At 59.5% G+C, this 57,671-nt stretch carries 48 protein-coding genes (2 of these 48 cut by a window edge); 22 read left to right on the top strand and 26 right to left on the bottom strand.

All coding sequences use genetic code 11. The features are described from left to right. The 7 genes from mnmE to ACUZ79_RS04270 all read right to left on the bottom strand — a co-directional run. On the bottom strand, positions 1 to 156 hold the 5' portion of the coding sequence (mnmE, locus tag ACUZ79_RS04300) for a tRNA uridine-5-carboxymethylaminomethyl(34) synthesis GTPase MnmE (RefSeq protein ID WP_449250800.1). It extends 1,257 nt beyond the left edge of the window; only the first 156 of its 1,413 coding nucleotides appear in the window; it begins with the start codon at positions 154 to 156; its stop codon lies off the left edge, out of view. 171 nt (positions 157 to 327) lie between these two features. Then, positions 328 to 1,782, bottom strand: a complete 1,455-nt coding sequence (locus ACUZ79_RS04295; RefSeq protein ID WP_449250799.1) for a Jag family protein — start codon at positions 1,780 to 1,782, stop codon at positions 328 to 330. A 40-nt stretch (positions 1,783 to 1,822) separates the two neighbouring features. After that, the gene (gene yidC / locus ACUZ79_RS04290) at positions 1,823 to 3,472 is read right to left on the bottom strand and encodes a membrane protein insertase YidC (protein WP_449250798.1); all 1,650 of its coding nucleotides are present in this window, start codon (positions 3,470 to 3,472) and stop codon (positions 1,823 to 1,825) included. A gap of 8 nt (positions 3,473 to 3,480) precedes the next feature. After that, complete coding sequence (gene yidD, locus ACUZ79_RS04285; protein ID WP_022657773.1) at positions 3,481 to 3,744, bottom strand: membrane protein insertion efficiency factor YidD; 264 nt, start codon at positions 3,742 to 3,744, stop codon at positions 3,481 to 3,483. Beyond that, positions 3,741 to 4,133 carry a ribonuclease P protein component gene (rnpA, locus tag ACUZ79_RS04280; protein WP_240823730.1) on the bottom strand — a complete coding sequence of 131 codons (393 nt, stop codon included), beginning with the start codon at positions 4,131 to 4,133 and terminating at the stop codon, positions 3,741 to 3,743. Before rnpA ends, yidD begins: the two co-directional genes overlap by 4 nt. A gap of 35 nt (positions 4,134 to 4,168) precedes the next feature. Continuing rightward, positions 4,169 to 4,303, bottom strand: a complete 135-nt coding sequence (gene rpmH / locus ACUZ79_RS04275; protein ID WP_022657771.1) for a 50S ribosomal protein L34 — start codon at positions 4,301 to 4,303, stop codon at positions 4,169 to 4,171. A gap of 386 nt (positions 4,304 to 4,689) precedes the next feature. Continuing rightward, complete coding sequence (locus tag ACUZ79_RS04270) at positions 4,690 to 5,334, bottom strand: hypothetical protein (protein WP_449250797.1); 645 nt, start codon at positions 5,332 to 5,334, stop codon at positions 4,690 to 4,692. A 253-nt stretch (positions 5,335 to 5,587) separates the two neighbouring features. On the opposite strand from ACUZ79_RS04270, the gene thrB reads away from it, so the two are divergent. Beyond that, a complete protein-coding gene (gene thrB / locus ACUZ79_RS04265) occupies positions 5,588 to 6,151 on the top strand; it encodes a homoserine kinase (protein ID WP_449250796.1) in 564 nt (187 codons plus the stop codon). Between the two features lie 296 nt (positions 6,152 to 6,447). Here thrB and ACUZ79_RS04260 read toward each other — a convergent pair whose 3' ends face one another. Together ACUZ79_RS04260 and ACUZ79_RS04255 are read right to left on the bottom strand one after the other, a co-directional pair. Then, positions 6,448 to 7,029, bottom strand: coding sequence for a translation initiation factor 2 (locus tag ACUZ79_RS04260; RefSeq protein ID WP_240823727.1), 582 nt, complete (start codon positions 7,027 to 7,029; stop codon positions 6,448 to 6,450). 83 nt (positions 7,030 to 7,112) lie between these two features. Next, the gene (locus ACUZ79_RS04255; RefSeq protein ID WP_022657767.1) at positions 7,113 to 8,108 is read right to left on the bottom strand and encodes an OmpA family protein; all 996 of its coding nucleotides are present in this window, start codon (positions 8,106 to 8,108) and stop codon (positions 7,113 to 7,115) included. A gap of 315 nt (positions 8,109 to 8,423) precedes the next feature. On the opposite strand from ACUZ79_RS04255, the gene ACUZ79_RS04250 reads away from it, so the two are divergent. The 5 genes from ACUZ79_RS04250 to ACUZ79_RS04230 all read left to right on the top strand — a co-directional run bounded on the left by ACUZ79_RS04250 (position 8,424) and on the right by ACUZ79_RS04230 (position 15,280). Further along, a complete protein-coding gene (locus ACUZ79_RS04250) occupies positions 8,424 to 9,386 on the top strand; it encodes a hypothetical protein (RefSeq protein WP_449250795.1) in 963 nt (320 codons plus the stop codon). 3 nt (positions 9,387 to 9,389) lie between these two features. Continuing rightward, a complete protein-coding gene (cbiD, locus tag ACUZ79_RS04245) occupies positions 9,390 to 10,709 on the top strand; it encodes a cobalt-precorrin-5B (C(1))-methyltransferase CbiD (RefSeq protein WP_449250794.1) in 1,320 nt (439 codons plus the stop codon). Further along, positions 10,706 to 12,667, top strand: coding sequence for a precorrin-6y C5,15-methyltransferase (decarboxylating) subunit CbiE (gene cbiE, locus ACUZ79_RS04240; RefSeq protein ID WP_449250793.1), 1,962 nt, complete (start codon positions 10,706 to 10,708; stop codon positions 12,665 to 12,667). Before cbiD ends, cbiE begins: the two co-directional genes overlap by 4 nt. Positions 12,668 to 12,670: 3 nt before the next feature. Next, positions 12,671 to 13,459 (top strand): precorrin-4 C(11)-methyltransferase, encoded by a 789-nt coding sequence (gene cobM / locus ACUZ79_RS04235; protein ID WP_449250792.1) that lies wholly within the window; start codon positions 12,671 to 12,673, stop codon positions 13,457 to 13,459. A 339-nt stretch (positions 13,460 to 13,798) separates the two neighbouring features. After that, positions 13,799 to 15,280, top strand: coding sequence for an aldehyde dehydrogenase family protein (locus ACUZ79_RS04230; RefSeq protein ID WP_449250791.1), 1,482 nt, complete (start codon positions 13,799 to 13,801; stop codon positions 15,278 to 15,280). Between the two features lie 683 nt (positions 15,281 to 15,963). On the opposite strand, the gene ACUZ79_RS04225 is transcribed toward ACUZ79_RS04230, so the two are convergent. Further along, on the bottom strand, positions 15,964 to 16,248 hold the full coding sequence (locus ACUZ79_RS04225) for a hypothetical protein (protein ID WP_192112300.1): 285 nt from the start codon (positions 16,246 to 16,248) through the stop codon (positions 15,964 to 15,966). Positions 16,249 to 16,546: 298 nt separating this feature from the next. Here ACUZ79_RS04225 and ACUZ79_RS04220 point away from each other — a divergent pair, with 298 nt between their 5' ends. The 4 genes from ACUZ79_RS04220 to ACUZ79_RS04205 all read left to right on the top strand — a co-directional run bounded on the left by ACUZ79_RS04220 (position 16,547) and on the right by ACUZ79_RS04205 (position 21,419). Beyond that, entirely contained in the window at positions 16,547 to 17,389 is an 843-nt protein-coding gene (locus ACUZ79_RS04220) for a sulfide/dihydroorotate dehydrogenase-like FAD/NAD-binding protein (RefSeq protein WP_022657761.1), read from the top strand. Next, on the top strand, positions 17,379 to 18,797 hold the full coding sequence (gltA, locus tag ACUZ79_RS04215) for an NADPH-dependent glutamate synthase (protein WP_240823719.1): 1,419 nt from the start codon (positions 17,379 to 17,381) through the stop codon (positions 18,795 to 18,797). Before ACUZ79_RS04220 ends, gltA begins: the two co-directional genes overlap by 11 nt. A 279-nt stretch (positions 18,798 to 19,076) precedes the next feature. Continuing rightward, entirely contained in the window at positions 19,077 to 19,904 is an 828-nt protein-coding gene (locus tag ACUZ79_RS04210) for a histidinol-phosphatase (RefSeq protein WP_449250790.1), read from the top strand. A 33-nt stretch (positions 19,905 to 19,937) separates the two neighbouring features. Beyond that, positions 19,938 to 21,419: an ATP-binding cassette domain-containing protein gene (locus tag ACUZ79_RS04205; RefSeq protein WP_449250789.1), complete on the top strand. Its 1,482-nt coding sequence runs from the start codon at positions 19,938 to 19,940 to the stop codon at positions 21,417 to 21,419. Between the two features lie 3 nt (positions 21,420 to 21,422). Here the strand turns inward: ACUZ79_RS04205 and ACUZ79_RS04200 are convergent, their stop codons facing one another. After that, complete coding sequence (locus tag ACUZ79_RS04200; RefSeq protein ID WP_449250788.1) at positions 21,423 to 22,067, bottom strand: DedA family protein; 645 nt, start codon at positions 22,065 to 22,067, stop codon at positions 21,423 to 21,425. A gap of 84 nt (positions 22,068 to 22,151) precedes the next feature. Between ACUZ79_RS04200 and ACUZ79_RS04195 the strand changes: the two genes are divergently transcribed. From ACUZ79_RS04195 to ACUZ79_RS04185, 3 genes are all read left to right on the top strand, one after another. Further along, positions 22,152 to 23,276: an alpha/beta hydrolase family protein gene (locus ACUZ79_RS04195; protein ID WP_240823715.1), complete on the top strand. Its 1,125-nt coding sequence runs from the start codon at positions 22,152 to 22,154 to the stop codon at positions 23,274 to 23,276. A 129-nt stretch (positions 23,277 to 23,405) separates the two neighbouring features. Next, positions 23,406 to 23,972 (top strand): hypothetical protein, encoded by a 567-nt coding sequence (locus ACUZ79_RS04190; protein ID WP_240823714.1) that lies wholly within the window; start codon positions 23,406 to 23,408, stop codon positions 23,970 to 23,972. Positions 23,973 to 24,210: 238 nt separating this feature from the next. After that, entirely contained in the window at positions 24,211 to 24,615 is a 405-nt protein-coding gene (locus ACUZ79_RS04185) for a hypothetical protein (protein WP_449250787.1), read from the top strand. 122 nt (positions 24,616 to 24,737) lie between these two features. Here ACUZ79_RS04185 and ACUZ79_RS04180 read toward each other — a convergent pair whose 3' ends face one another. From ACUZ79_RS04180 to ACUZ79_RS04115, 14 genes are all read right to left on the bottom strand, one after another. Next, a complete protein-coding gene (locus ACUZ79_RS04180; RefSeq protein WP_449250786.1) occupies positions 24,738 to 26,426 on the bottom strand; it encodes an L-lactate permease in 1,689 nt (562 codons plus the stop codon). 266 nt (positions 26,427 to 26,692) lie between these two features. Further along, on the bottom strand, positions 26,693 to 28,843 hold the full coding sequence (gene ldhH / locus ACUZ79_RS04175) for an L-lactate dehydrogenase (quinone) large subunit LdhH (RefSeq protein ID WP_192112291.1): 2,151 nt from the start codon (positions 28,841 to 28,843) through the stop codon (positions 26,693 to 26,695). 3 nt (positions 28,844 to 28,846) lie between these two features. Then, positions 28,847 to 29,473 carry a LutC/YkgG family protein gene (locus tag ACUZ79_RS04170; RefSeq protein ID WP_449250785.1) on the bottom strand — a complete coding sequence of 209 codons (627 nt, stop codon included), beginning with the start codon at positions 29,471 to 29,473 and terminating at the stop codon, positions 28,847 to 28,849. 246 nt (positions 29,474 to 29,719) lie between these two features. Continuing rightward, a complete protein-coding gene (locus tag ACUZ79_RS04165) occupies positions 29,720 to 31,015 on the bottom strand; it encodes a (Fe-S)-binding protein (protein WP_240823711.1) in 1,296 nt (431 codons plus the stop codon). 120 nt (positions 31,016 to 31,135) lie between these two features. Further along, positions 31,136 to 32,521 carry an FAD-binding oxidoreductase gene (locus ACUZ79_RS04160; protein WP_215647951.1) on the bottom strand — a complete coding sequence of 462 codons (1,386 nt, stop codon included), beginning with the start codon at positions 32,519 to 32,521 and terminating at the stop codon, positions 31,136 to 31,138. Positions 32,522 to 33,117: 596 nt separating this feature from the next. Next, a complete protein-coding gene (locus tag ACUZ79_RS04155) occupies positions 33,118 to 33,678 on the bottom strand; it encodes a cytochrome b/b6 domain-containing protein (protein WP_449250784.1) in 561 nt (186 codons plus the stop codon). A 108-nt stretch (positions 33,679 to 33,786) separates the two neighbouring features. After that, positions 33,787 to 35,001: a bifunctional 3,4-dihydroxy-2-butanone-4-phosphate synthase/GTP cyclohydrolase II gene (locus ACUZ79_RS04150; RefSeq protein WP_240823709.1), complete on the bottom strand. Its 1,215-nt coding sequence runs from the start codon at positions 34,999 to 35,001 to the stop codon at positions 33,787 to 33,789. Between the two features lie 164 nt (positions 35,002 to 35,165). Continuing rightward, on the bottom strand, positions 35,166 to 35,957 hold the full coding sequence (locus tag ACUZ79_RS04145) for a YkgJ family cysteine cluster protein (protein WP_449250783.1): 792 nt from the start codon (positions 35,955 to 35,957) through the stop codon (positions 35,166 to 35,168). Positions 35,958 to 35,975: 18 nt separating this feature from the next. Next, on the bottom strand, positions 35,976 to 39,134 hold the full coding sequence (locus ACUZ79_RS04140; RefSeq protein WP_449250782.1) for an efflux RND transporter permease subunit: 3,159 nt from the start codon (positions 39,132 to 39,134) through the stop codon (positions 35,976 to 35,978). Between the two features lie 126 nt (positions 39,135 to 39,260). Next, on the bottom strand, positions 39,261 to 40,013 hold the full coding sequence (locus ACUZ79_RS04135; RefSeq protein ID WP_240823706.1) for a sulfite exporter TauE/SafE family protein: 753 nt from the start codon (positions 40,011 to 40,013) through the stop codon (positions 39,261 to 39,263). A gap of 7 nt (positions 40,014 to 40,020) precedes the next feature. After that, positions 40,021 to 41,091, bottom strand: a complete 1,071-nt coding sequence (locus ACUZ79_RS04130; RefSeq protein WP_449250781.1) for a CobD/CbiB family cobalamin biosynthesis protein — start codon at positions 41,089 to 41,091, stop codon at positions 40,021 to 40,023. Continuing rightward, complete coding sequence (locus ACUZ79_RS04125; RefSeq protein ID WP_240823704.1) at positions 41,088 to 41,561, bottom strand: tRNA (cytidine(34)-2'-O)-methyltransferase; 474 nt, start codon at positions 41,559 to 41,561, stop codon at positions 41,088 to 41,090. The genes ACUZ79_RS04130 and ACUZ79_RS04125 overlap by 4 nt, the downstream gene beginning before the upstream one ends. 75 nt (positions 41,562 to 41,636) lie before the next feature. Beyond that, positions 41,637 to 42,170, bottom strand: coding sequence for a GNAT family N-acetyltransferase (locus ACUZ79_RS04120; RefSeq protein WP_449250780.1), 534 nt, complete (start codon positions 42,168 to 42,170; stop codon positions 41,637 to 41,639). Positions 42,171 to 42,530: 360 nt separating this feature from the next. Further along, entirely contained in the window at positions 42,531 to 44,354 is a 1,824-nt protein-coding gene (locus ACUZ79_RS04115; RefSeq protein WP_449250779.1) for a hydantoinase/oxoprolinase family protein, read from the bottom strand. Between the two features lie 300 nt (positions 44,355 to 44,654). Here ACUZ79_RS04115 and ACUZ79_RS04110 point away from each other — a divergent pair, with 300 nt between their 5' ends. From ACUZ79_RS04110 to gatA, 9 genes are all read left to right on the top strand, one after another. Then, complete coding sequence (locus tag ACUZ79_RS04110; RefSeq protein ID WP_022657737.1) at positions 44,655 to 45,575, top strand: branched-chain amino acid transaminase; 921 nt, start codon at positions 44,655 to 44,657, stop codon at positions 45,573 to 45,575. Positions 45,576 to 45,798: 223 nt separating this feature from the next. Beyond that, positions 45,799 to 47,808: a DNA polymerase III subunit gamma/tau gene (dnaX, locus tag ACUZ79_RS04105; RefSeq protein WP_449250778.1), complete on the top strand. Its 2,010-nt coding sequence runs from the start codon at positions 45,799 to 45,801 to the stop codon at positions 47,806 to 47,808. An 88-nt stretch (positions 47,809 to 47,896) separates the two neighbouring features. After that, complete coding sequence (locus tag ACUZ79_RS04100) at positions 47,897 to 48,208, top strand: YbaB/EbfC family nucleoid-associated protein (RefSeq protein ID WP_240823700.1); 312 nt, start codon at positions 47,897 to 47,899, stop codon at positions 48,206 to 48,208. A gap of 4 nt (positions 48,209 to 48,212) precedes the next feature. Continuing rightward, on the top strand, positions 48,213 to 48,824 hold the full coding sequence (gene recR / locus ACUZ79_RS04095; protein ID WP_298995428.1) for a recombination mediator RecR: 612 nt from the start codon (positions 48,213 to 48,215) through the stop codon (positions 48,822 to 48,824). A gap of 353 nt (positions 48,825 to 49,177) precedes the next feature. Then, positions 49,178 to 50,770 carry a methyl-accepting chemotaxis protein gene (locus ACUZ79_RS04090; RefSeq protein WP_449250777.1) on the top strand — a complete coding sequence of 531 codons (1,593 nt, stop codon included), beginning with the start codon at positions 49,178 to 49,180 and terminating at the stop codon, positions 50,768 to 50,770. A gap of 308 nt (positions 50,771 to 51,078) precedes the next feature. Next, entirely contained in the window at positions 51,079 to 52,995 is a 1,917-nt protein-coding gene (gene dnaK, locus ACUZ79_RS04085; RefSeq protein ID WP_192112274.1) for a molecular chaperone DnaK, read from the top strand. Positions 52,996 to 53,136: 141 nt separating this feature from the next. After that, a complete protein-coding gene (locus ACUZ79_RS04080; protein WP_240823697.1) occupies positions 53,137 to 54,531 on the top strand; it encodes a hypothetical protein in 1,395 nt (464 codons plus the stop codon). Positions 54,532 to 54,566: 35 nt separating this feature from the next. Then, positions 54,567 to 54,863, top strand: coding sequence for an Asp-tRNA(Asn)/Glu-tRNA(Gln) amidotransferase subunit GatC (gene gatC, locus ACUZ79_RS04075; protein ID WP_240823696.1), 297 nt, complete (start codon positions 54,567 to 54,569; stop codon positions 54,861 to 54,863). A gap of 129 nt (positions 54,864 to 54,992) precedes the next feature. Continuing rightward, positions 54,993 to 56,453, top strand: a complete 1,461-nt coding sequence (gene gatA, locus ACUZ79_RS04070) for an Asp-tRNA(Asn)/Glu-tRNA(Gln) amidotransferase subunit GatA (RefSeq protein ID WP_449250776.1) — start codon at positions 54,993 to 54,995, stop codon at positions 56,451 to 56,453. Between the two features lie 793 nt (positions 56,454 to 57,246). Here the strand turns inward: gatA and ACUZ79_RS04065 are convergent. After that, a protein-coding gene (locus ACUZ79_RS04065) for a 4Fe-4S binding protein (protein WP_449250775.1) crosses the window boundary here: on the bottom strand, positions 57,247 to 57,671 show its 3' portion. Its footprint extends 346 nt past the window's final position; 425 of the gene's 771 nt are visible here — the last part of the coding sequence; the start codon falls outside the window, past its right edge — the gene reads right to left on this strand; it ends in the stop codon at positions 57,247 to 57,249.

Genomic DNA, 57,671 nt, shown 5'->3' with positions numbered 1-57,671 from the left:
CCATGGATGAAAATTTTCCACCTGCGCTGAAAGGGGGAGGAACATGCGGGCAAGAACTTTCTTGGCCCGGGGGCCAGAAAGGCGCACTATGCCAATCCCTCCGGCACCGGGAGGGGTAGCAATGGCGGCGATGGTGTCGCCACGAGCTGTCTGCATTGCTGTATCCATATCTTGCCCTATGTTTGCGCGGCTTCGCCAACGAGTGTTGCCGGAGATCTGCGCCCAGTCGGGCTGTTTCTCCGGCAACGTAACAAGCACCTTCACGACCCTGCTGGCCCAGCTTGCGGTATGAACGCGCCAAACGCGCATCTGCCAGTGAGGCTGAAGCTAGGCGCGTTCTCCCTTTCTGCGCATGATGACCACGCGCTTCATGGGGCCATCGCCCGTACTGCGGGTCTGCACGTCAACGGCCTCTTGCAGGCACACGTGCACAATACGCCGATGGTACGAAGAAAGCGGCCTCGTGGAGTAGGAGCGCCCGCTCTGGCGCACCTTGTCTGCAAGAGCCAGAGCCATTTCGCGCAGTTTTTCATCCTGACGGCGGCGGTATTCCCCGGCGTCGAGCTGCACCCGCACGGCTGCATTCATGCCGCGCGATACGATGCGCGATATCATATATTGCAGGGCGGCAAGGGTCTGCCCCTCGCGACCTATCAGAAGGCCGGAGTCTTCATCGCAGTCAATGCCCACATAAACCCGGCCGCCGCCGATCTTGACGGTGATACCCACGCCGTCCCCTGTAATGGGCCGGATGAGCTTCCGCACGGTTTCATCTACAAGGGTCTCAAGCTTTGCCACGTCAAGCTGCTCCAGAGGAGTAACCGGCAAACCCTCGCCTGCGGCTTCAAAATCATCTTCCAGCCCTTCCACTGGCGCTTCAGGTCGCGGTGCGCGCTCTGGGCGTTGATTTTCGCGCTGGGCGGCACGGGCTTCAGCCCTGCCGTTGCCCCTGTTGTCGGAGCGGTTGTCAGAACGATTGTCAGGCCGGGAGTCATTGCGTCGGCCTCGGGCCTCGCGCACAGGAGGCTCGGCGGGATTGGCCGCTTCCACGCCTTCGCCGCCTTCGGCATTTCTGCCTGAGTGGTCACGGCCCCGGTCATTTCTAGAATTTCTGCCGGAAGGCTTGGCCCCATTTCTGTCAGGCTTGCCGCTACGCTCGCCCCGGCGGTCTAAGGACCGGTCGGCGGGCTTTTCCAGCACATTGCCATTAATGGCGGCGTCCAGATCTTCTTCACTCTCAAAGGCGTCCAGAGACTGGGGCTTGCGGTTACGGCCACGGTTGCGCCTGTCATCCTGCGGGTTACGCCTGTCGTCTTGCGGATTGCGCTGGGGACGGGCCTCCTGCTGGCGGTCGCGCCCGTCGCCTCGGCCCTTTTCGGCCTGAGCTTCGGGAGCGTTGGAAGCATCAGAAGCCTTGGGGGCAGCCGATGCCGACGACTCAGGTGCAGACGTAGGCGCTTGCTCCTGCCGGTCTCCACCGTTTTTGCGCTGCTCCACAGACCCGGAGTTCTCACTCGCGGACGCGGGCTGCCCAGCAGACGGCGCAGGGGCCGAAGCCCCCTCGCCGTTCTTTCTGCCCAGAATGCTTTCCATAGTTTCGCGCAGCTGCACGCGCCTTGCCCGGACCTTGGCCTTGCGCGCGCCCACTATGCCGAATATGCCGGACTTGGCGTCCTGCACTATTTCAATCTCGAGCTTTTCACGCGCTGTATTGAAGTAGCCGCAGGCTTCCTCTATGGCGCTGTCGAGATCCTTTCCCTGGAATTCCTTAAACCCTTCCATACGAACCCCCTGCTGTGTCTCGCGAACCCGCCGGGGCGGCCTACTTCGCTACGGATGTAGAGAACTTCTTCGCCATCATCCTTTGCTGCGCAATGGACAGGATGTTGTTGACCAGCCAGTACACCACGAGGCCCGAGGGAAAGCTCAGGAACATGGCGGTGAAGATCAGCGGCAGGAACATCATGATCTTCTGCTGCGTGGGGTCAGTGGCCGGGGGGCTCATTTTCTGCTGGATGAACATGGTCAGACCCATGACAATGGGCGTGATGTAGAACGGGTCTTTGGCCGAGAGGTCAGCCAGCCAGATGATGTCAGTGCCGGGCAGATAGGTGATAAAAGGCGCGTGACGCAATTCGATGGACGTGAGCAGGGCCTGATACAGGCCAAAGAACACGGGCATCTGGATGAGAATGGGTACACAGCCACTGGCCGGGTTGACCCCGTAGGTCTTGTAGAGCGCCATGACTTCCTTGTTCATGAGCTCCTTGTTGTCCTTGTGCTTCTCGCGGATAGCCACCATATGCGGCTGAAGTTTCTTCATCTTTTCCATGGAGGCGTAGCTCTTGGCCGTAAGGGGCCAGAACAGGGCCTTGATGAGAACCGTCAGCAAAATGATGGCTACGCCCCAGTTGTTCACGTACTTCTGGAAAAATTCAAGCAGCCACAGAAGGCCCTTGGCGATCACATGGAACATGCCGAGGTCAATACTCTTTGCAAGCTGGTCAGAAACAGCGGCAAGCTTGGCCCGTTCCTTGGGGCCAACCCAGTAAGAAACCGTAAGCTCGCGCTCCTGACCAGGGCCGAGCATCACTTCAGGTTCTTCAACGGCAGCGCGGAACACGTTCTGCTGCATGCGGCCCTTGACGGTCACGTTGCTCGTGTCGCCGGGCAGCACCGCAGCAAGAAAATAGGTGCTCATGGTGCCAGCCCAGTAAATCTTGCCAGCAACCTGCGCGCCAGTGGTTTCAAGCGTTTTGGGCGAAGATTCTTCGCCAAGGCTTCCATCGTTGTCCCAGGCAAGGCGCATGGCGTCGTAACGGTCGCCTGCGGCATTGCTGGCATCGGCGGCAACAGTGTAGCTGACGCGAACGCTGCGGGCCTGATCCGTGGTGTTCACCACGCGGATTTTTTCGCGGATAAGATAGGTATCAGAGCTGAAGGTCATTTCGCGGATAACGCGCAGGTTGTCCACCTCGCCATCAAAGCGCAGCACGCCCTGCTGACCGGCACCGATGTTCAGACCATTTTCATTGCCTTCCACAGACCACTGACCAGTGCTCCACGAGGGCTGGCTATTCACCACAAGGCCCAGCGGGGCAACAGCGGCGGTCTTGGGGTCAACGAGGTTGACCAGCGGAGAGTCTACCGCAAGACCAGTCTGATACTGCTTGAGCTTGAAGGAGCGCAGCGCGCCGCCGCCAGTGTGAAAAACGGCTTCATAGAGGGGGGAGTTGACCGTGAGGTCGCGGCCCGGGGCGGGCGTGAATACGGGCATGGCCTGTTGCGCGGTTGCGGCGGCCTGCTGGGTCTGTTGCTGCTGTGCAGCCTGCTGCTGCGCCTGCTGTTGCTGGGCAACAATGGCCGGATCAGGCTTGCGGACCCAGCCCATGTACTCGGACACGTAACTCCAGCCCACAATAACGACGAGGCACAAAAGTATGGCGATGATCAGATTTTTTCCGTCTTGCATGAGGGCGTTCACTCCTGGGACAGTGGCGGGACGTCACGGGGACGTCTTGGTGGTGGAACAGGATCATAGCCTGAACCGCCCCAGGGGTGGCAGCGGGCAAGACGCTTGAGCGCAAGCCAGCCGCCCCGGAATATGCCGTGGGTCAAGATGGCCTCTGCGGCATAGGCGGAACAGGTGGGATAAAACCGACAGGCGGGGGGAAGCACTGGCGAGATGCAAAGCTGGTAAACGCGTATGGGTAATATGCACAGATTACGCAGCAAATGACTCATGGCAGCCCATCCAATGCCGGACGGCCCGGCTCTCGCCGAACCACGCGCCGCATCAGCGGCAAAAGCTCGGCGGCTACGCTGGCCAAATCCAGCGCAGCCTCTCCGGCATGCTTTTTAGCAACGGTAACGATGTCAGCTTCTTTGGGCAAATCGCTGCGATGCAGGCGATAAAATTCCCTCAGCAGCCTTTTGACGCGATTGCGCACAACAGCATTGCCTACCTTGCGGGAAACAGCCATGCCAGTGCGCGCAGCTAGACCGGGACTATTGCCCGCCAGCACAAAAACAAGGAAATGCTCGGTATGCAGACGCCTGCCCCGCTCATAGCACGCTACGAATTCCGCCCTGCGGCGTATCCGCAGGTGCTGCGGCAGACCATTCTGATTCATGGGAATACCCATGTAGAACGGGGCAAGCCCGCCCGCTAAGCGCTCAGAACCTTACGGCCCTTGGCGCGGCGACGACGGATGATGGCGCGCCCGCTGGGGGTGGCCATGCGGGTACGGAACCCGTGAGTGCGGGCCCTTCTGATTTTGCTCGGCTGATATGTTCTTTTCATGGCAGACTCCTTAAAAAATTTCCGGCAGGGCCTTGGGCCGACCACCGGAGCGATGCGGCACGCCGGGCCTGAGCGGTTTTGGGGCTACCCCCCGGCTTTTAAGCGCGGAAGGGCAGCATTGCCCTGGCGTTAAAATATATGGAAGAAGCTACATACACGCCAGCACGGCCTCCGTCAAGCGCCAGATTCCCCATACGACGCGCGACTACAATGCCCTTGTTGCAAACAGGCCGCAAGCGTATACGCGCCACGCTCAAAAAAAATTCTGATCGCAGCGCCTTCACACATTTTTTAGCGGATACTTCAAAACGGCTCAGGGGCTCGTGTGGCAACCATGGTTCGCGTGCAAGGTCATCACGAACCAGGCCCCCCGATATCTCAAGGCCTCAAGGCCGGGCGTTGGCCCTCGGCAGCACATCATCTGCTGAAAATGCCGGAGGTGCAGGCACATCTGGCATAGCCCCGCTGCCAGCACCGCCAAAGCTGCCCACAGAGGATGCCGCTGCCGATGAATATGGCATGGGCGCAGAGCTTGGCGCAGGCGCAGAATTAGCCGCTTTGGCCGGGCCAGCAGCAGAAGCGCCAGACTTGGGCTGTGCTGGAGCAGCGCTGCTCAGCGGTGGGATGGCGCTGCTGCTGACAGGCGCCGGAAGGGATGTTTTGCCCACACCCTTGGGAGCCGGAGATGTGGCTGACTGCGGGGCGGCCTTTGAAACCTTGACCTTGCGCTTTGCCTGACGCGCGGGCGTTTTTTTGTCCGCCTGAGGAGTCATGGCCAACTCCGGTACAGCCGCAGGATCCACAAACCGCGCCCCTTCAAGTGCAATCTGCCGGGGCGTCACCAGTGTGTTCCAATACAGCCGCCCGCCACCGCTGTGCAGCCAGACATCGGTGAGATTGGTGGCCCCGGTGGCAGTGTGAGCAGGTACCTGAGGCGGCAGGGGGACGGCCTCCACGGCAACCACAACGGACGCGCGACAAATGGAAAACGCAAAAAAAGCAAGCAATAGCATACCAACTGACTTGCACATAAAACTCACCTCTACTGCGCTTATCGGCCTTGAAGCAAAAAACCTTTAGCCCACGGAAAAAATGAAAAGGCCTGCACGTGGGAAAATGCAGAACCCTGCGCACCATCAGTCGCTGGCTGCAAAGCCCGGCGTTGACAGGCAGCGCGGGCTTGGGCACATTCCCACTAACCGATTTACTTCCAGAAATTTACGTATGCGCCGCGCATGACAGCATTGAGGCCATGCGTTTCCATTCAAGCCATCAGGAGTCCGCATGTCCAGCAAGCCGGATTTAACAGCAGCCCCCGCGATGCCAGCCCCCTGTATAACCCTTATAGGCATGGCCGGAGCGGGTAAATCCACTGTGGGTTCAGCCCTGGCGCAGGAGCTGGGATGGGCTTTTGTTGACAGCGATCACCTGATTGAAGCCGCCTACGGCGCTCGCCTGCAAGACATTACCGACACATTGGGCAAGGCGGCCTTTCTGGATACCGAGGGCAAGATCATCTGCGCCATCAAGGCCAACCGAACGGTCATAGCCACAGGCGGCAGCGTCATCTACCGCGATGCGGCCATGCGGCATCTGGCTGAGCTTGGGCCTGTCGTCTATATTGACGTGCCCTTTCATCTGATAGAAGAACGCATCGCCCGCAATCCTGAGCGCGGCATTGCAATGAATCCCGGCGAAAAACTCGAGGACATCTTTAACGAACGCAAGGCCCTGTACACATATTATGCAACCTTGCGCTGCCCCGCCGAGGGTAAAAATCCGGCCCAGTGTGCGCGCTGGATTCGTGATCATCTGCCGGAGGGTTTTCTGAAAGGCGATGCCGCCTGATCAGGCCCTTGCCACGCTCACCTCAGACAAGGACAACCCAGCCCTTTTACCCCAAGTGCCTAGCCAAGGGCTGACCCCGATTCATTCAGCCCTTCAGGCCCAAGGGCATCAGTGCCACTCTGCCTGTGCCGTGGTCACTGCCGCTCGCTTCCCGCTGATGCCTCAAAAAAAGCAAAAGCGGGGCCGAAACCCCGCTGAAATATCTTCACGAACGGTGACTCACCGAGCGTGGAACATCCGCTCCGGCAGAACGCGGCACAAGGCAGCGCGCAACCAGAGCGGCGTTACTACTTTTACTAATACTGCCAGGTCGAACCGTCAAAACGGATCAGCTCGTTGATGTTGCGGGCCTTGACCTGTTCGCAAGAAGCAGTAGACATAGCTTCCTGACGAGTCTTACCACGGCAATCCATCACCCTTTCCTGATACCTGATAAAGCCGACATACTGACCAGTGGGACTGGGGCGCAATTCAGTGGTTACGTTGGAAGAGTCCACATCAATGTAGGTCCCCACGTAATCCTTGCCGTCCTGGCGCACTTCCCTAGAAGACTTGGAAGGCATCACCGTGCGGGCAGCCTGAGCAGCCAGCCTGTTGCCCACCATGGTGAGCTCGGCGGCGACCTGAGCTTCGGTCTTCGCGCCTTTTTTAGCGGCAACGGGTTTAACTTCAGCCGGTTTTTCGGCCTTGGTTTTGCCCTTCTTGCCCTTGGCGTCCTTGGCAGGAGCCACAGGGGCCGGGGCCGGTTCGGGGGCTGCAGTCTGTTCCTGCGGCTGAGCGGGCTTTATTTCTTCATCAGTGGAAGAAGAGCCGCCAAACCAGGCGCAACCGCCAGTGGTCAACCCCAACGTGAGAATGAGTGCCAGAATCTTACGCATGTGCCATGCACCTCATAAAAAGCCGGGCGGCATACACCACCCGGCTTTTGCTTTAATTCGACTGACGCGAAGACGCTCCGAGATTACTCGAAGGACACTTCGGTGCGCCGATTCATGGCGCGACCTTCGTCGGTCTTGTTGTCATACTTGAAGGACTTGCCGCGGCCAATGGCTGTCATGCGGCTGGAGGGGATGCCCTGCTTCACGAGGTAGTTCTTCACGGAGCTGGCGCGTTCCTGCGAAAGCTTCATGTTGTAAGCATCGGAACCCACAAAGTCGGTCCAGCCGGAGAGAACAACGCGCTTGTTGGGGTTGTTCTTGATCAGGGTGGCGGCTTCGTTCAGGATGCCCATGGCCTTGCCGTCAAGAGCATAGGAATTGAAAGCGAAGTGCACGCCGCGCAGCACGATGACGTCTTCGTCCTTGCAGAACACGGAAAGCACAAAGCGTTCAACAGCGGCATCGCTGGTAGCCAGTTCTTCACCACGCACCACAACGGCGTTGGAGTTCAGGGCGCCAATCTTTTTGATGGTGGCTTCACCGTTGGGGGTGTCGGCCAGGGAGATCACATGCACAACCAGGTTACGCTGGCTGGCGTACATCTGGCTCACAACCTGCACGAGGTCGGTACCACGGTTGTTGTCGCCGTCGGTCACGAGGATCAGGGCGGCGTCGCGCTTCATGCTGGAGATGAAGGGTTCATACGCCTGCAGGCCGTTGCCCATGCTGGTCATGCGGCCAAAAATATCAAAGTTGCTGCGCAGCTTCTTGAGGCCAGCGGCCATGGCGGCGCGATCCCAAGGACCCTGGGCAATGATGGCGCCGTTGGGCGAAAGGGTGTGCAAGCCACCATTGTAGCTCAGAGCGGGGATAGCGGCATTGATGCGCGTAAGCACATTTTTGGCCACAACAATCTTGTCCTGCTTCAGCTTGTCGTTCTTCATCATCATGGAACCAGAATAGTCCACTACGAAGTCGAAGCTCTCAATTTTCTTGTTACAAGCCGGAGCGGCCGCAGCGGCCACGGCGTAGCTCAGAACAAGAGCGGCCGCAAGAGCAAGAAGACGAAACGATTTCATACTGCCTCCCAAACGTTGTTAGTGTCGTCGATTACCGTCAACAACAGTAAATCGCGGTGTGCCCGCCACGTTACCGGCTCACTCACAGCCATAGGCCTTGGAGACGGCAACTGCCTTTCACATACCCGCGTTTAGGAAAAACCGCAAGTTGTAAATAGGAAACACTCTTTCGCTTTTTCATCACAGTCCAAGTGCAACGCACATCCGATTATTTCCCTTTGGCAGCAAAAATCCGGCGGCTGACCCCGCTCTGCCGCCAGCGCTGGACAGCCCGCCGGGCCTGAGGCATACTTTGTCAAGAACCAAGGATTTTCCATGCCTGCACTGACTTTTTCCAAATGGAGCCCAGGGGGCAACACCACCCTGCTTTTTCCCGACGCTGGTCAGCGCCCGGCAGAACAGGCGCGTCTGGCGTCTTTGGCGCTGGATTCTTCCATGCTTGGGGGCGAACAGGCGGGATTTGTGAACCTGCCCCAGCGCAAACTGCGTATGGCGGGCGGTGAATTTTGCGTCAATGCCAGCCGCGCCGTGGGGGCCTTGCTGGCATACACTGCCCAATACTCAGGCCCGGAACAGGGTGTGCTGGACGGAATCGCCCCTCGCAGTGAACAAAGAAACGAAGCTGCTGCACCCGCAGAACACCCTGTCCGTTTTGATGAAATCCAGGTTTCCGGCTGGCAGACTCCTGTACGCCTGCGCACCCGAGGCTCTGCCCCGCTCTGGCAGGTGGAGGCTCTGCTGCGCCTCCCTGAATATTCCATTACTACTATAGAAAAAGGCGCGCATCTGGTGCGCCTGCCTGGCATCTGCCATCTGCTGCTTGGCGGGGCAACACACCCCCTGCCGGATGACTGCCATGCCGTGGCTGCCCAACTACGCCAGCAGCACGGCCTTGAGGCCGAACCTGCCGCAGGTGTCATCTGGTGGCGGGAATGCCAGGGTCTGCTGGACATGTTGCCCCTTGTGCATGTGCGCGACGCCGGAACAACATTTCTTGAAAATGCCTGCGGTTCCGGGGCACTGGCACTGGCACTGTGCCTTGCGCGCGCAGGCACGCGCCGATCTTTTTCCATTATGCAGCCCGGCGGCTCGGCCCTGGACGTGCGGCTGTTTGCCGAAGGCGGCCTTGATATGGCTGGCATAGACGGCCCGGTATCGCTTGTGGCCCGTGGCAAGGTCTGGCTGTCTGATCCAGCCGCCCGCCCCGGGTTGGCCCCAAATCCGGCTCCCGGCATGGCATCCAGCCTGACATCTGGTTTGTCCCCCACTTTGAGCTGACGCATGGCTGCAAAGCTTCGGGAAGGGTTCACTACAGGCAGCGCCGCCACGGGTGCAGCACTGGCCGCACTGCACCTGTTGCGCACGGGCACAGCCCCGGATGCAATCCGGGTGCCCCTGCCCCCTTTTGGGGCTGGTCAGGGCAGACTTGATCCGTGCAAAAACGCTGACTGTCTGCCTGAGCCTCGGGGCTGGCTGCGCCTGAATATTGAAAGCTGCGCCACAGGGCCTGCGCCGGAACTGGATGCGGCCTGGGCTGCTCCCGAAGCCAATGCCGCAAGCGGGCTGGCTGATCCGCCTCCACCGGATATCATTGCCATAGCCCACGCCAGTATAATCAAGGACGGCGGCGATGACCCTGACGCCACCTCAGGCGCGCGCATAACAGCCACGGTGGTGGAAAGCGCGCTGCCCACCATACCTCGCCCAGCCAACCAGTTCGAGGATGCAGCATGGCATACGCCCGCCCATGATGCCGTGGGGACATCCCCCGACACAGCAGTTGCATACCCCGACCGCATCATTATAAAGGGAGGGCCGGGGGTGGGGCGAGTCACCCTGCCCGGTCTGCCCGTCCCCATTGGTCAGGCTGCTGTCAACCCGGTGCCGCGTCAGCAGATAACCTTTGCGCTGCAAGCCCAGGAACAGGAGTACGCCGCAGCCCTTCGAAGCCGCACCCGGCTGACGGTATTTGTCAGCGTACCTGATGGCGCGCGGCTGGCGCACCAGACCTTCAATCCCAGATTGGGCATTGAAGGCGGCATTTCCATATTGGGAACCCAGGGCACGGTGCGTCCGTTCAGCCATGATGCGTGGAAGGCCACAATTGAGCAGGGGCTTGCCGTGGCCCGCGCCACAGGCTGCCAATGTGCTTGTCTTACCACGGGAAGGCGCTCTGAACGGCTGCTTATGGAGCGCTACCCCGACCTGCCGGAACGGTGCTTTGTGCAGGTGGCGGATTTTGCGCAATTCTCCCTGCAAGCTGTGGGGAGCATGCCGTTTGAGCGGATTATCTGGGGCTGTTTTTTTGGCAAACTGGTCAAGCTTGCCCAGGGGCATACATACACTCATGCCAAGGATTCCACGCTGGACATGCAGGCCCTTGGACGACTTGCCAGCGAGGCTGGCGCTACCTGCGCGGATGCCATCACCCGCTGCGTAACTGCGGCTCACGCACTGGAACTGCTGCTGGCAGACAACGCAGGGGCCGAGACCATCAAACGGGTGGCGCAGCAGGCGGCGCGCACAGCACAACTTTTTGCAGGACGCCCCGTGAGCTTGCACCTTTTTCACACTGACGGCAGGGAATTATTGGCGTTATGAAACAACAGGTCTCACTGCCCGGCTTTGCCGTGCCAACCCATACGCCCGACACCCCGACACGGGACGATGACGCAACCAACGCCGTTCAGGCCGAGGCCCTTGCCGCTGGCCCGTTGGAGACTCCCGGCGAACATCCAGATGAACATGCTGCCGAATTGCCGGAGTTTCCTGCTGATGACGCCCCGGTAGTTGCCCCCAATATCTGCGCCTTTGCAGAACTCGCCACTCCGCACTGTGACGCGCCGATTACCGCTGATAAAGCACAGTCTTCCTCTGACAATGCGGATACCGAAACGGCACATGCGGACGCATCAGGCAGGGATGAACCCCTCCTTATGGATTCCGCTCCCGCAAACGCGGATGAAGCCCCTGCCACGCCCGCAGAGTTGCCAGCCGAAGCCGCTGCAACAGCAGCAACCACACTTGCCGCCAATATCACACAGGCCGCTCCTGCCACCCCCGCCGCTGCGCCCGCCAGCCCTGCCGTTGCGGGCACGTCAGAGCAGGACGACTGGCCGCCCATGTCGGAAATGTTGCAGTCATTCTTTGTTTTTGAACCAACGACTGTCGCGCCGGAACCCATCACGGTCATGGGCCTCGACTGCGCACGCCCGCGCGGCCTGGCAGGTTTGGCTGAAGCCCAGCGCCAGCTGGCGGAACAAGCCGATGTGATCTGCGCCGGGCGCATGCTGCTGGAGGAATTTTCCGGCAGCAGTCTGGACTCCAGCAACGGAGCAACTGGGGGCGCAACCCGTGACGCAGACGGGAATTCAACAGAAAGCCAGCCCACAGGCGATCAGGAGGACTCTCCCGCAGCAGGACCCGCCCTCAAGGCGCGCCTACTGCCCCTGACCACGCCTCTGGAGCCTTTGCTCACCCGCCTCAGCCAGTTGCGGGCCGCAGGGGAGCGTGTGCTTGTGCTGGCAGACGGCGACCCCCTGCTGTTTGGCATTGGCGCGACCCTGGTACGCCGCATGGGGGCAGATGCCGTGCGCCTGCTGCCCGCTGTCAGTTCTCTGCAGCAGGCTTGCGCGCGCCTTTCCCTGCCGTGGCACAAGGTTATCTGCCTCTCCCTGCACGGACGCGATGATTTGCGCCCCCTCAACGTGGCCTGCGGCAAGAATGCGCCGCTCTGCATCCTTACTGATGCGCGCATGTCGCCCGATGTACTCGCCCGCCATCTGCTTGACCGTGGGGTGGACTGGTTTGATGCCCATATTTTTGAGCGCATGGGCGCAGCCGATGAATGCGTCAGCCATTTGAGCATGGCCGATGCCGCCGGGCGCGAATTTGGCCCGGCCTGCACAATGGTGCTGATACCCATGGCTCCGGCCCGCCGCCCGCACCTTGGGCTTGACGCCGACCAGCTCGCGGTTGACCGAGGGCTCATCAGCAAAAAGCCCGTCCGCGCTGCCGCACTGGCGCTGCTGCGCATTGAAGCCGGGCACGTGGTGTGGGATCTCGGTTCCGGCTCGGGCGCTGTGGCTCTTGAAGCTTCCGTGCTGGCGCATGAGGGCCGCGTGATCGCGGTGGAACGCTCCGCCGGACGCGCCATGGGCATTCAGGAAAACCGCCGCCGCTTTGGCGCGGCCAATGTGGAAGTACGCCTTGGGCAAGCCCCCGAATGCTTGCCCGGCCTGCCTGATCCGCAGCGAGTGTTCATCGGCGGCGGCCTTTCCGGCGATGACGGGGATGACATCTTGGGGCATGTATGCCTGCGTTTGCCCGTGGGGGGCCGCGTGGTGGTCAGTTGCGTGCTTCTGGACAGTTTCAGCCTGTGCCGTCGCTTTTTTGAAGACATGGGCTGGCCTGTGGAAATTCTGCAAATCAGCGCAGCTGAAGGCAAGAGCCTTGGCGGCGATGTTCATTTGGCGGCCATGAACCCCGTATTTTTGCTTGCCGCCCAAAAACCCGCGCCTGCTCCCATTCAGTCCGGCGCACAGCCCGAAGGCAGGTAGCGCATGGACAGCGCGCAACAGACCGGGATGACGCCCGGCATCGTTACATTTGTGGGCGCAGGGCCAGGCGATCCAGATCTCATGACCATCAAGGGGCGCAATGCCATTGAGCAAGCCGCCCTTGTGCTCTATGCGGGTTCGCTGGTGCCGCGCGAGGTAGTGGCCTGCGCCGCGCCCAACGCCATGGTTGTGGATTCCGCCCCGCTGAACCTTGAGCAGTGCCATGCGCTGGTGCGGGCAACTGCGCTGGAGGGCCGCTCCGTGGCCCGCGTGCATACGGGCGACCCATCCCTGTACGGTGCGTTGCGCGAGCAGGCCGCCCTGCTGGATGCGGACGGCATCCCCTGGCGTGTGGTGCCGGGCGTTACCGCCGCCTGCGCTGCGGCGGCTGCGGCGGGCATTACCTTTACCGTGCCGGAAGTAACCCAGAGCCTCATTATCAGCCGCCTTGAGGGCCGTACCCCGGTGCCGGCGCGTGAGCATCTTCACCTGCTGGCCCAGCATGGGGCCTCCATGGCCGTCTATCTTTCCGCAGCGTCGGCTCAGGCCCTTCAGGACGAGCTCTTGCGCAGCCTGCCGCCAGAAACCCAGGTTTTTTGCGCCCATATGGTCAGTTGGCCCGAGGAGCAGCTGCACTGGACAACGCTGGGCGAGCTGGCCCAGTGCATAACCCGCCACAACCTCACCCGACAGACAGTTTTTCTTGTGCTGCCCGCAGAAAGCCGCGAGGGCGCGCCCTCACGCCTGTATGCCGCCGACTTTTCGCACGGCTACCGCGCAGCAAAAAGCTGATTTTATTCCAACATATCGCCTTTACTATGGGATTCAGGCCGGGTGCTTTCACACATCCTGCCTGAATCCCATATCTTTTTTAAGCAAGCCATCCTGATACGCAATATTATCGTGACACGTTTGCAAGATAAGCCAGTATTGCTTTATTTACTACGCAACAAGCAGATTTTGTAATTTTGAATGATTATATAAATATAGTTTTAAATTGTATTTTTTTTCACAATGTGCATTAAATCATGTCAGTATGAACAAAAATCTACTATTCAATATGGATTTGCAATCCATATATCTATCTTATTGTCCTTCAGACAATCATGGTTTTAAAAAAAGGAGTGATTCATGAACAAACCGGACATTCAGGATTCGTACTCCCTTTTCATCGACGGCCAGTGGAGACAGGCCTCCGACGGCGGCACGTTTGAAACGTTCTGCCCCGCCAATGGCGAGCGCCTGGCAACCTGCGCCGAAGCCACCAAGGAAGACGTGGACGCAGCAGTGGCGGCTGCCAACAAGGCATGGGACAGCTGGAAAAAGATCGACCCCATTGAACGGGCCAATATGCTGCTGAAAATTGCAGATATTATTGATGCCAACAAAGAACACCTTGCCATGGTGGAAACCCTGGACAACGGCAAGCCCATCCGGGAAACCATGAATGTGGACGTTCCCTTTGCCGCCGACCACTTCCGCTACTTTGCCGGGGTGGTGCGCGCTGATGAAGGCACCGCAGTCATGCTGGACGAAAACACCATGTCCCTGGTGTTTCGCGAACCGATCGGCGTTGTGGGCCAGATTGTGCCGTGGAACTTCCCCTTCCTCATGGCTGCCTGGAAGCTGGCCCCCGTGCTTGCCGCCGGGTGCTGCACCGTGTTCAAGCCTTCCAACCACACTTCGCTTTCCGTGCTTGAACTGGCGCGGCTTATTGCCGACGTGCTGCCCAAGGGGGTGTTCAACGTCATCACCGGGCGCGGCTCACGCTCCGGCCAGTTCATGCTTGAGCACCCTGGCTTCCGCAAGCTTGCTTTCACCGGATCAACAGAAGTTGGCCGTCAGGTGGGCCTTGCAGCGGCAAAACGCCTTATCCCCTCCACCCTTGAGCTGGGCGGCAAATCGGCCAATATCTACTTTCCCGATTGTCAGTGGGATCTGGCCATGGACGGCCTGCAAATGGGCATTCTGTTCAATCAGGGGCAGGTATGCTGCGCCGGGTCGCGCGTCTTTGTGCATGAGGATATTTACGACCAGTTTGTGGCAGAAGCCGTGGAACGCTTCAACCGCGTCAAGGTTGGCCTGCCGTGGGATCCCGCAACACAGATGGGTTCGCAGATTTACGAATCGCACCTCAAGGCCATTCAGCTCTGCATTGAACAGGCCAAGGCGGAGGGCGCCACCGTGCTCTGCGGCGGCAAGCGCATCACAGATGGTGAGCTTGCCAAGGGCTGCTTCATGCGTCCTACCCTGCTTGGCAACGTCACCAACAACATGCGTGTGGCGCAGGACGAAATCTTCGGCCCCGTGGCGGTCATCATCAAGTTCAGGACGGAAGAAGAAGTTGTGTCCATGGCCAACGACAGCCCCTACGGTCTGGGCGGCGCGGTCTGGACGCGCGACATCAACAGGGCCATGCGCATAAGCCGCGCCGTTGAAACGGGCCGCATGTGGGTGAATACCTACAACAGCATTCCGGCTGGCGCTCCCTTTGGCGGGCACAAGGAGTCGGGCATCGGGCGTGAAACGCACAAGATCATCCTTGAGCACTACACCCAGCAGAAAAATATTCTTATCAATCTGTCGGAAAAACCCACGGGATTCTATCCCTAGCAGCAAGCGCACATGCAGCAAACGCCCTGGCGGTTGCCGACGTATCAGAACGGCCCCGGAAGGGGCCGTTCTCTCTAGCGGGTGGGCTTGGGAAACCCCGCAAAAACGCGAGAGGCGGAGGCCCCACGCCCCCGCTACAAGCTCACAGCGCCGAGCTGTGCTCGGCTAAAGGCACGAAAAGTTTTCGCTTGCGGTGCGGCAAAGCCGCAACCGGCTCAACCTTTTCGGTGCTGCCCCTGCCCGGCAGCACGAGAGGCGGGCCGTCGCTGACTGAAGATAGTGGCGGCGCGTAAAACGCGAGAAGCGGAGGCCCCACGCCCCCGCTACAAGCTCACAGCGCCGAGCTGTGCTCGGCTAAAGGCACGAAAAGTTTTCGCTTGCGGTGCGGCAAAGCCGCAACCGGCTCAACCTTTTCGGTGCTGCCCCTGCCCGGCAGCACGAGAGGCGGGCCGTCGCTGACTGAAGATAGTGGCGGCGCGTAAAACGCGAGAGGCGGAGGCCCCACGCCCCCGCCTCTCTATGAGTGGAGAATTCGTCATGGATTGCGGACTGCCATGCCCCCTATCATGTCACGGAAAAGTGATGCTAGTGGTTTGTGTTCTGCAATGCAGCGTTAATGTTGCATTGAAAACGCATGGTCGTTCTGCATCCGGGCCGGAGTTCAACGTAGAAGTCCGTCCGGTTTATTGTTCGGGCGCGTCAGGGACGCGCCGCACAAGAGCCAGGGCCAGCAAGGCCGGAGACATCCTGGGCATCTGGGCTGGTCTGCGCAACTGCCGCCGCACAAAACCCGCCATGTCCAAAGCCATATCCGCGTCAGTCAAAGCCGAGCGGCATGCCTTTTTGTTTTCTTCCAGAACTGCAAGATACCGCTCAACCAGCCTCAGATCACGATTGTGTGATGGATCATCGGCCAATTCAGGCGGCGAGGCTCCCAACTGGAAAACGTCACCGATGTGTTGCGACATGACCATTCCTCCATGAATGGATCACTTGCTTCCTTGCAAAGGGGTTGGCCCTGTCCGCCTCCTTGTTTGGTTTTGTACCGTCTCCCCTTCCCCACTCGTCAAGATTTTTATCGGAACATTAGGCCAGATCTTTAGGGTAGGTCTAAAAAAAAGGCCCATTGCATGCCCATAAACGCAAAGTAAAAGCGGAGAACAAATTATATCAGTCATGTAAAAGAGATACGATAAAACTGTTACTTGCAAGTAATTTCGATCGCAGCTACCATGCAGCAACTCAGATGCCTGACGAGGAGAACCTATGCCAACACCTATATTGCACAAGGAAAGCCTGATCCCGGGCAAAACCAGCAAACTGGTGCTCCACGCGCCGCAAATCGCGCAAAAAGCGCGCCCCGGCCACTTCGTCATGCTGCGCATGAGCGAACAGGGCGAGCGCATTCCGCTGACCATTGCAGATACTGACCGGGAAAACGGCACCATTACCATAGTGTATCTGGTTATGGGCAAGAGTACGGCCATGCTTGAAGCACTCGGCGTTGGAGATGCCATTCTTGACGTCTGCGGCCCCCTGGGCCACCCCACCCATATTGAAAAACGCGGTACGGTCGTATGCGTGGGCGGCGGCACCGGTATTGCCGCCATGCACCACATCGCCAAGGGCCATGCCCGCATCGGCAACAAGGTTGTGGGCGTTATCGGCGCTCGCAGCAAAGATCTGCTGCTCTTTGAAAACGAGCTCAAATCCTTTGTGGATGAACTGCTTGTTTCCACTGACGATGGCAGCTACGGCCACAAGGGCCTTGTTACCGAGCTTCTGCGCGACCGGCTTGAAAAAGACAAGGACGTGTTTGAAGTCGTGGCCGTCGGCCCCGTGCCCATGATGGCCGCCGTGGCTGAAACCACGCGCCCCTTTGGCGTCAAGACCACGGTCAGCCTCAACCCCATCATGGTTGACGGCATTGGCATGTGCGGCGCCTGCCGCGTCACCGTTGGCGGCAAAACCAAGTTCGCCTGTGTGGACGGCCCCGAATTTGACGGTCACGAAGTGGATTTTCCCGAACTGCGCCGCCGCCTGGCCGCCTACCGGGAGCAGGAAACCATTTCCATTGAAGAATACCGGAGAGTCAGCCATGGAGAATAGCAAACCCAAAAAGACCGTGGCTCCCCGTGTGGACATGCCCTGCCAGCCCGCAAAAGTGCGCCGCGCCAATTTTGAAGAAGTCGCCCTTGGCTACACCAAGGAAATGGCACAGACCGAGGCCAGCCGCTGCCTTCAGTGCAAAAAGCCCCTGTGCGTGTCGGGCTGTCCTGTAGAAGTGCCCATCCGCGACTTTATCCATCAGGTTGCCGAGGGCAACATGGATGCCGCCTACCGCATCATCAAGACCACCAACAGCCTGCCCGCCGTGTGCGGTCGCGTGTGCCCCCAGGAGCACCAGTGCGAAGGAAAGTGCGTGCTCAAGGCCAAGGGGCAGCCCGTGGCCATTGGCCGTCTTGAACGCTTTGTGGCAGACACGTATATCGCCACAACAGCCTGTGAGCAGGTGACCGGCACCAATGCCTGCGCCCTGCCCCTGGGAGCCAAAAAGGTGGCCTGCATCGGCTCCGGCCCTTCGTCCCTGACCTGTGCTGGCGTGTGCGCCACCGCAGGCATCAAGGTTGATGTGTTTGAAGCCCTGCACGAACCCGGCGGCGTGCTTATTTACGGCATCCCTGCCTTCCGCCTGCCCAAGACCGTGGTAGCCACGGAAATCAACGGCCTGCGTCAGGCCGGTGTGGATTTCCACCTCAATTCCGTGGGTGGCCGCACCATTGATATTGACGACCTGCGCAAGGAGTACGACGCCATTTTCATCGGCGTTGGCGCTGGACTGCCCGTCTTTTTGGGCGTTCCCGGCGAAAATCTGGTGGGCGTGTTCTCCGCTAACGAATACCTCACCCGCGTCAACCTTGGCCGCGCCTACAACTTCCCCTCGCAGGACACACCGGCCTACCCCGGCAAGCATGTTACCGTGTTTGGCGCGGGCAACGTGGCCATGGACGCAGCGCGCACAGCACTGCGCATGGGCGCGGAAAGCGTGCATGTGGTCTATCGCCGCACAAGGGCCGAAATGCCCGCCCGTCTGGAAGAGCTGGAACATGCGGAGGAAGAAGGCGTGCAGTTTGCCATGCTTTCCGCTCCGTTGCGCTTCAACGGCGATGCGGAAATGCGCCTTCAGTCCGTAACCCTGCAGCGTATGGAACTGGGCGAACCCGATGCTTCTGGTCGCCGCCGGCCTGTGCCTGTGGAAGGCTCAGAATACGATCTGCCCACCGACCTTGCCATTGTGGCTCTGGGCACCCGTTCCAACCCCATCCTCCTCGAGGCTACCCCTGAGCTCAAACTGAACAAATGGGGCTACATCGAGGCCGATGAGGCCACTGGCGAAACCTCCATTCCCAACGTCTTTGCGGGCGGCGACATCGTCACCGGCGCGGCCACGGTCATTCTGGCCATGGGCGCAGGGCGCAAGGCCGGACAGGAAATAGTCAAAAGAATCGCAGGCTGATTGCAGCCCGGCATCTGATAAAAGGGGGCCTCCGCTGGAGGCTCCTTTTTTTCATGACCATTCATAAAGAAGGCAACAGCTCAGCCTGTCCATTTGCTCCGGCTTGCCAGACCTGCGGTTCGCGGTCATACTCAAACCAGAGTTCACACCAGCATCAGACCTGCCGCCACCTGCGCCAATACGGCAGGCCCTTTTATATCGACAACATCCCCTTTCGGGGGCCGGGATGGCATTCTCCGGCGGGCCAAGGGCGCGGCCCGGCATATCAGGAAAATCAGCATGATTCTCGCAGACCTGCACACGCACACCAAGTATTCGCACGGCGGCAACACTCCGGCAGAAATGTACGCTGCCGCCCAGACCAAGGGGCTAGAGTACATGGGTTTTACCGAGCATTCGCCCCGGCCCGTGGGCTTTGACTACACCCACGAATACCGCGAGCAGCTGACCCGCCACCTGCCGGACTACGAGCGCGAGGTCTGCGCCCTCAAGGCCGCCAACCTTAATGGCCCCTGCCGCGTTTTGTTCGGCATGGAAATGGACTGGCTTGAAGGACAGGAGGACTACACCCGGGCCTCCTGCGCCGCCTTTGACTTTGATTACCTGCTGGGGAGCGTACATTTTATCGGTCACTGGGGCTTTGACGATGGCGCTGAACCGTGGAAAGCCTTTTCGCAGGAAGAATGCGAAAAGCAGTATCAGGCCTATTTTGAAGCATGGGAACGCATGATCCTATCCGGCCTGTTCAACATTGCCGCGCACCCTGACCTCATCAAGATTTTCTCTGTGGAGCAGTTCCACATCTGGCTGGCAAAGCCGGAAAGCATGGCGCTGGTGCAGCGCTGCCTTGCGACCCTGCAACGCATGGGCATGAGCATGGAGATATCTTCCGCTGGTCTGCGCAAGGCCTGCCGCGAAATTTACCCCGCACCGCCCATCATGCTTGTGGCCGCGCAAATGGGCCTGCCCGTGAGTTTTGCCTCAGATGCGCACGGCACCGATGATGTGGGCTACGGCTTTGCCCGGCTGGCCTCATACGCGCGCGCCTTCGGCTTTGCCGAGTACACCATTTTTAATCGGGGCCAGCGGATTGTGCTGCCCCTGTAAAACGGCGCATGCCTTTGACACCACGGATCACGTATGTCCGAAATTATTGTATCCATTGATGACGTAAGTCTTTTCCTGCCCGGCGATGCCAGCCAGAAGCATGTGCTGCACAACATCAACTGGCAGGTGCGGCGCGGCGCGCACTGCGCGCTCATTGGCCCCAATGGCTCGGGCAAGTCCACCCTGCTGCGGCTCATGCGCGGCGAGCTGTGGCCCGCCCACGGGCGCATCCAGTGGCACGGGCCTGACGGCCCGGAAGACTCCCCACTGGCGGGCAGGGGCATGACAAGCCTTGTCTCTCCTGCGCAGCAGGAAAACTATCAGCGGCAGGCCTGGGATCTCACAGGCCGCGACCTGCTGCTCACAGGCTTTGAGGATACCCCGCTGGTCTATGCTGACAGCACAGCCTACAGGCGTCAGGCTGTGGAAGACATGGCAGCCCGGCTTGACGCCGAAGGCCTGCTTGAACGGACTGTACCCACATTTTCGCAAGGGCAGCTGCGCCTTTTGTTACTCGGACGCGCCCTCTTGCGCACCCCCACCCTGCTGCTGCTTGACGAGTGCGATGAAGGCCTTGACGAACGCTATCGTCAGATTTTCTTTGAGACTCTCGGCGAATACGCCAGCCGCTGCACGGTTGTGATGACAGCGCACCGCGCCGCCAATATTCCAGACTGGTGCGCTGGCCGCCGGTATGTGCGTAATGGCCGCCTGCTCACAGCGCCGCCTGCGTCTGAGTCCGGTGAAGAAGCGCCGAAGATGCCGCAGAACGACAATGCCTCTGGAGTTGCGGAGCACGTACTCAACGGCGGGCACGCCATGCTTGATCTGGATAATGTCACCGTATTCATTGATCGGCAGGAAGTGCTGCACGACATCAGCTGGTGCATGCATCAGGGCGAAAACTGGCGCATCACCGGGGCCAACGGCTCGGGCAAATCCACCTTGCTGCGTTTGCTGGCAGGTGATGAATTTGTTGCCGCCGGGGGCAGATTTGACCGCTGGCTGCCCGGTCAGGGCGGGCAGGTAGATACCCTTGAAGCCCTGCGCAAGGGAGTACGCCTTGTGTCCGATCTTTCTCAGGCTCTGTACGGCTATTCCCTTAATGCGCTTGATATGGTTTGCACAGGCTTTGACAACAGCATCGGCGTATACCGCCGCTTTTCTGATGCCGAGCGGGCCGAGGCCACAAACCGCATGGCCCAGATGTTCCCCGATGAAAGCACCGAGGGGCTGAAGCAGCTTGGGCGGCAATCCATCCGCCATTTGTCCACAGGGCAGTTGCGCCGCCTGTTTCTGGCGCGCGCCCTGGTGGGCGGGCCGGATATCCTGCTGCTGGACGAACCCTGCTCCGGCCTGGATGCGCCAAGCCGTGCCCAATACCTGCATTTGCTGGATCAGCTTGCCCTGCAGGGCGTCCAGATGGTGTTTGTGTCCCACCATAATGAAGACGCCCCCCTGTGCATCAACAGGGAGGCGCATATGGAAGGCGGACGCCTGCGTGTAGTGCTGTAGGGCCTAATCCTTGCCCTTCCCAAACTTGGAGCGCGCTACTTCAATAGCCACAGGCAGTACGGAAACAATGATGATGCCGTAAACAATCAGGCTGAAGTTCTGTCGCGCCCATTCCAGGTTGCCCAGAAAGTACCCGGCGGAAACCAGCCCGCCCACCCAGAGCACGCAGCCGGTGATGTTGAACAGAAAAAACGTGGGCGGATGCATCAGGGCAATGCCCGCCACAAAGGGCGCAAAGGTGCGCACTATGGGCACAAAGCGGGCCAGCACAATAGCCTTGCCGCCGTGCCGCTCATAAAAATCGTGCGCCTTGATCAGGTGGGATTTTTTGATAAGGCGGTTCTCGCGCGAGAAAATGGCCGGGCCCACATGCCGCCCGATAAAGTAATTCACCGCATCGCCCAGTATGCCTGCCGCCAGCAGTACGCCCATCACTTCGCCATAACCCAGCAACCCGGCCCCGGCAACCACGCCGGAGGCAAACAGCAGGGAATCGCCCGGCAGGAAGGGGGTTACCACAAGACCTGTTTCGCAAAAAACAATGACGAACAGTATGGCGTAAAGCCACAATCCGTACTGATTGGCAAGTTCAAACAAATGCACGTCTATGTGCAGAATAAAACTGACAAAACTGCTCAGTAGTTCCATAAAGGCTGATCTCCCTCATCGGGCGCATTGGCGCGCCTTCGGTCTGCTCTTGTACCCCAAGGCCGCTTGTGGCACAACACAGCCATGCGCGTACTCACCACTATAGCTGTCCTTGCCCTGCTCCTGTTCGCTCCTGCCGCCAATGCCGCCGACACCTATATGGTCGGTTTCAGAACGCTTGGCCAGTGGTCGCCGGAAACAGGCCTGCGCCTGGATGTGAATGTGTGGTATCCATCATCGCGCCCGCCGCGTGATCTCAACTATGCGCCGTGGGAGATTTCCGCCTCCCGAGCAGGCAAGGCGGTGGACGGGCGTTTCCCCCTGCTTCTGCTCTCGCACGATACCGCAGGGACGCGTTTCTCCTATCATGATACCGCCGCATGGCTGGCATCGCTGGGTTTTGTGGTGGCTGCCCCCAATCACCCTGGCGACAACATGGACAACATGGACAATCTGCTGACATGGCAGCAGCTTGAAAACCGTGCGCATGAACTTTCTGGCAGCATTGACCTGCTCCTGCATGATCCGGAAGTGGAGCCCAGCATTGACGCTTCGCGCATCGGAGCAATCGGCTTTGGCGTTGGCGGCGCGGCGGCTCTGCTGCTGGGCGGCGCGCTGCCGGACTGCGAGGGCTGGGCCAGCTATTGCTCGCGCACAGCTCCTAACGACATGTATTGCAATACCTGGGCTCGCGAGCGCATGGAATCGCTGTGCAAAAACCTGCCGCTCACACGCAGCCTCGCCGACACGCGCATCCGCGCCATTGCGGCGGTGGCGCCCGGTTTTGGCATGTTGTTTTCGCGCCAGTCGTTTCACTGGTTCTACCCGCCGCTGCTGATTATGGCCGCGCCCAACGACAGCCTGAACAACCCGGCCCTGCATGCGCGGCGCATATTTGAGCTTATGGATAAAAAGCCCCGCTGGCTGAGCCTGCCGCAAGCCGACACCGGCGCGCTCATGGCGCCCTGCCCCGAATCTCTGGCAATGGAACTGCCGGAGCTGTGCCGCTCGGTCACGGAAGAAACACGCGGGGCAATCCACAGACGCATGACCGAATCCTTGGGCGATTTTTTTCTGCACTACCTCGGCAATGCCCAGAATCTGCCCCAGATTCCGCCGCCGCCCGACCTGACGCCGCAGCCGCAAAAGGCAGCGCCAGAGCCAGCTACGCAGCCTGCGTCAAAATCCAAAAAGCGCCGCCCCGGCTAGGCTTGTAAAGGCAGATTACATGCGCCTTTTCAGCCGCCTTGACAATTGCCGCACGGCTCACTAAAGGGTGTGGCATGGCGGTAGGATCATACCGTAACATGCAAATTTCCCTATCCGGAACAGGATAATATGCGGAACACAATTTATTTGTTCTGTTTTTTACTGGCTGCCCTAGTCCCCGCAACCGCCTGGAGCACCGACAGCCAGGGTTTGCCAGAACAGCAAGGCTGGGTGGTCATGCCAGCTGGCGCGCGCCCAGCCTACTTTGGCATACACGGCGGCACCATGCCCGTCAGCCTGCTTGTTTATGGCGACGGATCTTCGCTCGTGACCTTTGTTGGCCGCACCGGCAACGACTTTATCGATGTGCTGCGCAGGGCCGAAATCTCCATGCCAAGCCTGCTCAACGCCACCTCGCAGCGCTCGGCGGCTGGAAAAAACGTCTCGCCTTCGGCCAACGCCACCGCAGTGCTCATGGCTGGTTCTTCTTCCAGCAGCCTTCCGGTGTTCAATGTCAGCGGCGAAAGGCTTTCGCACATGGATGTTCCGCCCGGACAGCTTCAACCCTTTGGGCTTTCCGACAAGGCGCTGTCTATCGAAGGCGAAGTAACAGCCCCCCAGCGGTTGTCCACTGTGAAGCAGTATCGCCTCCTTTTTCAGCCACAGTATCTGCAACCACGGCGCAACCAGCGTTAGCCTAATTGCAAAAAACAATTTTTACTTTTAACAAAAAATCAAAAAAACTTTTTTATTATTCTAACAGCCCATTGAGCAAACAAGTTAAATAATTTTAGCTTCAAACGCTGTCTTTTAAAATTGTTTTTGCGACTGCCCGCCCGGTACAAGAGCGGGCTTTTTTTTCGCCTGCTTGATTTGAATGTTTATAGAAGATAAACTATCTTTAAGCAGAACATTTTGTCTCAGGAGACAAGCTATGCCGCTTTCAGATCATTTGGAACTTATGCAGCGCCTCTGTGCCAAAGCAGGACAGGATCATGAGTGCCCATTCGAAAAGCACTTTCGTTCTGGCTTCATGTCACTCAAGGAATTCAGCACGGACTATGATGCCATAGTTGACGAACACAACCCCTTTTATCAGGAATTTACAAAATACCTGAAGCAGGATGCCCTGGAGACTGACGATCTTTTTTCGCTCTTTGAATGTCTGGTGATCTTTATCCGCATGCGCCAGATGGCACGTTCAGGCCTTGAGCTCAGCCTCAGGGAACAGAGCGTGCTGGACTATTTTGAATCGTGCGGTGAGTGGGCGTCACGTGACGATACGCTCGTGAGCAACTGGTACTGGAAGCAACTTCCAGCTAAGCAGCGCAGCCATTAGCGAAACAGGATTCCACAAAGGATTATCCAGACATATCCACCAGACCGCTCAATGCGCAAAGGCCGCCCAGCACTGCTGGGCGGCCTTTTCAACCTATGTGCTACGGCTATGCCGCCAGCATTCTAGAACACACCAGGATTAAGCATCACCAGCACGGTGCAGATAATGCCCACGATGGTGCCGTAGAGCATGAAGGGCCAGAACGTGCGGCGCAGAACCTCGCCTTCGCGGCCCGACAGACCCACGACCGCGCAGGCGGCCACGATATTGTGTACGCAGACCATGTTCCCCATGGCGCCGCCAACGGCCTGAGCCGCCACGATGATCTGACGGGGCAGGTGCAAGGCCTGAGCCATGTTCCACTGGAATTCAGCAAACATAAGGTCAGAAACCGTGTTGGAGCCAGTGATAAAGGCACCAAGACCACCCACAAAGGCAGCCAGAACAGGCCACACCGAACCAGCCACAGCGGCCACTGCCTGTGCCAGAGCCAAAGGCATGGAGGGCACATCAATGGGGTTTGTGGCCGAACCACGGAAGATGGACACCAGCGCCACGGCAAAGATCAGGGCAATGGTGGGGGACTTCATCTTGCGAAGACTTTCGCCCCAGGCTCGGGAAACCGCGGCCTTGGGCATCTTGTGCAAGATGATGGTCATGAGCGACACCACAATAAAGAACGTGCCGGGCAGATAGAGATAATCAATGGAAGCGTTTACGCCCTTGAATCCCCAAATATCAACAAAGTTCAGCTTGAAGCTCAGCAGCCAAGTCTTGAGACCCAGCGAAGGAATGCGCGAAAGCACCAGAAGAATGCAGATCAGCACATAGGGCAACCATGCCTGGAACTGGGTCATGTGCGCACGGAATTCTGTTTTGGTGCTGGGGGGCACGGAGCCTGTCCAGCTTTTGTCCCATTCGGTATGCGGAGCAAATTCCCACACAGTTTTGGGAACGCAAAATCCCTTCTTGGTTCCCCACACCACAACGCCGAGGCCAAGCAGGCCAGCAAGCAGAGCGGGGAATTCAGGGCCAAGCAACCACGCGCAGGCAAGGTACGGCACCAGGAAGCAAACGCCCGCAAAAACGCAGTACTTCCAGGCGGCAAAGCCAACAGACCAGGATTTTTCCTTGCCAAAAAAGCGGGTCATGAAGCCCAGCATGAAAATGGTCAGGATAATTGCCATGGGGGCATGCATAAAGGTTGCCCACTGGCCTACGGCCGCACCAAAACCGTCATAATTTTGGAAGGGCAGATTGGGGTTGGCGGCAACAGATTCCGCCACAAGATTTTTAAGGAAACTGAAACCAACGATAACAGGCGTGCCCACTGCGCCAAAGGTAACTGGCACGGAGTTGAACACCAGGCAGACCACAGCTGCGGCCATGGCCGGAAAGCCCAGAGCAAGCAGCAGGGGCGCGGCAAGAGCGGCGGGAGTGCCAAAGCCGGCAGCGCCTTCAATAAAGGCCCCAAACATGAAGCCAATAATGATAGCTTGCAGACGGCGGTCACGGCTGACGCCCTGCATGCCGCACTGGATGGTTTCCATGCCGCCGCTTTCTTCAAGAGTATAAAGAATAAGAATTGCGCCAAAAACAATAATCAGAACGCCAATGGCAACAACGACGCCCTGAAGCGACAGAGCAAGCAGATAGGAGGGAGATAGCTTCCAACCCACAAGTCCGCAGATGACGCAGACCAGCCAGGCCAGAGGCATGGCTCGGGTTGCTGGCCACCGCAGGCCAACCATAAAAATGAGTGCAACAAGGATGGGGATAATAGCTAACAGGGCCAACATTCCAATAGACATAATGCCTCCGCATTTGTGAAGCAGTGAGCTGCTCCCATTCTCAGCACACACTGCCCAAGTTTTACACCTCGCCGCCTGGCAGGATGATGTTAACGCAACGCTGCCGCATTGCTCCACGGGGTTTCAGCCAGAGTTTGCCCGTCCTCAAGCGCAAGAAGACAGACCAGGCTTCGGCCCTCCCCACAGTGGAGAGCCGAAACCATCCCTCAACTTTCCTGCGGATGAAGAGCCTCAGCTCTCCACCCACAGGAAGATGTTTCGTTGGATTACTTTTTCAGATTTTCAGCCAGAAGTTCGGCAATATGATCGACCTTTATCTTGAGGCCCTGCTTTTCAGCACCGCCACGGATCTGCATGACGCAGCCGGGGCAGTCCACCACCAGGCGGTCAGCGCCGGTGGCCTTCATGTTGGCGATCTTCTTGTCCAGCAACTGGGCGGAGATTTCGGGGAACTTCACAGAGTAGCTGCCGCCAAAGCCGCAGCACACTTCTTCTTCCTCGCAAGGCACGTATTCCGCCGCATCACCGATAAGGTCGCGGGGGGCCTTTTTGACGCCCAGGCCACGGCACAGGTGGCACGAGGCATGGTAGGTGACCTTCTGCGCGGACTTGTTGAAGTCCTCGGCCTTGAGGCCCAGCACGTCATGCACGAAAGAGCTGAAGTCGATGATCTTGGCCGCAAAGGCCTGAGCTTCCACCGTGGAGAAATCCTGATCCAGGATTTCAGGGTAGTGGTGCTTGAGATGACCGGCGCAGCTGGCGCACAGCGTGATGATGTAGTCGTAGTTGCCGCCACGGAATGCGGCAATGTTCTGCTTGGCCACATCCATGGAGGTTTTGCGCTGGCCCATCATTTCGAGGGGCAGGCCGCAGCAGGACTGTTCCATGGGGAAGTCCACAGCCACGTTCTTGGCGGCCAGGATCTTCACGCAGGCTTCCAGTTCTTCAGGGTAGATGAAGTCCTGGGCGCAACCGCTGAAGATAGCAACGCGGAAGGTGGGGTTCTGCACCTTGGGAGCCAGTTCGGGCCAACGGTCACGGAAGGACTTGTTGGCGATGGCAGGCAGAGCCTTGAAGTTGTGCTTGCCAAGGAAGACGGCAGGCAGATGGCGCTGGAACTGCGCGCCGCGCGTGAAGGGCTTCTGGGCGAAGCTGGCGAACTTGAGCAGCTTGTGGAACAGCTTGCGGTTCTTCATCACAGCGGAAAGCAGGTTGGCTTCGATGGGCGCGCCCTGTTCCACGTTGAGACGCGAGCGCACTTCGCGGATAAGACGCGGCAGGTCAATGCCGCCAGCGCACACATTGGCGCACGATTCGCAGCCCATGCAGTTCTGGCTGAGAATACGCGCACGATCCTTGCCGTGGAAGAAGTAGGTAAGGATCAGGCCGATGGCGCCAATGTAAATGTAGCCCATCTTGTGGCCGCCCACGAGGCGGTACACAGGGCAGACGTTGGCGCAAGCGCCGCAGCGCACACAGCGGAACACCTGCGAGAACAGGGGATCCTTGGCGATTTCGGTACGGCCGTTATCAAGAAAGATAACGTGCAGGATCTTTTTGTCGTCGGCATTGGCTGCGCAGGGGCCTGCGCCGCACATCCAGGTGACATAGGAGGTAAGGCGCTGGGCGGTGGCGTTGCGGGGCAGAACCTGAAGAGCCACCAGGGCATCGTCCAGCTTGGCAACGAGCTTGTCCAGACCGGCAATGGCAACATGCACACGCGGCAGGGTCGTAACCATGCGGGCGTTGCCTTCGTTGGTCACGGTAGAGATGGCGCCGTTTTCGGCCACTGCAAAGTTACAGCCGCTCACGCCCATATCGGCGGCGATGAACTTGCGGCGCAACTGCACGCGGGCCACCTTGACCAGACGCTGCACGTCAGAATCCTGCTTGACGCCGGTGGCCTTGGTGAAGTCGTCCGCCACCTGATAACGCGAAAGGTGGATGGCGGGCATAACCATGTGCGAAGGACCTTCGTGGCGCAGCTGGATGATCCATTCGCCAAGGTCGGTTTCGTCCACGATCAGGCCATTGCCTTCCAACGCGGTGTTCAGGCCGATTTCTTCGGCGGTCATGGACTTGGACTTGACCACCTTCTTCACTTTGTTTTCTTTGGCGATACGAACGATCATGTCGTTGGCTTCGGCAGCGGTGGCGGCACGGTGCACGTGCACGCCGCGCTTTTCAGCTTCGGCCTTGAACTGAGCGTACAGCTCGTCCATGTGCTGACAGGCGTAGTCCTTGGCGTCGGCGATCTGTTTGATCAGCGCCTTCTCGTCCACTTCCTTGAACACGGCTTCGCGGTTGGCGCGGTAGGCCACGGCAAAGGTATCAAGGGTACGACGCAGAAATTCGTCGTTCAGGGCTTCGTCCAGTTCCTTATGATATCCCGATGAGCTCTTGAGGGCGTCATGCATGGGTTAGTCCTCCAGCAGAATGATATGCAGTTCCAGCGGCCCATGCACGCCCACGGCAGCCACGCGCTCAATGTCGGCGGTACGGCTGGGGCCAGTCACCAGGGTGGTGTACGTGGCAGTACCTTCGTTCATGCGCTCGCGCAGCAACTGGGCTATGGAGGGCAGATCGGGGTAGATGGTGGACTTGCGCAGCATCAGCACGGAAACTTCCGAGATCATGCCCGTAAGGCGCACGTCTTCACTGTCGGTATTGAGCAGGCAGGTGCCACTGGCGGCAACGCCAAGTTCGGCGGTGGAAACGCCCACGTCAATACCGGCAAGATAGTTGCGCAGCCCTTCGCGGATGCACAGAAAACCTTTTTCTTCACAGGCAGCTGCCAGCGCGGCAAAGTCGACGTCGCCAAGCTGGGGCGCTGCCACCACACGCTGCACGCGCGTGGGAACCTTATTGGGGCCAAGGGGGCCTTGTTCCGTGCCGGGTTCGTCAGCCAAAAGCTCTGCGGGAGCCTTGTTGGCGCAAACGTCCACAACATACTGCAAGGCGGCTGCCATGTTGGGCACTTCCTGCACTACGGCGGTAACAGCCGCAGCCTTGGCGGAAAAGGCTTCTACCAATTCCTGATGTGTCATAAACAACTCCTTTTTCAAAACACGCCGGGTTCTTGAACCATGCAGCTTCGCCGCGAAAAGTAGTGTGCAGAGGGCCGGATCCACCCGCTGCCATTGTTTGCGCTCATATTCCTGCGAACGGCGTAACACGCCCATAGCTTCAGAAACAAAACCCCACGGCTCTTCTTCAGATGGGCATTCTGGCAGAATAACCGCCGGGTTGATAAACGCGGCGGAGGAACCACAGTCCCCCGCCGCGCTCACATGTTACTTCAGGCTTTCAGCGTACAACTCCACAGTGTGCTTGACGCGCACGGAGTCGTGGTTGTGCGAAAGCACGTCCTCAAGCTGCATCATGCAGGCAGGGCAACCGGCGGCCACAATCTTGGCTCCGGAGGCTACCACATTGTTGCGCTTGCGCTGGCCGATCTTGCGCGAATAGTCGTAGTGGAAGAGGTTGAACGATCCGCCGCAGCCGCAGCAGCGGTCAGCTTCGGCCATTTCCGTAATCTTGTAGGCCGGGTTGGCCGCAACAACGGAACGGGGCTGGCTGACAACGCCAAGCGACTTCTTGAGGTGGCAAGAATCGTGGTAGGTCACGCTGACGGCGTTATCCTGAGCCTGCTCGGCGGGCTGCACCTTGAGCACATCCACCAGGAAGGCATTGATGTCCATGGCCTTGGCGGCCAGTTCTTCAATCTTGTGCTTTTCGGCAGAACCAAGACGGTGCGCGTAGCGGGGCCACAGTTCCTTGACAGTGGAGGTGCAGGAACCGCAAGGGCTGAGAATATAGTCGAAGTCGCCGTTTTTGAGGGCTTCCACGTTCACGCGCATCTGCTCCACCATGCCCTTGGCATCGCCGGACGAAAGCGCCGGAATACCACAGCAGGTGAGGTTTTTGGGCATGAACACGGCCACGTTGTGATAACGCAGCACCTTCAGGCAGGCTTCTGCCATATCGGTGTACATTTTGTCGCCCACGCAGCCGGGGAAGAACGCCACCTTGAGCCCGCCAGCACGGCGGGGTTCGTCAAGCGCGCCGTAACGGGCGTGCAGAGGCGTTTTTGCCAGGGGGTGAATGTGGCGGTCGCCCAGCATGAAGTTGAGCAGAGGCGCGCACACGGTACCCTGCGCGTCGTTGCTCGAGCCAAAGATAAGGCCCTGCATGGGCGCGCCAACGCGCATGGCGAAGTTGAAGAGGCCAGGCTTGGTCAGAAGCGACCGGAAGATCATCTTCTTGACCGGGTGCAGGCCGATAAACTCGTTTACGATTTCACGGGCTTCCATGAAGACGTCCATAATCTGGACGCCGGGCGGGCAGGACGCCTGGCAGGAACCGCACAAAAGGCAGCGGCCCAGTTTTTCGGCCACAGCCGCAGGGTCCTGAATCATCTCATGGGCCAGGTTGTCAATAAGGGCCAGCTTGCCGCGAGCCACGTCAGCTTCCATACCGGTGGCGCCGAACATGGGGCACACGGCCTGGCACATGCCGCATTTCATGCAGGCAGTGATCCTGTCGTCCAGGGCCATAAGGCGCTGGGCCAGTTCGTGCATAGTACTCATGAAACGCTCCTGGAGCGGTTGAATTTTTGCTCTTGCCCGGTAGCGCCCGCACAGGGCGGGCAGCCCCCGGAAAAGACGGGGGCCAAAAGACCCCGCCTCTGCAATGCCGGAGCGAACTACTTAGATACCCACCAGCTTGGTGGAGTTAAGCAGTCCCTTGGGGTCAAGAGCCCGGCGCAGCCGCTGCGAGAACAGAATGGTGCCGCGTGAGGTTTCCTTTTCCATCCACTTGGACTTGGCGGTGCCGATGCCGTGTTCGCCGGAGAGCGTACCCTTCAGCTTGATAGCCGTGTCGAACATTTCGTCGATGGCTTCTTCCACGCGCTTGAATTCGTCGGCGTCGCGCTTGTCGCACAAGAAGGTGGGATGCAGGTTGCCGTCGCCAGCGTGACCAAAGGTGCCCACTTCAAGGCGGTACTTGGCCGCGATGTCGTTGACGGCCTTGACCATGGCGGGGATCTGCGAACGCGGCACGGTGGCGTCTTCAAGCACGGTGGTGGGCCGGGCGCGGGCCAGCACGGGCAGGGCCATGCGGCGGGCTTCCCACAGCTTGAACTTTTCGGCGGCGTCCTTGGGCACGTGCACGGCGGTGGCGTGATTGGCCTTCAGCACCTTTTCAACGGCTTCGGCATCGTCAGCAACCTGGGCGGGATGGCCGTCCACTTCGATGAGCAGGATGGCGCCCGCTTCGCGCGGCAGACCAGCCTTGGTGAAGTCGTCAACGCGCACAATGGTGTTGTTGTCGAGGAATTCGAGAGTACAGGGCACAACGTGGGCGGCAATGATGCCAGCCACGGCGTCGGCGGCGTCCTGCACGTCAGAGAACACTGCCATCAGAGCCTTGGAGGCCTTTGGCGGCGGCACGAGCTTGAGAATGGCTTCAGAAATAACTCCCAGCGTGCCTTCAGACTGCACCATCATGCCGGCAAGGTTATAACCGGTAACGCACTTGACCGTGCGCGAACCGGATTTGACCACTTCGCCCGTGGCGTCGAAAAATTCGATGCCCATGAGGTAATCCTTGGTAACGCCGTACTTGAGGCCGCGCAGGCCGCCAGCGTTTTCAGCAATGTTGCCCGCGAGGGTGGACACTGCCTGAGAACCCGGATCGGGGGGGTAGAAAAGATTTTTCTTGGCAACCGTAGCCGCAAATTCAGCAGTAATGACGCCCGGTTCCACCACAGCGTAGAGGTCGTCAGAATTGATTTCAATAATTCGGTTAAGGCCGGTGGTCAGAATGACCACAGTCTCGGACTTGTCCGGAATGGTGCCGCCGGAAAGGTTGGTTCCCGCGCCGCGCACAGTCATGGGGATACCGTTGTCATACAGTTTTTTCACACACTGGCCGAGCTGTTCCTTGGTAGTGGGGCGCACCACCAAAGAAGGCATGACCGGCGGCAGCACCGCAGAATCATACGAATAGCTCATGCGGTCGGCTTCGGAACTGAACACGTTTTCCTTGCCGATCATGTCTTCAAAATCCTTAATCAACGCCTGGCTTGCCATAAGGCCTCCTTAAAAGTCCGTCATGAACGTCTTTATGGTAAGGCACAGACCTCGCGCCCCTTGCGCGGGCCTGACAGATTTGGATTCCCATACGGTTGTTTGAACAGTCGGTCAACTTTTTTACGAGAATGAAGACGTATAGCGTTGTTTGACAAGTTTGCAAAGGGCACGAGCCAAAAAACTTTGGTATCACAGTCTAACATTCTCGCAAAAAAACTTGCCCACTGTCGTTTCAACCATACCGGGGCAATGCGATCTGCATCATTGCAATTCAAATCGTTTTAAACAGTTAAGCCTTATACGCGGTATTGTGAAGACGCAGTGCACACAAAGTTTCCTGCCGTTTGACGGGAAGAAGCACATAAAAAAATATGCGGCTGTCATGAAAAAAGATATTCCGTGTTCTCCCAACGGATGGCAAAACTCAAGCAGTGAGGAGACGTGAAAAGGACGGCCCATTGCCCGGCAGACATGCCGGAATCAGGCTATTGTGAGGATGTGACGGCGTAGCGCGCGCCGCCACAAAAAAATTACTGCTGCCAACAGCTGCCGTCAACGGCAGACACCAGCGGATATACCCGATCGGGCAGATTTTGTTAGTTTGCCTGAGGCTTTTTTGCTGCGGCCTGCTTCCAAAAGAAAAAATGCCCCAGAGCCATGCCGCCATGCCCAACGGCATAGGCAAGCAAAAGCCATACAAAGATGCTGTGCAGGCTTGCTGCAGTGTGCGACACATCACCCATCTGCCACGAGCGGAACCACCACAGGCCCGTGAGCAAGGTCAGGCTCAAGGCTCCCATGCCAAGGCCCTGCACAACACAGGCAAGCCCCTTGGGGCGCGGCGCGATAATCAGCTTGCCGCTGCGTATGGCCGCAACGTCTTTGCCAAGTTGATCCATGTCGCCCCACAGATAGGGAAAGTAGTGGCGCGGCCCACGCATGCCAAGCCCACAGGCCACTAGGCCAAATCCCAGCACGCACAATACAAGGCCCAGAATCATGTGGATTGTGGCAAGGCCAAAAAGTTGCGTCAGCACCTGCACCATTATCAGGCAGACCACCAGCGCGTGCAAAAAACGCAGCACCGGGGGCTGGAAAAATCCGAGAAACTTCCACAGCAAACCCAACTGGGTTTTCAGCATTTCACCCAAGCCCATGGCGTCGCTCCCTGTTTTGCAACTTTTCAAGAACGGCGGCGCAACGGCGCGCCTGTGGCTTCAATCCCGCAAAAAACAAGCGCCGCCCCAAGGGGCGGCGCAACAGATCTAATGGTGGCACGAGCATGAAAGCATGTGCGCCATCTTTTCTTTCTTGGTACGCAGATAATTTTCATTCTCCGGGCAGGCTTCCATTTCAATGGGCACCCGCTCCACAATCTCTATGCCGTAACCGGAAAGCCCCACAATCTTTTTGGGGTTATTGGTCAGCAGACGGATCTTGTGGATGCCCAGATCAACCAGCATCTGCGCGCCGGTGCCGTAGTCGCGCAAATCCGGGGGGAAGCCCAGCTTGCGGTTGGCTTCGACCGTGTCGTAACCTTCATCCTGCAAGGCGTAGGCCTTGATCTTGTTGGCAAGGCCGATGCCGCGCCCTTCCTGACGCATGTAGAGCAACGCGCCGCGTCCCTCTTTTTCAATCTGGCGCAGGGCAGCGCCCAACTGGCCGCCGCAGTCGCAGCGCAACGAACCCAGGGCATCGCCCGTGAGGCATTCGCTGTGGATACGGGTCAGCACCGGTTCCGGCGTGGAAAGGTCTCCCTTCACAAGGGCCAGATGCGTGCCGGGTTCATTTTCGCTTTCATAGGCGATAACAGTAAAATCGCCAAAACGCGTGGGCAGGTGGGCCTGCGCCACACGGCGCACCGAAACCTGACCCCGGTCAAGGCGATAGCGGATGAGATCCTTGACTGCGGCAATTTTGAGGCCATGTTCTTCGGCAAAAATTTCGAGGTCGGGCATACGTGCCATTGTGCCGTCGTCGCGCATGATTTCGCAGATAACGGACGCAGGCTTGAGCCCTGCCAGGCGGGAAAGGTCAACGCCGCCTTCGGTCTGCCCGGCGCGCGAAAGCACGCCGCCAGCCTTGGCCCGCAGGGGGAAGATATGACCGGGGGTGACGATGTCGTCAGGCCGCACATTGTCGGCAACGGCAGCCAGAATGGTCGTGGCGCGGTCTGCGGCGGAAATGCCCGTGGTCACTCCCTCTCGGGCTTCAATGGAAATGGTGAAGTTGGTGCCAAAGCGCGAGCCGTTGCGCTGGGTCATCAGGGGCAATTGCAAGCGGTCAATGATCTCGGGAGCCATAGGCAGGCAGATGAGCCCCCTGCCGAACTTGGCCATAAAATTGATGGCTTCCGGAGTCACATGCTCGGCGGCCATGGTGAGGTCGCCTTCATTTTCGCGGCCTTCGTCATCTACCAGAATAATCATTTTGCCCTGCCGGATGTCGGCAATGGCCTCTTCAATGCTGCACAATGGCATGTTGCTTCCTTCATTGCCCGCCGGGGGGCGTGATTTTTTTACTTTCATCAAAGGTTAGGTACGGAGGCCTGTTCTGTCAACCGCAGGCGGGTTAAGCGCCCAGCGCCTTTCTGCCCGCAAAAGGGGCAGGGCCGCCACGCAGAGGCAATCGCCCGCGCTGTGGGCTAACTGCCCGAAACAGGCTTGAGGCCAACCTCTGCCAGCAGATCCTTGACCGACCTGCCGAACAAAAAGGGCAGCATGGCGCGGGGAACGCCAGCGCGCTCCACGCAAAGTTCGCGAAAGGCCGCGTCCATGCGGGCGGCTTCGCCCAGCTCCGCCACGGCGGCTTCCCGCTCGCTGCCCTCCAGCGGGCCTTGCTCCGCATAACGCTCCACCGTCAGGCCTTGCCCCTGCTGCGGAAAAAATCCCAGTCTGTCGGCCAGTTCAAGCACCGCCCGCACAGAAACCTGCTCTTCATGCGCGCTCACAAGGTCAGGCAGCAAGGCCCTGCTGGCAGCACTCAGGGTGGAAAATCCGGGGATCCCTTCGGCCAGCGCGTTCAGAGCCGCATACCGCCCAAGGTGTGAACCCTTGGCAAGCAGGGCCTCCAGCGGCCCGGTGTCCATGCAGAACAGGGCCGTGCATTGGGCCGGGCGCTTTTCGTAGATGCCGCAGCCCGCTCCTTCGCGGTAATAGCGGCAACGCCAGGGGTGTACCCTGCCGCCGGGCCCGGCAATCTTGAGACGCTCCCCCTCCAGAGGGCGCAATGCCTTGCGCGAGTCATCCCGCGCCCACTCCCCGGCGCGCAGACACACCAGAGCTTCCAGTGTCAATGTGCCGGAAACCAGCAATGCGGCGTCGCTCAGCATCAGGGTCGGCCCGCCCAGCAGGCAGCAGGTGCCGCAGCGCCTGCATACAGGTGCACCGCCGGAATCGGCGGGCATGGATGAAAAGGGGGAATTCTGCATACTCATAGGTTCTCCAGGGCCGGATCAGTGCGAAGGCGGAAAGGCTTGCCCGTTCTCCGCATGTTCCTGCCGGTTCTGCTTGAAACGCCCGCCCCAGAGGCGTCCCAGCCTGCGGGAGAGTTTTTCCATATAATAGTAGTACACTGGCGTGATGTAGAGCGTGACCAGCTGCGAAAAACACAGCCCGCCCACCACCGCCAGACCCAGCGCGCGGCGGGCGTCGGCCCCCGCGCCAATGCCCACGGCAATGGGCAGCGCGCCCATGAGCGCGGCCACGGTGGTCATCATAATTGGCCGAAAGCGCACATGACAGCCCTGGGTAATGGCCGCCAGCGGGTCAAGGGCCGGATCATTCTTCTGCGCTTCCAGTGCGAAATCGAGCATCATGATGGCATTTTTCTTTACGATGCCGAGCAGCATGATGATACCCACAAAGCCGTACAGATCAAGCTCCATGCCGAACAGCCACAGGGTCGCCAGCGCGCCAAAGCCAGCCGACGGCAAGCCGGAAAGGATGGTGAACGGGTGGATGAAGCTCTCGTACAAAATGCCCAGCACAAGATAAATGACCACAATGGCCAGCACAAGCAGCCAGCCCATCCCCTTGAGCGAACTCTGGAAGGCCTGTGCCGTACCCTGCGATTCGGCGGTCACAGTATCGGGCAGCAGCGGGCGCGCCGCAGCCTCCACCGCGCCCACGCCCTGACTGAGCGAAATACCGGGGCGCAGGTTGTACGAGATGGTCACCGATGGGAACTGCCCGTTGTGGTTGACCGCGATGGGGCCGACCCCAGTAGAAAGCTGGGCCAGGGTATTCAGCGGCACAAGATCGCCGCTCTTGGAACGCACGTAGAGCCGTGAAAGGGCCGAGCGGTCTTTCTGGAAGGGCTTTTGCAATTCCACAAAGACAGAATAGTCGTCCGTAGGGGCGTAAATTGTCGAAACCTCACGCGAGCCGTAGGCCGATTGCAGGGCCAGCTCTATCTGCTGCGGGGTCACGCCTAGCGCTGCGGCGCGGTTGCGATCAATGGTCACGCGCAGTTCTGGATTCTTGAGTTGCAGATCGCTGTTAACGTCCTGCAATTCCGGCAGCTTGCGCAGGGCATCTTCAATGCGTTGGGCGCTTTCAAAAAGCGAACCCATATCCGGCCCAAACAGCGTGTATTGATACAGGGCCTTGGACGCACGGCCGCCAATGCTGATGGTTGGCGGCACACGCACAAATACGCGCATGGAAGGCGAGGTGTTGAGATCCTTGCGTAGCTTCTGGGCCACGGTCTCAATGCCGGGGCGTTTATCGTGCTCCGCTAGCCGCATGAGCAGAATGCCGTTGTTCATGCTCTGGCTGCCGCCCACAATGCCCACAATGGAGTTGTAGGCCGCCACATGGGCGGAGGACTCCAGCATGGGGTCAAGGCTGTGCTGCGCCCGCACCATGCCCTCAAAGGACACGCCCTGCTCCGCCTCGGTGCTGGCCTGCAACAGGCCCATGTCTTCCGTGGGCAAAAAACCCTTGGGAATAACCATGCCCAGCCATACTGTCAGGGCCAACAGACACAGCGAGGCCAGAAGTGTAATGCGCCGATGGCGTAGCGCCACATCAAGCGAACGGGCGTACAGGTCGGCCAGCCTGTCAAAACATCGTTCAAGCGCGCCGTACAGCCCGCTCACGGCGGGCTTGTGCCCGGCCATATTCCGCCCCTGCGCCTTTAAAAAATAGGCGCAAAGCATGGGCGTGAGCGTGAGCGATACCACGCCGGAACTCAGGATCGCGGCAATGATGACCACCGCGAATTCACGGAACAGCCGCCCCACAATACCCCCCATGAACAGCACGGGAATGAACACCGCCGCCAGCGAGAGCGTCATGGAAACAATGGTGAAGCCGATCTCCGCCGAGCCGTCAAAGGCCGCAGTCTGTGGGTCCTTGCCCATTTCCTGATGGCGCACGATGTTTTCAAGCATGACGATGGCATCGTCCACCACAAAGCCCACGGCAAGAGTCAGGGCCATGAGCGAGAGGTTGTCCAGGCTGTAGCCCAGCACAGACATGACGGCAAAGGTCGAAATGACCGACATGGGCAGGGCAAGGCTGGGAATGATCGTGGCGGGCAGGTTACGCAAAAAGATAAAAATAACCAGCACCACCAGAAACACAGTGAGTACCAGTGTGAACTTTACGTCCGCCACGGATTCACGGATGGATTCCGAGCGGTCGTAAAAAACCTCCACCTTTGCGGAGGGCGGCAACTGCTTTTCCAGCGCGGGCAGCAGGGCGCGGATGGAATCCACCACCTGCACGGTATTGGTGCCGGGCTGGCGCTCAACGGCCAGCATGATGCTGGGTGCGCCGCCGTTGCTCCAGGTGAGCTGCTTGTCCTGTTTGAAGCTGTCCACCACTTCGCCCAGATCGCGCAGGCGCACGGGCGCGCCGTTGCGGTAGGCCACCACCGCGTCACTGAAGGCCCGGGCGTTCATAAGCTGGCCCGAAGACTTGATGGAATCAGCCCGGTGCGCCCCTTCCAGGGAACCTGTGGGCAACATGCTGTTGGCTGCGGCCACGGCTTCGGCCACCTCGTCAATGCCAAGACCGCGCGTAGCCAGCTCGTCCGGGTTCAGTTGCACGCGCACGGCGTACTGCTTCTGCCCGTAAATGACCACCTGGGCCACGCCGTCCACCATGGAAAGGCGCTGACCTATGAGCGTGTCCGCGTATTCATTAAGCACATAGAGCGGCAAGGTGGCAGACGATACGCGCAGTTGCAGGATGGGCAGATCGGCAGGGTTCACCTTGCGGAAGCTCGGCGGCACGGTCATGTTGGAGGGCAGACGGCGCTGGGCAAGGCCGATGGCCGACTGCACGTCCAGAGCCGCCGCATCGATATTGCGGTCAAGGGCAAACTGAATGGTGATGCGTGTGCGGCCCGTGGAATTGACCGATGAAATGGAATCGATGCCCGCAATGGTGAAGAATTCTTTTTCCAGCGGCGTAGCCACGGAGGAAGCCATGGTTTCCGGGTCGGCCCCGGCAAGCTCGGCCTGCACCTGAATGGTGGGAAAATCCACCGTGGGCAACTGATTTACGGGCAGATTGCGGTACCCCGACACGCCAAAAAACAGCATGCCCAGCATTATCAGCACAGTGGCCACAGGGCGGCGGATAAAAAGCGCGGCAATATTCATGCGGCCCCCTCGGAGAATGCAATGGACGGCACACATGCCTTGCGGCAAAAAGGCAGCCCGAATCAGGTCAGACCATGCAACACAATCAACGTCCGGGGCACTCGCCTTGCGGCGCACAAAACATGGTTAAAACATCTTGAGTATGACAGGCTCCAGCTCCCGCACAAGCAGGAACAGGCCCAGCAAACAGCACACGCCTCCAATGAGGGTGCGCAGCATGCCCGTGGGCGTGCGTTTTGCCAGAACAACACCGCCAGCAAAACCTGCAATTTCAAGAATGCAGACTATCGGCAACAGGGCAAAATCCACATGGCCGTCAGCTATATTGCCCACAGTGCCAAACACGGCTGTAACCACCTGATACGGCATGGCAAGGCCCACAGCCGTCATGGGGGCAACACCGGCGGCTATCATCCACGGGATGGTCAGCACCGGGCCGCCAGCGCCGGTCATACCCGCCAGAAAGCCAGTGCTCGCCCCGATGAAGAAAAACCCCGCCCTGCTCTGCCAAAAAACGCTGCCGCCAGCCTTGGGGGGGCGCAATACGCAAAAGCCTGCAAACAGGATGATGCCCGCCAGCAAAATTACCAGCGGCTTTGCGTTGATGCTGGCGTTGAGCACGGCTCCGGGCAGAGCCGCAAGGCCGCCGATCATAAAGGGCGTGGCCCGCGACCAGTCCACATGGCCCAAACGGCGGTACATGACGGTTCCCACCAGCCCAATGGGCAAAAAGGACGCCAGCGCCGTCCCCATGGCCTCGTGCGGCTCAAGCCCGCTCAGCAGGATCAGCCCGGGAGGAACAAGGATACCGCCTACGCCCGTAAGCCCAACCAGAATACCCACCAGCAGGCATACAGCACCCAGCGCTATTAACAACATATCTTCCTCAAAAAATAGGCAGACTGACCACCAGGAAGCATAGCCAGAGCGTCAGTCCCCCACACAAGGCGCTATAGCGCAAGAGTTCGCAAAGCGCCAGCAAGCGCTTGCTATCCCAGGGCTCGGCCTCGTCCTGTTCTGGCCCAAGCCAGGGTTTTGGCGTCAGCGTGCCAAAGTACACGGACGGCCCCCCCATGCGCGCCCCACACAACCATGAGCAGACCGTCATGGACCAGCCCGAATTGGGGCTTGGCATGCCTACGGCCTGCTGAGCCACAATCCGGAAACCGGGCCAGCGGCCTTGCCACAGGCGCGAGGGCCGCATCTTGCCGGGCAAAAACCGCAGATGACGTTCACAGATGGCTACGCATCTGTCCGCAAGACAGGCCGCGCAGGCCGACAAACGGGCAGGAATGTAGGCCAGCGTATCATCGCCGCGCGCCCCGGCCCAGCCCAGCCAGAGCCACTTTTCGGTCACGTAGCCCCACATGGAATCAGTTGTGCTCACGGCCTTGTAGCACCACATGGCCACAGGCCCGCCCACGAGCAGCCAGAAAAAAGGAGCCATAAAGGCGTCCGTGAGATTTTCAGAAAGCGTATCGGCCAGGGTTTTGCGCATGAGGGGGCGATCCATGCTGGAAGTGTCCCTGCTGACCAGCCACGAAAGTGCTTCGCGCGCTTGCGGCTCGTCATAGTGTTCCACCCGGCGCAGCACCTCCTGCCCGGTGCGCAGCAAGCTGCCCAGAGCAAGCCCGGCCCAGGCCAGATACAGTGCCAGCAACGGACCAACTACCGGCAAGGAAACCAGCCCCCACGCAACCGCGCCTGTCAGGCTCACAAGCACTGCCAGGGCAACAGCCCCGGCAAAGCGCCCGCGCTGGCGTTCGGCATCCGGCCCGTTCTTGCGCATAAAACGCCGCGCCGGAGCTTCCAGCCAGTCCAGCAGCTTGCCCACCGCGCAAACAGGATGCCGCCACGGCAAGTCAGGGTCGCCCAGCCAGAGATCAAAAATCAGGGCCAGAGGGGCAAGCCACCAGCATTCCCACGCGGAATAGGGGAATAGCTGCGCCAGACTCACGCCCAATCCTCCATGAGGCCGGTACGGGCCAGGGCCATGTACAGCACAATGCCCGCCGATGTGGAAAGATTGAGGCTGCGCACGCGGCCCTCCAACATGGGAATACGGATGCGGTGGGGCGAAAGCTCCAGGATTTCCTGCGGCAGACCGCGTGTTTCCGGCCCGAACACGAGGCAGTCTTCCGGCTCAAAGGCAAACTGGTGGGCCGGGGCGCTGACCTGCCCTTTCTTGGCCGAGGTCAGCACAAGGCGCGCGCCCTGCTGCCCCTGCGCCGCAAAGGCGGCCCAGTCGGGCCAGACGCGCAGCCGCACGTTGGGCCAGTAATCCAGCCCTGCGCGCTTGAGGTAGCGGTCTTCAAGCTTGAAGCCCAGAGGCTCAATGAGGTTCAGGGTGGTATCCGTGGCGGCGCACAGTCGGGCGATATTGCCTGTATTGGGGGGGATTTCCGGCTCAAAAAGAACTATCTGCATGGTGTAGCTGACTGGTGGTAATAATGTGAATGGCTCAGACTGGGAGTGCCAGTCATATTGCCGTGGCAAACATATCTAATTGGCCTCCCCCGCGAGGGACAGGCGCATGCCGATGCGGCTGGTCAGGCCGCAGCGCTTTTCTTCTTCAAGAATATCCTTGAGAAACAGGGGCGTGTCCGCATCTTCCAGCGCCGTGAAGCCCAACCGGGCGTAAAATGGCGCATTCCAGGGCACGTGGGTAAACGTTGTCAGATAGAGGGCGGGCATTCTGCGCTGCCGCAAGCCCTCCGCAACCTGCCCGATGAGGGCTGCGCCTATGCCTTTGCGCATGTGGTCGGGGTGCACGTCAATCTGGGCCAGCAGGGCGGCATGGTCAACCAAACGCACATAGGCGTAGCCCACAGGATTGCCCGCTTGATCAAGGGCCGCCCAGAGAAGGCCGTTTTGAACAGCTTCATGCAGTTTGTCCACAGGCGTGAAATCAGAACGGATGTGATCCGGTATGGAGCCTGAAGGAAAAATCCCCGCAGCGGCTACTTCGATAGCCGCCAGCAGAGGCACATGAGCTGCCGTTGCCAGCTCTATGGTGTATCCCTGAGGACTTTTCATATCAATCCGCCGCGCAAAGCAACGTATTTTCCTGCAACAAACGGCAGCATTGATAATTTTTGTTTTCCAGTGAAATTTTCACAGTTCTATGCTTTCGTGAGCAGGTGCGCCATGCGCAAATTTCCCGTCCTCAGGGCCGCACGTTTGTCAGAGTCGGCCTCCCCTGAGCACCGTTTGCTCTCCGCCGAAATTCTGAAGCCCTTGTCTCTTCGTGAGCGGGTGCGCCGTGCGATGGATTTTGTTCCCCGGCAAGGAAAAATATTGCCCGTGGAGGGAGTGTACATAACGGTACTCGACCGACACAGGGCAATATTTTGACGCAGCCGGAGGGCAAAAGACACGCACGGAGCACCCGTTCACCTAACCAACCTTGGCGGAGAGACCGGGAACAACCTGACAAACAACGCGAATATCCTTGCTGCCAAAGCCCGCATCGTCCAGCGTGGCGAAGATGTCTGCCTCGGTCACTTCTACCCGCGCGCCGCTGACGCCTGCCGCCTCCAGCCTTTCGCGCAGCAGGGCGCTGGCTCGCTGGCGGGCTTCGTTCAGGCTGTAGCCCTTGCCAATGCGCTCGGTCAATTCAACGGCCGGGATTGTCAGCACGCAGCGCCCGGTATCGGCGTAGAGTTCCAGTGCGTCTGTGGGCAGGGTCAGAGCCGCGCCCACGGCATTGGCAACATCCGCATGCGGCGGCGTTTCCACGGGCAAGTTCAGAGCTTTGGACATGCGCCGGACAACGCAGGCCGCAGGACCGCCCACCAGCCACACGTGCTGCGGGCGCGCCTCGCGCACGGCCTTGAGTGCCGCCAGGGTGTAAATGGGGCGGGCGTTGATGCCATCGGTCAGGGCGCGGGCAGCGGCAGCCACCTGCGCAAGGGCATCGTCTGCGGCCATTTGGGCCAAAGATTCCGGGGACAGACCGTGTTCTGCGGCCAGTGCGGCAATGCCCGCCGTGGATGCGGTCGCATCGCCCGCCACGGCATCCCCGCCATTGATACCCTGCGCGCCAGCCGAGCCAGCGGCAAAATTCAATACGTTCAGAGCATCCAGCAGGGTGGGACGGGAACCGCCAAAGGCCATGGCCGGGCCTTCGCGCAGGGGGCCGACCTGAACCGGGCGCGCAGCACCGGGCGCGGCATCCACCGTAAGCAGCGAATCGCCGCCCACGCCTATGGAAACCGAAGCCAGAGCGCGCACAAGGGTGCGCCGCCCCTTGAGCAGCATACCGTCCCTGTCCACCACCGGGGAGCCGTCCACAAAGAGCGCCATGTCCGTAGTGGTGCCGCCCATGTCGAGCAACAGGGAGCAGCCCTGCCGCATGGCCTTGCTGCCGCCGCACAGGGCGAGCACGCCCATGACGCTGGCCGCAGGGCCGGAAAGTATGGACTGCACAGGCTCCTGGCGCGAAAGCGTCAGTGGCACCGCCCCTCCGTCCGCCTTGAGCAGACGCACGGAAGCTGTAATGCCAGCCTCGGCAAGGGCTGCCTCCACAGCATTCAGAAATTCATTGTGCAGGCGCTGTACGGCGGCGTTGAAATAGGCTGTTGCCATGCGCCGGGGAAAGTTGAGCCGCCCCGAGAGCCTATGCCCCATAGTTATGGACATCAGTGGCGCAGCCGACCGCACGGCCTCGGCCATGGACAGCTCGTGCGCGGCATTGCGCGGCGAAAATTTGCCCACGCAGGCCACGGCGGCAACACCTGCGGCCTCCCATTCCCTGACAGCGGTGGGCAAGGAAGCTGTGCGCAGGGGGCTGACCTCCACGCCCCGGTGATCCAGCCCGCCGGGAACAATACAGACATGCGCGCCCATTGCAAAATGGTGCGGGTCAAGCCCCGGCCCGGCGGAAAGCACCAGCCCCACAGGGTCTGCGCGATCCTGCACCAGGGCGTTGACGGCCAGGGTCGCCCCCAGTGTCACGCGTGAAATAGCGCCAAAATCGCAATCAGGAGCAGCCTTTGCCAGGGCGGCAAGCACCTCGCGCACAGATGCGGGCAGATTGTCGTGACGGGTGCGCGCCTTGGCGCTGGCCACCAACCGGGCGGAGGGCAAAGCCTCCGCACCCAATCCTGCTGCACAAATTTCACCCGGAGCCTGCTCCTCTGCGGCGGCATCGCAGGCAAGCAGCACGGCGTCGGTGTGCGTGCCCCCGGCGTCAATACCCAGCACATATGTTTCGCTCATAATTCCGGCCTCATAATACTTGTTTGCTGGCCCTGAACATACGGCATCGCCCCCCGCAGGGCCAGCCCTTATTATTGGACAGTTTTCAGGCGTCCTTACCCGCCCTGCCCCGCCGCGCATCCCCCTTGCCTGTTCCAGGCGCTCGTTCCATGCGCCCGCAATTGTGGATATTCTTTCTCCCACTGGCGCAATTGCTTGCCATATGCGGTCATTTTCAGTAGATTTTTGCTCTTGCGGCAACCGCCGGGACTGCCCCGGCGCGCCCGCGTCTTATACAGCAGGCTACTGCGGAGGAAAGCCATGCAGAACGCAAAGTTTATCTGGTTTGACGGAAAAATGCTCCCTTCTGAACAAGCACAGGTTCATGTGCTGACCCACGCCTTGCATTACGGCAGCGCCGTATTTGAAGGTATTCGCGCATACGCCTGCGCCGACGGCACTTCTGCCGTATTCCGTCTGGAAGACCACTGCAAGCGCCTAATTAACTCCGCTAAGATTATGCGCCTGGAAGTACCCTTCACGGCTGAACAGCTCGTAGCCGCCTGTATTGAGACCCTCAAGGCCAACAAACTGCCCGAAGGTTACGTGCGCCCCCTTTCTTTTGTGGGCCACGGCGAAATGGGCGTCTACCCCGGCAACAACCCGGTGCAGACCATCATCGCCGCCTGGGCCTGGGGCGCGTACCTTGGCGCAGAAGCTCTTGAAAAGGGCATCCGCGTCAAGACCAGCAGCTTTGCCCGCAGCCATGTGAATACCAGCATGTCCAAGGCCAAGGCCGCCGGCAACTACATCAACTCCATCCTTGCCAAGGTGGAAGCCAAGGAAGACGGCTATGACGAAGCCGTGATGCTCGACACCAATGGCTACGTTTCCGAAGCCACGGGCGAAAACATCTTTATCGTGCGCGACGGCGTGATCAAGACCACGCCCTGGACGTCCATTCTGGGCGGCCTCACGCGCGATTCCGTCATGAAGCTTGCCCGAGACCTCGGCTACACCGTGGAAGAACAGCAGTTCACCCGCGATGAATTCTACATCGCTGACGAAGCGTTCTTTACCGGCACGGCGGCTGAAATCACCCCCATCCGCGAGCTTGACCACCGCCAGATCGGCGTTGGACACGCTGGCCCGGTGACCAAGCATCTGCAGAAAGAATACTTTGCCATCGTCAAGGGCGAAAATCCCAAGTACGAAGGCTGGCTGCACCGCTTTACCATTTAGTGCAGACAAACGGCGGGCTACAATGCCGCCGTTTACAAGATATGCATCCGGCAGTTCCGCCCTCGCGGGGCTGCCGGATGCCAGACAGAAAACAAGCCCGGTCGCGTTGTAATTCGGCGCAGCACGGACACAACAGGTAACAGCCTTTCCTGCGGGTTCGCGCGCAGCGCAATCCGGGACTGCCCGACAGCCCGTTGGTCATCATTCAAAGGCAACGAGCGCCATGAAACATCTTTCCCTCGCCGCACGATACAGGCCGCAAAACTTCGCCCAGGTAGCAGGACAGGACATGGTCAAAGCCGTCCTTTCCCGTGCTGCGGCTGAAGACAGGCCCGCAGCCGCCTATCTTTTGAGCGGCACTCGCGGCGTGGGCAAAACTACCATTGCCCGCATTTTTGCCAAGGCGCTCAACTGTCAGCACGCACCGGGGCCGGAACCGTGCAACCAGTGCGAGCAGTGCCGCAAGATCACCCAGGGCGTACATGTTGACGTGACCGAGATCGACGGCGCTTCCAACAACAGCGTGGAAGACGCCCGCTCCCTGCGCGAAACCATCGGCTACGCGCCCATGGAAGGCCGCTACAAGATTTTCATCATTGACGAAGCCCACATGCTTACCCGCAACGCCTTCAACGCGTTGCTGAAAACGCTGGAAGAGCCGCCGGAACGCGTGGTCTTTATCTTTGCCACCACCGAGGCGCACAAGTTCCCCATCACCATTGTGAGCCGCTGCCAGCATTTTGTGTTTCGCCACCTGAGTGAAGACGCGCTCTTTGCCCACCTCACCGCCGTGCTGCGCAAGGAAAACGCGGCCTTTGAAGAGGGGGCCGTACGGCTTATTGCGCGCAGGGCTGCGGGCAGCGTGCGCGACAGTATGTCGTTGCTGGATCAGACCCTCGCCCTTGGCGGCGAGGAACTCACCGTTGCAGCCACCCGGCAGGTGCTCGGACTCGCAGGGCAGGAACTGTTTGCGGAGCTGTTTACCGCCCTGCAAGGGCAGGATTGCGCGGCAGTGGCAAACCTGTGTGGGCAGATATTGCAGCAAGGCGTGGATATTGGATTTTTCATGCGGGAGCTTGCAGGCAATCTGCGCAACCTTTTTTTACTGCGCCAGAGCGGTCAGGCCATAGTGCCGAGCCTGCGCCTTCCTGCAGACGAGGCAGCCCTGTGGCAGGGCATTGCCCCGCAATTTTCTGCCGCGCATCTGCACGCGGCATGGCAGATGGCCCTTGACGCGCAGCGCGGCATAGTGCAAAGCCCGGAACCAGCAGCCGCGCTTGAACTGCTTTTGCTCAACCTTGCCCTGCTGCCGCAGTTGCTGCCCGTTGGGCAAGCCACGCCCGGCCCCGTTGGGCAGGCTGGTGGAGCCGGACAGGGAACCCAGCAGGCTCATGCCGTGCCCCCCTCTGCGCAGCGTATGGAAAGCAGTGCGGGAATGCCAACCGGAAACGCGCAAATGGCGCAATCCCGCCCCAGGGATGCCGCCACGGTGCAGCACTCCGCCAATGATGCGGACGATACGGAATCTGACGAGCCTGACGCGGCCCAGAATTTTGCAACCCCTACGCACCGCCCCTGGCGGCCCGGTGCGCAAACAGGAGCAGCGCAACCAGACCAGAACAGCCCTGTTTATGGCGGGCCTGACCAGAGTTGCTCAAGCCAGGACGGCTCAAATCTGGGCAGCCCAGGCCAGAAGGCCCCCCGTCAGGAAGATTCTGGCTCCCGAAATTTCGGGCAAGATGATTCTGGACAAAATGGAACTGGTCCCAGAGGTTCTGACCAGCCGGACTCCGGCGCAAGCCTCGCTGGCGGGCAAGGCTTCAACCAAAGCGGCGCGGGTATATCAGGCCAGAGCAAGCAGGAAGGTCAGGCAGCCTGCAACTGGGTGGCATTTTGTGATTTTTGCTCTTCATGGCAAGATGCCGGGCGCGACATGCCGCGCCAGCATTTGCTTCGCAGCGTGAGCGCCACATGGACGGACGGGATTTTACGCCTCTCCCCCAAGGCTGAAACCCAGTTGTTCCAGCTTGAGCGCGGACGCGAGGAGCTGACAGCAGCTCTGACCGCCTACGGCGCAGGGCAGACGCAGCTGGAACTCGTGGCGCCCCGGCCCTATCGCCCAGAGGCGGAACTTATTGAAGAATTCAGCCAGAGGCCCGAGTTGCAGCCCTGCCTTGAAGTGCTGAACGCGCGGGTCAAAGGGTGCCGCCCGGTGGATCAGGACAACCGCTGAGCCCGCTGACAACTGAAAAAAACTTTCCGCGTCCGCCCGGCCCACGCCCCCGGAACCGGAAGTATGCAACAGACGCAAGGAGAAACACATGCGGAACATGAACGACATTCTGCGCCAGGCGCAGGTTATGCAGAACAAGATTGCCAAACTCCAGCAGGAACTGGGCGAGCACAGCTACGAAGCCAGCAGCGGCGGCGGCATGGTCAAGGCCGAAGTTTCCGGCAAGCAGGAACTGCGCAAGCTGGTCATTGATCCCAAGGCCCTTGAAGGCAACGATGTTGAAATGCTCCAGGATCTTATTCTGGCCGCTGTTAATGAAGCCGGTCGCATCGCCCGCGAAACCATGGAGCGCGAAATGAGCTCCATCTCCGGCGGCATCAAGCTGCCCGGCCTTTTCTAGAGCCATGCACGATCGGATTCCCGAACCGCTCAAGGCCCTGGTAGAGCAACTTTCGCGTCTGCCGGGCCTTGGCCCCAAATCCGCCATGCGGGCCGCCATGGCCCTGCTCAAATGGCCGGAAGCCGAAACTCGGCGTCTTGGGCGCGGTATTCACGACCTGCGCGACAATCTGCACCTCTGCTCGCGCTGCGGCGGGCTTTCTTCCACTGACCCATGCGCCGTCTGTTCCGATACGGAGCGCGCCCGCGATACGCTCTGCCTTGTCACGGAATGGGACAGCATGCTCACGCTGGACGAAGGCGGCTTTTATCACGGTCAGTATCTAATTCTGGGCGGTCTGCTCGCTCCTCTTGAGCGCATGGACTCCGACAGCCTCGACATGGACAGGCTTGTGAAACGCCTGGGTGAAGGCGAGGTGCAGGAGCTTATTCTAGCCCTGGGTGCGACGCTTGAGGCTGAGAATACGGCTTCCTTCATCCGGCAGATGGTGCGCAGGCAGTTCCCCGCTGTGCGCGTTTCGCGTCTTGCACAGGGTATCCCCCTTGGGGCCGAAGTAAAATTTATGGACAAAGAAACCCTGCGACAATCCCTGCAATTCCGCCAGGACCTCTCCTGACATCCCACATACCCAACTCAGCGACTCGTCTTTTTTTCACTCCGGTATAAATTTTTCGCTGATTCTGCCGTAAGAAGGGCAACACGGAGACTTTCTGCGTTGCCCTGCAATGCGTTTGTGTTTTGCGCACATTTGCACAATCTCCTTGTTTTTCTGCCTCCCGGCATATATTATTTGATAAACAATATATGCTACGTGTTTTGCCAAAGACATATGCATCGTAAAAACTTTCAGGAATCTCAGTGGGATGGTTTCTGTTTGCGCGTTGCATTTCTTTGCACTGGCCAACTGACAGCGCCCGGGCCAAATGGCGTTTGCCAGCAAATCAAAGGCGCAGGATGAGGTTCCATTCCATGAACATGACTTTGGCTTATCGCATCATCTTTGTTTTTGTCGCAGGTCTCGTGCTGGCCTGTATGGCCATGCTCATCGGTTTTAATATGGTTCTGGGCGATGCCCTGTCCGGCACTGCCGCCCTGAAAGCCCTGCTTATTGGCGGCGGCTTTACACTCCTGCTATCCGTTGCTGGCTCTTTTTTTATCTGCAACAGGCTCTGCCCCATCCGTAAAATTGTGCTCTACGCCAAAGCCATTGCCGCTGGCGATGAAAAAGCAAAGCTGGACATAGACCGCTCCGACTGCCTGGGCCACATGGCCACGGCCCTGCAAGAAATGGTTGCCAAGCTCGAAGGCCAGGCCCACTGGTATGAGAGCATACTCAATACCCTGCCCCTTTCCATTTCGGTAACAGATAACGACATGGTCTGGACATTCTGCAACAAGGTCGCGCTCGAGAGCATGAATAAATCCTGTCAGGGCGATGTGGTGGGCAAGCACTGCTCGGAAAAGCAGGGCAACATCTGCAACACGCCGCAGTGCGGCATTGAGCAGCTGCGCCTGGGCAACAAGCAGGTTCTCAATGAAATGCCCAATGGCAAAACCATGAAGATCATGCTCGACTTTTTGCAGGACCGACGCGGCAACGTGGTGGGCCATGTGGAAATTGGCGAGGACATCACCGAACGCATCGCTCTTGAAAAGAAAGCTGATCAAGCCGCGCACAAGGCCCGCATGGAAACAGTGAACCAGCTTGAGGGTGTTGTGGAAACATTGCAGCATGCCGCCAACACTCTCGACAAATCACTCAACGATGTGCGCGACAAGTCCGGCACGGTGGCCGACCGCATGGCAGAAACCGCCACTGCCATGGACGAAATGAACTCCACCGTGCTTGAAGTGGCCCACAACGCAGACGGCGCTGCCGATGCGGCCAATTCCGTGCAGGGACACGCCCAGGAAGGCGCGGACATTGTGCTGCGCACCATCAAGAATATGCAGGAAGTGCAGGGCAAGGCCTCTGGCCTCAAGGGCGAGATGAGCACGCTGGACAAACAGGCAAGGGACATTGGCGCAGTGCTGACGCTTATCCGCGATATTGCCGACCAGACAAACCTGCTTGCCCTTAACGCCGCTATTGAAGCAGCCCGCGCTGGCGATGCTGGTCGTGGCTTTGCAGTGGTGGCGGACGAAGTGCGCAAACTGGCCGAAAAAACCATGAGCGCCACCAGCGAGGTGGAAAAAGCCATTGCCGCCATTCAGGAAGGCACCAGCAAAAGCGCCACCACAGTGGATCACACTGTCAATTCCATTGAAGAAGTGAGCCATATGGCGCAGGAATCGGGCCACTCGCTTGATCTTATCTCAAACCTTGCCGGCGATTCCAGCAGCCGGGTTTCCGCCATTGCCACGGCAGCCACCCAGCAGTCGGCTGCCTCGGAAGAAATCAACCGCAATATTGCCGAGGTCAACACGCTGAGCGCCCGGATAGCCGAGGCCACCAATGCCGCCGCCAGTCAGGTGCGTGATCTTGCTGCTCAGGTCAATATTGTAACGGGCATCCTTGACGACATACGCAAGGACGACAAAAAACATGCAGCCAAGGCGTAATCCATAAAATTACCGGGCACCAGAGCCTGACATAATTCAACCGCCGGAGTACGCTTCCGGCGGCTTTTTTTTATGCTGCTCGCGGGAAAAAACGTCAGGGTTACGCTTGCAACCCACCACTTGCGCAAGTTTTTTGATTTTTTTTGCCCAACCGCTCTGGACGATAACGGAGAAGGACTTACATATTGTTCGCGCCCAACCAATGGCGCTGATTTTCCCGCGCTCGCCGCCGTTTGCGCACTCCCTGAGGCCCCTCGGAGGTGGTAGCGCGAAGCGCACAGAGAAGTTTTCCTGAGGAGGATTCAGATATGTCCAAGATCATAGGCATCGACCTGGGTACCACGAACTCCTGCGTCTACGTCATGGAGGGCAAGGACCCCAAGTGCATCACCAATCCCGAAGGTGGCCGTACCACTCCTTCCGTGGTCGCCTTTACAGATAAGGAACGTCTGGTTGGCGATATCGCCAAGCGCCAGGCCGTCACCAATCCCAAGCGTACGGTTTTTGCCATCAAGCGCCTCATGGGCCGTAAATTTGAAAGCCCTGAAGTTGGCCGCTGGAAAGAGCATTCGCCCTACGCCATCGTCAAGGCTGCCAATGATGACGCTGGCGTGGAAGTGGATGGCCGCACCTACAGCGCGCCTGAAGTTTCGGCCATGATTCTGGCCAAGCTGAAGGCCGATGCGGAAGCATACCTTGGCGAAACCGTTACCGAAGCGGTTATCACCGTGCCCGCCTACTTTAACGACGCCCAGCGTCAGGCCACCAAGGACGCGGGCCGCATCGCCGGTCTTGACGTCAAGCGTATCATCAACGAGCCCACTGCGGCCTCGCTGGCGTACGGCGCTGACAAAAAGGCCAACGAAAAGATCGCGGTGTTCGACCTCGGCGGCGGCACCTTTGATATTTCCATCCTTGAAGTTGGCGACAACGTTGTGGAAGTGCGCGCCACCAATGGCGACACCTTCCTCGGCGGCGAAGACTTTGACCAGCGCGTCATCAACTTCCTGGTGGAAGAGTTCAAGCGCGAAAACGGCATTGACCTTGCCAAGGACAGCATGGCCCTCCAGCGCCTGAAAGAAGCCGCTGAAAAGGCCAAGAAAGACCTTTCCACCTCCATGGAGGCCGAGGTCAACCTGCCCTTTATCACTGCCGACCAGAACGGCCCCAAGCACATGCTCATCAAGATTGGCCGCGCCAAGCTTGAATCGCTGGTCAGCGACCTTGTTGACCGCACCATTGAGCCTTGCAAAAAGGCCCTGGCAGACGCTGGCATGAGCGCCTCGCAGATTGATGAAGTCATTCTTGTGGGCGGCATGACCCGTATGCCTCTGGTGCAGAGCGTGGTGGGCAAGTTCTTTGGCAAGGAGCCCAACCGCTCCGTGAACCCGGACGAAGTTGTGGCCATGGGCGCTGCCATTCAGGGCGGCATCCTCACCGGCGACGTCAAGGACGTGCTGCTGCTCGACGTGACCCCGCTTTCCCTTGGTATCGAAACCATGGGCGGCGTGTTCACCAAGCTGATCGACCGCAACACCACCATCCCGACGCGTAAAAGCCAGGTGTTCACCACTGCGTCCGACAACCAGCCCTCGGTGTCCATCCACGTGCTTCAGGGCGAGCGCCCCATGGCGCCCGACAACATGACCCTGGCCCGTTTTGACCTGGCTGGAATTCCCCCGGCGCCCCGTGGCGTGCCGCAGATCGAGGTGTCTTTTGACATCGACGCCAACGGCATCGTGAACGTGTCCGCCAAGGACATGGGCACCGGCAAGGAACAGTCCATCAAGATCACGGCTTCTTCCGGCCTGTCGGAAGACGACATCCAGCGTCTGGTGCGCGAGGCTGAAACCCACGCCACGGACGACAAGAAGAAGCAGGAACTGATTGAAGCGCGCAACCACGCCGACAGCCTGATCTATGGCACGGAGAAATCCCTGACCGATCTGGGCGACAAGGCAGATGCCGCGCTCAAGAGCGACATTGACGGCAAAATCGCCGCTCTGCGCAAGCTCATGGAAGGCGAAGACGCCGCAGCTATCAAGGCTGCCACCGACGACCTCGCCAAGACCTCACACAAGCTTGCCGAACAGCTCTATCAGCAGCAGGCCCAGCAGACTGGCGGTCAGCCCGGCGCAGAGGCCGGAGCAGCAGGCGCAGGCCAGCAGCACGGCAATGCGGGCGATGATGTTGTGGACGCAGACTACACTGAAGTGAAGAAATAAGGGCAAGGGCAGCTCGGCGGCACACGCCCCGAACTTGCAACCACGCCTACCCTGTACTAAAAAGGTCTGGTTCCCTGAACCAGACCTTTTTTTGCGGCCCGCGTACGGCGGGCCTGCCGGTACTACAACCAGGATACCGTCATGAATTTTTGCCGCTCTTTCGCCGCGCTGGCCCGCAATGTTTCGCTGCTGGCGCTTCTTGGCTGTCTTGCCGCGTGTCAGATGCCCTTTGGCCTTGGTCAAAGAGCGCCCGAGCCAAAACCCCAACCGGTTGCCCCCGCTCCCGCCACTGGCCCTTGCGTGGTGCTGGCCCTGCCGTCTTCCGGCACGTATGCCCCCATTGCGAGCAAGGTACGCCACGGTGCGCAGATGGCCCAGAACGAGCTTGCCGCCAGCGGCGTCAAGATGCGCCTTGAAACAGTCAATACCGAAGCTGCCGACTGGTTGCAGCGTCTGGACGCGCTGCCCCCGGCCTGCGCTGTTGTGGGCGGCCCCCTGCAAGCGCGCAACTACGCTCAGGCCCGCGAGCATGGTCAGCTCGAAAAAAGAGCCTTCTTCACCTTTGTGCCTTCACTTGAACAGGGTGACGAAGGCGCGCGCGCCTGGCGCTTCTTCCCCAGCCCGCAAGACCAGATCGACACGCTCATCAATTTTGCCAGCACTGGCCTGAACATCCGCACCTACGGGGCCTTCTATCCTACTGATGCCTACGGCGTGCGTATGACCGGCCTCATGGAGCAGAGCCTTGCCAGCCACAACATGCTGTTGCAAAAGGCCTCATATAACCCCGCCGACTCCACCTCGTGGAGCAATGCCGTGGCTCCGCTCATTAATGCCCAGACGCCGCAGGGCAGCAAAACCCCAGTGCCGCAGACTTCCTTTGAAGCCCTGTTTCTGCCAGATTCGTGGAAGAGCATGGAAATGCTGACCACAAGCCTGCTCTATAACGGCGAGGATCGGCTGGTGCTCCTGGGCACCACGCTTTGGGAGCAGAGCCTCTCCGGCAAAACGATTGCCAATGCCGACAAGTTCGCTCTGGCGGTCTTTCCCGGCGCATGGAACCAGCCGCAGGCCCCCCGCGCCCTTCAGGCACCCGGCACGGACTTCTGGAACGCCCTGGGCTACGACTTTGTGCGCTTTGCCGTGTCCATGGGGCTTGATTCGCGCCTGACAACACCGCAGGTCACGGCCCGCGCGCAGCGCGCCTCCAAGATGATCTGGGGCATGGCCCCCATTTCGTGGGACAACGCGGGCGTTGCCCACCAGAAGCTCTTTTTGTTCGGCGTTTCACCCACTGGCATGACGCCCGTGGATGTGGAAACCTTCCAGCAAACCCGCGCTCGCGTATTGCAGCAGGCGGCTCTGCGTATGCAGGGTCTGCCCCCCGTGGACGCCACCGGCGCCCCCCTTGCGGCTCCTGCCGCAGGTGCGGAAGCCGCCCCGGCAGTGCAGACAGGTCAGACGCCGCCGTCTGCGCCTATCATGAGCAACACGCCGCGCCCCTCGTATAAACTCAGCCTGCCCGCTGCGCGCTGATCGCGCCCGCAGGCATTGCCTTTAAAGGACGACACATGGCAGACAACAAAACCATCAGTCTGGAAGAAGTGGCCCACATGGCTACACTTTCCCGGTTGAGCGTCAGCGAAGAAGAACAGACCCTGTTTGCCCGCCAGATGGGCGATATTCTGGCCTATATGGACGTGCTTGCGCGCGTGGACACCAACGATGTGGAGCCTCTGTACAGCCCGGCCCAGCACCCCGGCCCCCTGCGGGACGATGTGTCGGCCCGGCGGCGTGAGCGTAGCGAAGTACTCGCCAACGCGCCCGAGGCTGATGGTGAATATTTCATCGTGCCCCGCATCGTCTAGCGCAGTTCCAGAGCAATATTGCTCTGGTCCGGCCCTGTGCAGCAGCCCGGCAATCACCCGCGCTGAAGCATCCCGCACAACAACGCACATATTGCGCAAACCGCAGTGCAGAACATATTTGAGAACGCCATGACAGAAATTTGTTCCCTCTCGCTTACCCAAGCGGCTCAGGCCCTGCAAAAAAAGGAACTGAGCGCAGTTGACGCCGTTACGGCCTGCCTTGCGCGCATGGATGCCACCGAGCCGCGCATCGCGGCCATGCTGACCGTGGACAGGGAAGGGGCGCTTGCCGCTGCCGCTGCTCTGGACAAGGAAGGTCCCAATCCGGCAAAACCCCTGTGGGGTGTGCCGGTAACGGTCAAGGACGCCCTCTCCACCAAGGGGCTGCGCACCACCGCCGGATCGCGTATTCTCGAAAATTACACGCCCTTTTATGATGCCTTTGCCGTGCAGCAGCTACGCGAGGCCGGAGCCGTCATTCTGGGCAAGAACAACATGGACGAATTCGCCATGGGTTCCACCACGGAAAATTCCTCCTACCAGACCACCCGCAACCCGCGCGATGTCAACCGCGTTCCCGGCGGCTCCAGCGGCGGCTCTGCCGCGTCCGTCACTGCCGGGCAATGCTTTGCGTCGCTGGGTACGGACACCGGCGGCTCCATCCGTCAGCCCGCCTCCTTGTGCGGTTGCGTCGGCCTCAAGCCTACCTATGGCCGCGTGTCGCGCTACGGCGTTATCGCCTACGGCTCGTCACTGGATCAGGTGGGCCCGCTGACCCGCAGCGTGGAAGACTGCGCCCGCGTACTCGGCGTTATTGCCGGGCATGACCAGCGTGACGGCACCTGCGCTCCTCGCCCGGTGGACAACTATGTGACGGCACTGAACAGCAAGCCCCTCAAGGGCTCGCGGCTGGGCATACCCAAGGAATTTTTTGGCGAAGGGCTGGCCCCTGAAGTACGCGCCGTATGCCAGAACGCCATGAACATTGCTCAGGCCCAGGGTGCGGAACTGGTGGAAGTAAGCCTGCCCCACACCGATGCGGCCATCGCCACCTACTATATCATCGCCATGGCCGAGGCCAGTTCCAACCTCGCCCGCTTTGATGGCGTTCGCTATGGCCGCCGCGCAACGGATATCAAGAATCTTGAAGACCTGTATGTGCGCTCGCGCACCGAGGGCTGCGGGCAGGAAGTCAAGCGGCGCATCATGCTGGGAGCCTACGTACTTTCCTCCGGCTATTACGATGCGTACTACCGCAAGGCCGCTCAGGTGCGCCGCCTCATCCGCGATGAATACCTCGCCGCCCTTGATACATGCGATGCCCTGTGGGCTCCGGTTTCGCCCGTTCCTGCGTGGAATGTGGGCAGTCTGACCGCCGATCCGCTCCAGATGTACCTCATGGATGCCTACACGCTTTCGCTGAACCTTGCCGGGCTGCCCGGGCTTTCCATGCCCGTAGGTGTTGGCGCCGAAAGCGGGCTGCCCGTGGGTATGCAGCTTTTTGGCAAGGCCTTTGCCGAGGGCGAGTTGCTTTCTCTTGGCTATGCCTTGGAGCAGGTTTTGCCGGGAGTTGGAGCGGCGAAGTTGTAGATTGGGGTTGCAGATTCTTTCTGAATAACGCAGGGGGCAGGCCGAGAGGTTTGCTCCCTTTTTTGTGGTCGGCATTGCTGCCCTGCGGGCGCTTGGTTTCGCCCTCCGGCGAAGTTTGGGACGCCTGCGCGGCGTGCGGCAAGGTGGGGCCGGTTATGGGGCTACGCCCCCTTCTCGGCCCCCCTTGCATCCCCCCCGAAGCACCCCCTAAGAGGGGCTGTCAGCTTCCTAAGCGTGGCGAGGGCAACGCGTCTCCTGCTGCGGGAGCTTCCCTCACTCGCTACGCTCGCTCAGGTGATCTCCCTCCGCGACGCGTAAATGCCAGAGTTCGCTTTCGCTTTGAATCGGACTCCGTTTCAGCCCGATACCTCTAATAATTTTCATGGTTGAAAGTAAGGCTTTGTGGCGTCAGCCTTGGCAATGAAAATTGTTCTACCTTCAAAATACCAAAGCAAAACTCTGCTTGCATGATTCCGTGTGCGCTACCCACTCTTATTCAGTCCAACATAAGCAGATAACTTGTGGGTCAAAAGTTTCAGCCGCCATAAGGAACTGGTTGTGGCGTTGCCTTCCTTAAACTCGCCGGAGCGGATGCGAAGGCGATGGCTGGTGTTGGGCGAATTTGCAAAATACGCGTTTTGCTGCCTGAAAAGGAAGCGCCGGGATTTTGAGCGCAGCGTACTCATGTACGTGAGCATCAAAATCCCGGCGCTGACGCATTCAGGGTGCAAAAGTCGGGTTTGCGTAAATGCGCTCGACAGGCTCTACCCAAACCCCAATCAAAAATTTTTCTCTACTTTCGGCCCTTCACACCAAAACGGATGCAATCCGTGGGGCAACTCTCCGCGCAATCACCGCAATTGGTGCAATTCTCCTCGCCCGGCCTCGTCCGCATAACGCAAACCCGCCTGCACTTGTCGCAATCATTGCACTGCTCCGTTCTGTAAAAACGGAACGGCGCAAACTTGCGCGCAACCTCCAGCGCCGCGCCAAAAGGACAGACAAACCGACACCAGCACATCAGCACCACCAGCCCCAACGCCAGCCCGCCCAAGGTGATAAGCAAACGCAAATCCCACATGGGGAAAGCATGCTTCCACGTAAGCCATGCCGAAGGCCAAAATTCCCCCACACGAATAGGAACGTCCACGCGCGGCTGCCCCAGAACAAACCATGCTGTCAGCCCCGCCGCCAGCACCAGATACCGGGCCCAGCGAA

It is taken from the genome of Desulfovibrio faecalis (assembly GCF_053570625.1).
Note: the sequence above shows the minus strand (reverse complement) of the source record. Positions and strands in the feature narration are given on the sequence as shown.

Excerpts from the sequence above, each read along its gene's own strand:
- ACUZ79_RS04295 (WP_449250799.1), bottom strand. The coding sequence starts at position 1,782 with ATGGAAGGGTTTAAGGAATTCCAGGGAAAGGATCTCGACAGCGCCATA.
- yidC (WP_449250798.1), bottom strand. The coding sequence starts at position 3,472 with ATGCAAGACGGAAAAAATCTGATCATCGCCATACTTTTGTGCCTCGTC.
- yidD (WP_022657773.1), bottom strand. The coding sequence starts at position 3,744 with ATGAGTCATTTGCTGCGTAATCTGTGCATATTACCCATACGCGTTTAC.
- rnpA (WP_240823730.1), bottom strand. The coding sequence starts at position 4,133 with ATGAATCAGAATGGTCTGCCGCAGCACCTGCGGATACGCCGCAGGGCG.
- rpmH (WP_022657771.1), bottom strand. The coding sequence starts at position 4,303 with ATGAAAAGAACATATCAGCCGAGCAAAATCAGAAGGGCCCGCACTCAC.
- ACUZ79_RS04270 (WP_449250797.1), bottom strand. The coding sequence starts at position 5,334 with ATGTGCAAGTCAGTTGGTATGCTATTGCTTGCTTTTTTTGCGTTTTCC.
- thrB (WP_449250796.1), top strand. The coding sequence starts at position 5,588 with ATGTCCAGCAAGCCGGATTTAACAGCAGCCCCCGCGATGCCAGCCCCC.
- ACUZ79_RS04260 (WP_240823727.1), bottom strand. The coding sequence starts at position 7,029 with ATGCGTAAGATTCTGGCACTCATTCTCACGTTGGGGTTGACCACTGGC.
- ACUZ79_RS04255 (WP_022657767.1), bottom strand. The coding sequence starts at position 8,108 with ATGAAATCGTTTCGTCTTCTTGCTCTTGCGGCCGCTCTTGTTCTGAGC.
- ACUZ79_RS04250 (WP_449250795.1), top strand. The coding sequence starts at position 8,424 with ATGCCTGCACTGACTTTTTCCAAATGGAGCCCAGGGGGCAACACCACC.
- cbiD (WP_449250794.1), top strand. The coding sequence starts at position 9,390 with ATGGCTGCAAAGCTTCGGGAAGGGTTCACTACAGGCAGCGCCGCCACG.
- cbiE (WP_449250793.1), top strand. The coding sequence starts at position 10,706 with ATGAAACAACAGGTCTCACTGCCCGGCTTTGCCGTGCCAACCCATACG.
- cobM (WP_449250792.1), top strand. The coding sequence starts at position 12,671 with ATGGACAGCGCGCAACAGACCGGGATGACGCCCGGCATCGTTACATTT.
- ACUZ79_RS04230 (WP_449250791.1), top strand. The coding sequence starts at position 13,799 with ATGAACAAACCGGACATTCAGGATTCGTACTCCCTTTTCATCGACGGC.
- ACUZ79_RS04225 (WP_192112300.1), bottom strand. The coding sequence starts at position 16,248 with ATGTCGCAACACATCGGTGACGTTTTCCAGTTGGGAGCCTCGCCGCCT.
- ACUZ79_RS04220 (WP_022657761.1), top strand. The coding sequence starts at position 16,547 with ATGCCAACACCTATATTGCACAAGGAAAGCCTGATCCCGGGCAAAACC.
- gltA (WP_240823719.1), top strand. The coding sequence starts at position 17,379 with ATGGAGAATAGCAAACCCAAAAAGACCGTGGCTCCCCGTGTGGACATG.
- ACUZ79_RS04210 (WP_449250790.1), top strand. The coding sequence starts at position 19,077 with ATGATTCTCGCAGACCTGCACACGCACACCAAGTATTCGCACGGCGGC.
- ACUZ79_RS04205 (WP_449250789.1), top strand. The coding sequence starts at position 19,938 with ATGTCCGAAATTATTGTATCCATTGATGACGTAAGTCTTTTCCTGCCC.
- ACUZ79_RS04200 (WP_449250788.1), bottom strand. The coding sequence starts at position 22,067 with ATGGAACTACTGAGCAGTTTTGTCAGTTTTATTCTGCACATAGACGTG.
- ACUZ79_RS04195 (WP_240823715.1), top strand. The coding sequence starts at position 22,152 with ATGCGCGTACTCACCACTATAGCTGTCCTTGCCCTGCTCCTGTTCGCT.
- ACUZ79_RS04190 (WP_240823714.1), top strand. The coding sequence starts at position 23,406 with ATGCGGAACACAATTTATTTGTTCTGTTTTTTACTGGCTGCCCTAGTC.
- ACUZ79_RS04185 (WP_449250787.1), top strand. The coding sequence starts at position 24,211 with ATGCCGCTTTCAGATCATTTGGAACTTATGCAGCGCCTCTGTGCCAAA.
- ACUZ79_RS04180 (WP_449250786.1), bottom strand. The coding sequence starts at position 26,426 with ATGTCTATTGGAATGTTGGCCCTGTTAGCTATTATCCCCATCCTTGTT.
- ldhH (WP_192112291.1), bottom strand. The coding sequence starts at position 28,843 with ATGCATGACGCCCTCAAGAGCTCATCGGGATATCATAAGGAACTGGAC.
- ACUZ79_RS04170 (WP_449250785.1), bottom strand. The coding sequence starts at position 29,473 with ATGACACATCAGGAATTGGTAGAAGCCTTTTCCGCCAAGGCTGCGGCT.
- ACUZ79_RS04165 (WP_240823711.1), bottom strand. The coding sequence starts at position 31,015 with ATGAGTACTATGCACGAACTGGCCCAGCGCCTTATGGCCCTGGACGAC.
- ACUZ79_RS04160 (WP_215647951.1), bottom strand. The coding sequence starts at position 32,521 with ATGGCAAGCCAGGCGTTGATTAAGGATTTTGAAGACATGATCGGCAAG.
- ACUZ79_RS04155 (WP_449250784.1), bottom strand. The coding sequence starts at position 33,678 with ATGGGCTTGGGTGAAATGCTGAAAACCCAGTTGGGTTTGCTGTGGAAG.
- ACUZ79_RS04150 (WP_240823709.1), bottom strand. The coding sequence starts at position 35,001 with ATGCCATTGTGCAGCATTGAAGAGGCCATTGCCGACATCCGGCAGGGC.
- ACUZ79_RS04145 (WP_449250783.1), bottom strand. The coding sequence starts at position 35,957 with ATGAGTATGCAGAATTCCCCCTTTTCATCCATGCCCGCCGATTCCGGC.
- ACUZ79_RS04140 (WP_449250782.1), bottom strand. The coding sequence starts at position 39,134 with ATGAATATTGCCGCGCTTTTTATCCGCCGCCCTGTGGCCACTGTGCTG.
- ACUZ79_RS04135 (WP_240823706.1), bottom strand. The coding sequence starts at position 40,013 with ATGTTGTTAATAGCGCTGGGTGCTGTATGCCTGCTGGTGGGTATTCTG.
- ACUZ79_RS04125 (WP_240823704.1), bottom strand. The coding sequence starts at position 41,561 with ATGCAGATAGTTCTTTTTGAGCCGGAAATCCCCCCCAATACAGGCAAT.
- ACUZ79_RS04120 (WP_449250780.1), bottom strand. The coding sequence starts at position 42,170 with ATGAAAAGTCCTCAGGGATACACCATAGAGCTGGCAACGGCAGCTCAT.
- ACUZ79_RS04115 (WP_449250779.1), bottom strand. The coding sequence starts at position 44,354 with ATGAGCGAAACATATGTGCTGGGTATTGACGCCGGGGGCACGCACACC.
- ACUZ79_RS04110 (WP_022657737.1), top strand. The coding sequence starts at position 44,655 with ATGCAGAACGCAAAGTTTATCTGGTTTGACGGAAAAATGCTCCCTTCT.
- dnaX (WP_449250778.1), top strand. The coding sequence starts at position 45,799 with ATGAAACATCTTTCCCTCGCCGCACGATACAGGCCGCAAAACTTCGCC.
- ACUZ79_RS04100 (WP_240823700.1), top strand. The coding sequence starts at position 47,897 with ATGCGGAACATGAACGACATTCTGCGCCAGGCGCAGGTTATGCAGAAC.
- recR (WP_298995428.1), top strand. The coding sequence starts at position 48,213 with ATGCACGATCGGATTCCCGAACCGCTCAAGGCCCTGGTAGAGCAACTT.
- ACUZ79_RS04090 (WP_449250777.1), top strand. The coding sequence starts at position 49,178 with ATGAACATGACTTTGGCTTATCGCATCATCTTTGTTTTTGTCGCAGGT.
- dnaK (WP_192112274.1), top strand. The coding sequence starts at position 51,079 with ATGTCCAAGATCATAGGCATCGACCTGGGTACCACGAACTCCTGCGTC.
- ACUZ79_RS04080 (WP_240823697.1), top strand. The coding sequence starts at position 53,137 with ATGAATTTTTGCCGCTCTTTCGCCGCGCTGGCCCGCAATGTTTCGCTG.
- gatC (WP_240823696.1), top strand. The coding sequence starts at position 54,567 with ATGGCAGACAACAAAACCATCAGTCTGGAAGAAGTGGCCCACATGGCT.
- gatA (WP_449250776.1), top strand. The coding sequence starts at position 54,993 with ATGACAGAAATTTGTTCCCTCTCGCTTACCCAAGCGGCTCAGGCCCTG.